At 71.4% G+C, this 57,457-nt stretch carries 48 protein-coding genes and 1 pseudogene (1 of these 49 cut by a window edge); 26 read left to right on the forward strand and 23 right to left on the reverse strand.

What is annotated here, in order from left to right; translation table 11 throughout:
- The 9 genes from ACFV9T_RS21625 to ACFV9T_RS21665 all read right to left on the reverse strand — a co-directional run.
- The coding region (locus ACFV9T_RS21625; RefSeq protein WP_385442731.1) for a discoidin domain-containing protein at positions 1-2,769 on the reverse strand (2,769 nt) is incomplete at its 3' end.
- Positions 2,769-4,100, reverse strand: a complete 1,332-nt coding sequence (locus ACFV9T_RS21630; protein ID WP_385442733.1) for an MFS transporter — start codon at positions 4,098-4,100, stop codon at positions 2,769-2,771. The genes ACFV9T_RS21625 and ACFV9T_RS21630, both read right to left, overlap by 1 nt.
- Positions 4,101-4,104: 4 nt before the next feature.
- Positions 4,105-5,115, reverse strand: coding sequence for a 3-oxoacyl-[acyl-carrier-protein] synthase III C-terminal domain-containing protein (locus ACFV9T_RS21635; RefSeq protein ID WP_385442736.1), 1,011 nt, complete (start codon positions 5,113-5,115; stop codon positions 4,105-4,107).
- A 66-nt stretch (positions 5,116-5,181) separates the two neighbouring features.
- Positions 5,182-5,601: a 3-aminobutyryl-CoA ammonia lyase gene (locus tag ACFV9T_RS21640; protein ID WP_385442737.1), complete on the reverse strand. Its 420-nt coding sequence runs from the start codon at positions 5,599-5,601 to the stop codon at positions 5,182-5,184.
- Positions 5,591-6,049 carry a holo-ACP synthase gene (locus ACFV9T_RS21645; protein WP_385442739.1) on the reverse strand — a complete coding sequence of 153 codons (459 nt, stop codon included), beginning with the start codon at positions 6,047-6,049 and terminating at the stop codon, positions 5,591-5,593. The genes ACFV9T_RS21640 and ACFV9T_RS21645 overlap by 11 nt, the downstream gene beginning before the upstream one ends.
- Entirely contained in the window at positions 6,046-6,891 is an 846-nt protein-coding gene (locus ACFV9T_RS21650; RefSeq protein ID WP_385442741.1) for a hypothetical protein, read from the reverse strand. Before ACFV9T_RS21650 ends, ACFV9T_RS21645 begins: the two co-directional genes overlap by 4 nt.
- A complete protein-coding gene (locus ACFV9T_RS21655; protein WP_385442744.1) occupies positions 6,891-7,157 on the reverse strand; it encodes an acyl carrier protein in 267 nt (88 codons plus the stop codon). Before ACFV9T_RS21655 ends, ACFV9T_RS21650 begins: the two co-directional genes overlap by 1 nt.
- Positions 7,158-7,200: 43 nt before the next feature.
- On the reverse strand, positions 7,201-8,466 hold the full coding sequence (gene lysA, locus ACFV9T_RS21660) for a diaminopimelate decarboxylase (protein WP_385442747.1): 1,266 nt from the start codon (positions 8,464-8,466) through the stop codon (positions 7,201-7,203).
- A 5-nt stretch (positions 8,467-8,471) separates the two neighbouring features.
- Positions 8,472-9,833 (reverse strand): ATP-grasp domain-containing protein, encoded by a 1,362-nt coding sequence (locus tag ACFV9T_RS21665; RefSeq protein ID WP_385442748.1) that lies wholly within the window; start codon positions 9,831-9,833, stop codon positions 8,472-8,474.
- A gap of 258 nt (positions 9,834-10,091) precedes the next feature.
- Between ACFV9T_RS21665 and ACFV9T_RS21670 the strand changes: the two genes are divergently transcribed.
- Entirely contained in the window at positions 10,092-10,526 is a 435-nt protein-coding gene (locus tag ACFV9T_RS21670; protein ID WP_385442751.1) for a VOC family protein, read from the forward strand.
- 10 nt (positions 10,527-10,536) lie between these two features.
- Here ACFV9T_RS21670 and ACFV9T_RS21675 read toward each other — a convergent pair whose 3' ends face one another.
- Entirely contained in the window at positions 10,537-11,580 is a 1,044-nt protein-coding gene (locus ACFV9T_RS21675; protein ID WP_385442753.1) for a CobW family GTP-binding protein, read from the reverse strand.
- 460 nt (positions 11,581-12,040) lie between these two features.
- Between ACFV9T_RS21675 and ACFV9T_RS21680 the strand changes: the two genes are divergently transcribed.
- The 3 genes from ACFV9T_RS21680 to ACFV9T_RS21690 are packed head-to-tail and all read left to right on the forward strand — an operon-like array spanning position 12,041 to position 15,757.
- Positions 12,041-13,630, forward strand: a complete 1,590-nt coding sequence (locus tag ACFV9T_RS21680; protein ID WP_385442755.1) for an amino acid adenylation domain-containing protein — start codon at positions 12,041-12,043, stop codon at positions 13,628-13,630.
- A complete protein-coding gene (locus tag ACFV9T_RS21685) occupies positions 13,627-14,964 on the forward strand; it encodes a hypothetical protein (protein WP_385442757.1) in 1,338 nt (445 codons plus the stop codon). Before ACFV9T_RS21680 ends, ACFV9T_RS21685 begins: the two co-directional genes overlap by 4 nt.
- A 25-nt stretch (positions 14,965-14,989) precedes the next feature.
- Positions 14,990-15,757, forward strand: a complete 768-nt coding sequence (locus tag ACFV9T_RS21690; RefSeq protein ID WP_385442760.1) for an enoyl-CoA hydratase-related protein — start codon at positions 14,990-14,992, stop codon at positions 15,755-15,757.
- Positions 15,758-15,846: 89 nt separating this feature from the next.
- Here ACFV9T_RS21690 and ACFV9T_RS21695 read toward each other — a convergent pair whose 3' ends face one another.
- From ACFV9T_RS21695 to ACFV9T_RS21715, 5 genes are all read right to left on the reverse strand, one after another.
- Positions 15,847-16,854 carry an aldo/keto reductase gene (locus ACFV9T_RS21695; RefSeq protein WP_385442762.1) on the reverse strand — a complete coding sequence of 336 codons (1,008 nt, stop codon included), beginning with the start codon at positions 16,852-16,854 and terminating at the stop codon, positions 15,847-15,849.
- A 68-nt stretch (positions 16,855-16,922) separates the two neighbouring features.
- A complete protein-coding gene (locus ACFV9T_RS21700) occupies positions 16,923-19,472 on the reverse strand; it encodes a beta-L-arabinofuranosidase domain-containing protein (RefSeq protein WP_385442764.1) in 2,550 nt (849 codons plus the stop codon).
- A gap of 106 nt (positions 19,473-19,578) precedes the next feature.
- Positions 19,579-21,009, reverse strand: a complete 1,431-nt coding sequence (locus ACFV9T_RS21705) for an RICIN domain-containing protein (protein WP_385442765.1) — start codon at positions 21,007-21,009, stop codon at positions 19,579-19,581.
- Positions 21,009-22,898: a family 43 glycosylhydrolase gene (locus tag ACFV9T_RS21710; RefSeq protein ID WP_385442767.1), complete on the reverse strand. Its 1,890-nt coding sequence runs from the start codon at positions 22,896-22,898 to the stop codon at positions 21,009-21,011. The genes ACFV9T_RS21705 and ACFV9T_RS21710 overlap by 1 nt, the downstream gene beginning before the upstream one ends.
- A gap of 138 nt (positions 22,899-23,036) precedes the next feature.
- Entirely contained in the window at positions 23,037-24,068 is a 1,032-nt protein-coding gene (locus tag ACFV9T_RS21715; RefSeq protein ID WP_385442768.1) for a hypothetical protein, read from the reverse strand.
- Positions 24,069-24,290: 222 nt separating this feature from the next.
- Here ACFV9T_RS21715 and ACFV9T_RS21720 point away from each other — a divergent pair.
- The 10 genes and pseudogenes from ACFV9T_RS21720 to ACFV9T_RS21765 form a co-directional block, all read left to right on the forward strand.
- Positions 24,291-25,075, forward strand: a pseudogene (locus ACFV9T_RS21720) (MerR family transcriptional regulator); the annotation flags it as partial.
- Between the two features lie 146 nt (positions 25,076-25,221).
- A complete protein-coding gene (locus ACFV9T_RS21725; RefSeq protein ID WP_385442769.1) occupies positions 25,222-27,147 on the forward strand; it encodes a glycoside hydrolase family 127 protein in 1,926 nt (641 codons plus the stop codon).
- A 108-nt stretch (positions 27,148-27,255) separates the two neighbouring features.
- On the forward strand, positions 27,256-27,486 hold the full coding sequence (locus tag ACFV9T_RS21730; RefSeq protein ID WP_385442771.1) for a hypothetical protein: 231 nt from the start codon (positions 27,256-27,258) through the stop codon (positions 27,484-27,486).
- A gap of 138 nt (positions 27,487-27,624) precedes the next feature.
- Positions 27,625-28,419, forward strand: coding sequence for an ABC transporter substrate-binding protein (locus tag ACFV9T_RS21735; RefSeq protein WP_385442773.1), 795 nt, complete (start codon positions 27,625-27,627; stop codon positions 28,417-28,419).
- Between the two features lie 15 nt (positions 28,420-28,434).
- Entirely contained in the window at positions 28,435-29,220 is a 786-nt protein-coding gene (locus ACFV9T_RS21740) for an amino acid ABC transporter permease (RefSeq protein ID WP_385442776.1), read from the forward strand.
- Positions 29,221-29,227: 7 nt separating this feature from the next.
- Positions 29,228-30,016 carry an amino acid ABC transporter ATP-binding protein gene (locus tag ACFV9T_RS21745; RefSeq protein ID WP_385442779.1) on the forward strand — a complete coding sequence of 263 codons (789 nt, stop codon included), beginning with the start codon at positions 29,228-29,230 and terminating at the stop codon, positions 30,014-30,016.
- 153 nt (positions 30,017-30,169) lie between these two features.
- A complete protein-coding gene (locus ACFV9T_RS21750) occupies positions 30,170-31,027 on the forward strand; it encodes a hypothetical protein (protein WP_385442782.1) in 858 nt (285 codons plus the stop codon).
- A gap of 127 nt (positions 31,028-31,154) precedes the next feature.
- Entirely contained in the window at positions 31,155-32,198 is a 1,044-nt protein-coding gene (locus ACFV9T_RS21755) for a LacI family DNA-binding transcriptional regulator (RefSeq protein WP_385442784.1), read from the forward strand.
- A 112-nt stretch (positions 32,199-32,310) separates the two neighbouring features.
- Positions 32,311-33,279 carry an acetylxylan esterase gene (locus ACFV9T_RS21760; protein ID WP_385442785.1) on the forward strand — a complete coding sequence of 323 codons (969 nt, stop codon included), beginning with the start codon at positions 32,311-32,313 and terminating at the stop codon, positions 33,277-33,279.
- Between the two features lie 92 nt (positions 33,280-33,371).
- Entirely contained in the window at positions 33,372-34,511 is a 1,140-nt protein-coding gene (locus ACFV9T_RS21765; protein ID WP_385442787.1) for a CaiB/BaiF CoA transferase family protein, read from the forward strand.
- Between the two features lie 55 nt (positions 34,512-34,566).
- Here ACFV9T_RS21765 and ACFV9T_RS21770 read toward each other — a convergent pair whose 3' ends face one another.
- A complete protein-coding gene (locus ACFV9T_RS21770; protein WP_385442788.1) occupies positions 34,567-36,387 on the reverse strand; it encodes an ABC transporter ATP-binding protein in 1,821 nt (606 codons plus the stop codon).
- A 92-nt stretch (positions 36,388-36,479) separates the two neighbouring features.
- Between ACFV9T_RS21770 and ACFV9T_RS21775 the strand changes: the two genes are divergently transcribed.
- Positions 36,480-36,935: a MarR family winged helix-turn-helix transcriptional regulator gene (locus tag ACFV9T_RS21775; RefSeq protein WP_385442790.1), complete on the forward strand. Its 456-nt coding sequence runs from the start codon at positions 36,480-36,482 to the stop codon at positions 36,933-36,935.
- A 20-nt stretch (positions 36,936-36,955) separates the two neighbouring features.
- Here ACFV9T_RS21775 and ACFV9T_RS21780 read toward each other — a convergent pair whose 3' ends face one another.
- Positions 36,956-38,359 (reverse strand): cation:dicarboxylate symporter family transporter, encoded by a 1,404-nt coding sequence (locus ACFV9T_RS21780; RefSeq protein ID WP_385442791.1) that lies wholly within the window; start codon positions 38,357-38,359, stop codon positions 36,956-36,958.
- Positions 38,360-38,538: 179 nt separating this feature from the next.
- A complete protein-coding gene (locus tag ACFV9T_RS21785) occupies positions 38,539-39,285 on the reverse strand; it encodes a hypothetical protein (protein ID WP_385442793.1) in 747 nt (248 codons plus the stop codon).
- A gap of 145 nt (positions 39,286-39,430) precedes the next feature.
- Between ACFV9T_RS21785 and ACFV9T_RS21790 the strand changes: the two genes are divergently transcribed.
- Both ACFV9T_RS21790 and ACFV9T_RS21795 read left to right on the forward strand, forming a co-directional pair.
- On the forward strand, positions 39,431-41,311 hold the full coding sequence (locus ACFV9T_RS21790; protein WP_385442794.1) for an ABC transporter transmembrane domain-containing protein: 1,881 nt from the start codon (positions 39,431-39,433) through the stop codon (positions 41,309-41,311).
- Positions 41,308-43,089 carry an ABC transporter ATP-binding protein gene (locus ACFV9T_RS21795; protein WP_385442797.1) on the forward strand — a complete coding sequence of 594 codons (1,782 nt, stop codon included), beginning with the start codon at positions 41,308-41,310 and terminating at the stop codon, positions 43,087-43,089. Before ACFV9T_RS21790 ends, ACFV9T_RS21795 begins: the two co-directional genes overlap by 4 nt.
- 77 nt (positions 43,090-43,166) lie before the next feature.
- Here ACFV9T_RS21795 and ACFV9T_RS21800 read toward each other — a convergent pair whose 3' ends face one another.
- Positions 43,167-43,958 (reverse strand): metal-dependent hydrolase, encoded by a 792-nt coding sequence (locus ACFV9T_RS21800; protein WP_385442799.1) that lies wholly within the window; start codon positions 43,956-43,958, stop codon positions 43,167-43,169.
- A 136-nt stretch (positions 43,959-44,094) separates the two neighbouring features.
- On the opposite strand from ACFV9T_RS21800, the gene ACFV9T_RS21805 reads away from it, so the two are divergent.
- Together ACFV9T_RS21805 and ACFV9T_RS21810 are read left to right on the forward strand one after the other, a co-directional pair.
- Entirely contained in the window at positions 44,095-46,608 is a 2,514-nt protein-coding gene (locus ACFV9T_RS21805) for a DEAD/DEAH box helicase (RefSeq protein ID WP_385442800.1), read from the forward strand.
- Between the two features lie 52 nt (positions 46,609-46,660).
- The gene (locus ACFV9T_RS21810; RefSeq protein ID WP_385442802.1) at positions 46,661-47,551 is read left to right on the forward strand and encodes an acyl-CoA thioesterase; all 891 of its coding nucleotides are present in this window, start codon (positions 46,661-46,663) and stop codon (positions 47,549-47,551) included.
- A 35-nt stretch (positions 47,552-47,586) separates the two neighbouring features.
- Here the strand turns inward: ACFV9T_RS21810 and ACFV9T_RS21815 are convergent, their stop codons facing one another.
- Entirely contained in the window at positions 47,587-48,564 is a 978-nt protein-coding gene (locus tag ACFV9T_RS21815; RefSeq protein ID WP_385442804.1) for a DUF6397 family protein, read from the reverse strand.
- 111 nt (positions 48,565-48,675) lie between these two features.
- Positions 48,676-49,080, reverse strand: a complete 405-nt coding sequence (locus tag ACFV9T_RS21820) for a roadblock/LC7 domain-containing protein (RefSeq protein WP_358619961.1) — start codon at positions 49,078-49,080, stop codon at positions 48,676-48,678.
- A 120-nt stretch (positions 49,081-49,200) separates the two neighbouring features.
- Here ACFV9T_RS21820 and ACFV9T_RS21825 point away from each other — a divergent pair, with 120 nt between their 5' ends.
- Positions 49,201-49,629: a PPOX class F420-dependent oxidoreductase gene (locus ACFV9T_RS21825; RefSeq protein ID WP_385442806.1), complete on the forward strand. Its 429-nt coding sequence runs from the start codon at positions 49,201-49,203 to the stop codon at positions 49,627-49,629.
- A gap of 78 nt (positions 49,630-49,707) precedes the next feature.
- Here the strand turns inward: ACFV9T_RS21825 and ACFV9T_RS21830 are convergent, their stop codons facing one another.
- A complete protein-coding gene (locus tag ACFV9T_RS21830) occupies positions 49,708-50,142 on the reverse strand; it encodes a roadblock/LC7 domain-containing protein (protein ID WP_385442809.1) in 435 nt (144 codons plus the stop codon).
- A gap of 195 nt (positions 50,143-50,337) precedes the next feature.
- Between ACFV9T_RS21830 and ACFV9T_RS21835 the strand changes: the two genes are divergently transcribed.
- The 3 genes from ACFV9T_RS21835 (at position 50,338) to ACFV9T_RS21845 (ending at position 52,408) form a co-directional block, all read left to right on the forward strand.
- On the forward strand, positions 50,338-50,964 hold the full coding sequence (locus tag ACFV9T_RS21835) for a class I SAM-dependent methyltransferase (protein WP_385442810.1): 627 nt from the start codon (positions 50,338-50,340) through the stop codon (positions 50,962-50,964).
- A gap of 29 nt (positions 50,965-50,993) precedes the next feature.
- Positions 50,994-51,530 (forward strand): PadR family transcriptional regulator, encoded by a 537-nt coding sequence (locus tag ACFV9T_RS21840; RefSeq protein ID WP_385442812.1) that lies wholly within the window; start codon positions 50,994-50,996, stop codon positions 51,528-51,530.
- A gap of 83 nt (positions 51,531-51,613) precedes the next feature.
- Positions 51,614-52,408 (forward strand): hypothetical protein, encoded by a 795-nt coding sequence (locus ACFV9T_RS21845; RefSeq protein ID WP_385442814.1) that lies wholly within the window; start codon positions 51,614-51,616, stop codon positions 52,406-52,408.
- Between the two features lie 209 nt (positions 52,409-52,617).
- On the opposite strand, the gene ACFV9T_RS21850 is transcribed toward ACFV9T_RS21845, so the two are convergent.
- The gene (locus tag ACFV9T_RS21850) at positions 52,618-52,800 is read right to left on the reverse strand and encodes a hypothetical protein (RefSeq protein ID WP_385442817.1); all 183 of its coding nucleotides are present in this window, start codon (positions 52,798-52,800) and stop codon (positions 52,618-52,620) included.
- 143 nt (positions 52,801-52,943) lie between these two features.
- On the opposite strand from ACFV9T_RS21850, the gene ACFV9T_RS21855 reads away from it, so the two are divergent.
- The 3 genes from ACFV9T_RS21855 to ACFV9T_RS21865 form a co-directional block, all read left to right on the forward strand.
- The gene (locus ACFV9T_RS21855; RefSeq protein WP_385442820.1) at positions 52,944-55,883 is read left to right on the forward strand and encodes a DEAD/DEAH box helicase; all 2,940 of its coding nucleotides are present in this window, start codon (positions 52,944-52,946) and stop codon (positions 55,881-55,883) included.
- The gene (locus ACFV9T_RS21860) at positions 55,880-57,211 is read left to right on the forward strand and encodes an SWF or SNF family helicase (RefSeq protein ID WP_385442822.1); all 1,332 of its coding nucleotides are present in this window, start codon (positions 55,880-55,882) and stop codon (positions 57,209-57,211) included. Before ACFV9T_RS21855 ends, ACFV9T_RS21860 begins: the two co-directional genes overlap by 4 nt.
- 138 nt (positions 57,212-57,349) lie before the next feature.
- Positions 57,350-57,457, forward strand: the start of a protein-coding gene (locus ACFV9T_RS21865) for a pectinesterase family protein (protein ID WP_385442824.1). It continues 990 nt past the right edge of the window; 108 of the gene's 1,098 nt are visible here — the first part of the coding sequence; its start codon is at positions 57,350-57,352; the stop codon falls past the right edge of the window.

Raw genomic sequence — 57,457 nt, forward strand, 5'->3', positions numbered from 1 at the left:
GCTCGCGGGCCCCTGGCGCACCGTCAGCTCCGCGAGGCCGGGAGGGTCCCCGCTGCTGTCCGCTTCGAGCGTGAGCCGTACGTAGCGGACGTGCGCGGGGTGCCGGAGCGCGCCGGAAGAGGCGTTCTCCACCGGCCTCCACTGCCGGCCGTCGACCGAGACCTCCACGGTGGACGAGGCGGGAGCGGTGGATGTCCATTCCGGCGAGATGCCGGTCACCCGGCGTGCGCGTCCCAGGTCGACGGTGAGGCTGCCGGTCGCCTGGGCCGGGACCCAGGCCGTGGCGGTGCTGCCGTCCACCGCCGCCCGGGCGTCCATGCCCGGCTGCCCGGAGGTGGCCGTCGCCGTCGCGCACCGGGCGACGTTGGCCGTGGCCGCGAGGTCCGGGCGCCGGGTCTCCAGCACGGCCGGGGCCGCCGTGGTGACCGTGCGGGTGCCCTCGGCGGTCTCGACCTCGAACGGGCTGCCACCGGTCAGCCGGACGGTCGTGCGGTGGGGTCCGACGGCGACATCGAACGTACGGCCCCGCCAGTGCAGCCCCTTCAGCCGCACCCCGTCCCCCAGCTGCGGTGGAAGCACCGGGTCCAGTCGTACGCGGTCCTCCTCCCACCGCAGTCCGGCCAGGCCGTAGGTGAACGCCTGGAGGAAGCCCCCCGCCCCGGTGAGGAAGTTGTGCGCGGGCGCGCCCGCCAGCGGGTCGTCCGCTCCGGCCTTGGCGCCGCGCGCCTCGGAGAACTGATGGAACGGCCCACGGACGAACGGCTCGATCGAGCGCATCAGATAGGTGTACGTCGAGCAGCCCGGCTCGCCGATGGCCGCGGCGTCGATCGCGTGGATCGCGTCCGTCATCGCGGGGCCTTCCGGGTCGGTGCGTACCGCGTAGTAGTCCAGGGTGCGGGACGCCTGCTCGCGGGTCATGGGCCACCGCAGCGGGTACATCAGCATGACGGTGTCCGCCTGCTTGATCTTCGAGCCGTCGTAGCCCGCGTACTGCTCGAACACCTGCCGGTCGCCGTCGTACGGGATGCGCAGCCGGTCGGCGATCCGCGTCCAGTCGGCGGGCGGGTCGTGTCCGAGCACCCGCGCGGCTCGGGTCGCGTCGCGCAGTGCCGTGGCCGCCCCGGCGTTGGTGAACGCCCCGTCCGTGACGCCGTTGCTGTACTCGTCGGGGCCGGCCACGTTCTCGATCGAGTAGCTGCCGTCGGTGTTTCCGGTGACCCGTCCGGTCCAGAACTCGGCGATGCCCTCCAGTACGGGCCATCCACGTTTCCGCAGCCAGTCGCGGTCGCCGGTCGCCTGGTAGTACTGCCAGACGGCCAGGGCGATATCGCTCTGGAGGTGGATCTGCATGAGGCAGTGCGGCGGCGGGCCCCAGCTGTGACACTCTTCGAGGTCGCCCTGGCCACCGCTGGTCCACGAGTAGAACAGACCGGAGTAGCCGTACCGCTCGGCATTGGCGCGAGCGGCCGTACGGGTGCGGTAGCGGTAGTCCACGATGGATCTGGCCAGCTGCGGCTGGTTCGCGAGCAGCGCGGGGAACATCCAGGTGTCGGCGTCCCAGAACACCTGGCCCGCGTAGTTGTCGCTGGTCAGCCCGGTCGGCGCGACGCTGTTGCCGGAGCCGGCGCGGACGTTGGACAGCATCCCGTACTCCGAGGAGCGGATCCAGGCCTGGAGGTCGGGCGCTCCCGCGACCTCGATGCCGCCGCGCCACAGCGCGGCCCAGGCAGCACTGTGGCTGGCGAACAGGTCCGGCCAGCCCCGCTCCGCCGCCTTCCGGGAAGCCGCCACCGCCGCCTGACGTGGCGCGTCGGCGGTCAGGGCGGTGTCGACGCCGACGTACTTGGTGAACGTGTACGTGTGCGCGCCGCGAACCGGGAAGTTGACGGACTGCCGGTTCGTCAGACTCCGGTTCTCCTCGGCCGGGCGGGTGTCGCGCACGCGGACGGTGGGGCCGGTGGTGAGGGTGGAGGCGATGGCGCCCCGGGTCCCGGTGCCGTCGGCGCGGAATCCCACGGTCATGGTGCGGCCGGGCTCGCGCCCGCCGCCGGTCGCCGACAGTCTCCGGGCACCGCGGCCGTCGATGAGGTCGGTGACGGTGGCGTCACCGCTCCAGTGCGGGGTCATCCGCACCCGTACCGCGGCCGTGTGCTCCCGGTCGCGGGCGGCGAACACCTCGTAGACCAGGTCGGTGGCGCGTCCGTCGGCCGTGGTCCAGGTCAGCGAGGTGCGGACCAGGCCGCACCGCAGGAGAACGGTCTGCCGGTAGCGGGAGATCCGGTCGGCCGGGGTCGCCGAGGTGAAGACGTCGGCACCGACGCCGACGGTCAGCCCGGTCCAGGTGGGAAGGGCGGCGATGACCTGCCGGTCGTCCGTGGTCGCCGGGTTGTGGGCGTACAGGCCCGAGACGTACGAGCCGTCGTAGCGCGGCGTGTACAGCGGCCAGCCGGTCTTCTGCTCACCGGCCCAGTACCCGGTGCCGTTGGGCGGGACGCGCTGCCCGAGGTAGCCGTTCGCCACGAAGGCGTGGTAGCTGTCCTGCGCGTCGATGGCGGTCGACGACGGCGCCCAGCCGTCCTCCGCTGCTTCCCCGGAACACGAGGCGGTGGAAGGCGCCGGTGGGGCCGAGGCCCGGATGGGCAGCGCGGCGGCCGAGGTGGCGGGCAGGGCCAGGACGACGAGGAGGATCCAGCCCAGCCGTAACCATCGGCGCGTCCGCGTCCGCGTCCCCGTCCGCGCCGCCCGGTCGGAAGCTTCGGGCCCGGCCATCACAGCCGAACCCCGCTCCGCGCGAGGGGGTTGGCCGGACGGATCGCCAGGGACATCGCCCCCGCGGCCAGGCACACCGCGGCGCCCGTGAACCAGACGAGCGTGTAGCTGCCGAAGTTGTCACGGATCAGCCCGCCCACGGCGGTCGCGAGCGCCCCGCCGAGCTGGTGCGCGGTCCACAGCCAGCCGAAGACCACACCGGCCGACGAGCCGAAGGCGTCCTGGCACAGCCGGATGGTCGGCGGCACGGTGGCGATCCAGTCCATGCCGTAGAAGATGGTGAAGATCAGCATGCCGGTCGTCACCGTGTCGGAGAACAGCCAGGGGAGCATCAGCAGGGACAGCCCTCGCAAGGTGTAGTACACGAGGAGCAGGTAGCGCGAGTCGAACCGGTCCGTCAGCCAGCCCGACAGGGTGGTCCCGACGATGTCGAAGACCCCGGCGATGCCGAGCAGCCCGGCGGCGGCCGTCGTGGTCATCCCGTGGTCGTGCGCGGCCGGGATGAAGTCGGTCTGTATGAAGCCGGACGTCGTGACGCCGCAGATGCCGAAGGTACCGGCCAGCAGCCAGAAGTCCTGCGTACGGGCCGCCTGCCGCAGCACCCCGAACGCGCCGACCGTGGCCGCCTCAGCCTTCGGAGCCTCCGGTTCCGCGTCCGTTTCCTCCTTCGGCGCCTCGTCGGCTCCGTACGCGGTCAGGCCCTTGTCCCGTGGGTGGTCCCGGAGGAGGAGAACGACGAAGGGCACCGCGACCAGGGAACCCAGGGCCACCACGATCGACGCCGTGCGCCAGCTCGAGTTGTCGCTCAGCCCGCCCAGCAGCGGCAGGAAGACCAGCTGACCGGCGGTGCTGCCGGCGGTGAGGACACCGGAGACGATGCCACGGTGCTTGACGAACCACCGCTCGGTGAGGGTGGCGACGAAAGCCAGGGAAATCGCGCCGCAACCGGCCCCCACCAGCAGGCCCCACAACAGCACCAGTTGCCACGGCGCCGACATCCACGCGGGCAGTCCGGTGCCGAGCGCGATCAGCACCAGCGCGCCGGAGAGCACACTGCGGATGCTGAGGCGTTCCATCAGCGCCGCCGCGTACGGTGCCGCCAGGCCGACGATCACCAGATTCAGCGAGATCGCGAAGGAGATCGTGCCGTAGGACCAGCCCATCTCCTCGTGGATCGGGGTCATGACCACCGAGGGCAGCGAACGGAAGCCGGACGTGCCGATCAGGACCAGGAACGAGACACCGGCCACGATCCAGGCCCAGTGAAGGGAACCCGCTCCGGCCCGGAGTCTGCTGCGGGGTGGTTCGGGGATCTTTTCGAGGTTCCGCACGGTGTCAGGAGTCCCCTTCGGGCGCGTGGGTGACGACCATGGCCGAGTACGTGGCGCCCAGGCCAGTGGCGGTGAACAGGTAGTGCCGACCGGGCTCCAGCTGTCCGGTGTCCCGCATCGTCGTGTAGTTGACCAGGACATCCGAGGCGTAGCAGTGGCTGTACTTCGGCAGGTTGTCGGTGAAGAACCGGCTCCGGTCCACGCCGAGTTCGGTGGAGACCTCGACCATCAGCGAGTTGTAGTGCACGAACCGGTGGATGTCGTCGAGGTGGAGCCCGGCCTTGGCGACCGCCTCGCGGATGACGTCCGAGACCTCCGGGTCGTGTGCGTTGTTGGCCCTCTCCCGGGTTTCCTGGTCCATCAGGATGCCGTCGGCGAACTCGCCGCGGGTGCGGGTGACATAGGAGCGCACCCGGTCCCCCAGCCCGCCGCGGGCGACCAGGCAGGCGCTGGCGGCCTCGCCCATCACGGAACCGAGGGAGTGGTAGTCCTGGTTCAGCTTGGCGAAGGGTTTCTCGCCGGTGACGACCAGGGCACGCGCCGCCGGGTCACCGTCCATCGCCAGCAGGGCGCCCGCCATGTCGATGGCGGCGAGCCCGATCGCGCAGTTCTGCTGGGTGAGCCCGAAGGCCTGGGCGTCATGGAGTCCGAGCGAGGTGCGCAGGATGTCGGCGGCGTCCATGGTGGAGGGGGTGACCTCCTGGGTGGCGTGTCCGTACAGCAGGTACTTCACCGTGCTCGGGTCGGTCACCTCCTTCAGCGCCGCGCGGGCGGCGGGCAGGATGAGGTCGAAGAGGGACTGTTCGGGGTCCAGCCGCATGTCGCGGACGCCGTAGACGCGCCGCAGCACTTTCATCTGAGCCCGCGTCAGCCCCAGGGGGGCGCCGGCCTCCTCCAGGGAGACCGAGCGGGACGGTACGTAGGCCCCCCACGCCTCCAGGGTGGTCGGCTGGTCGTCCAGGGACCGCTGCGGGCCATCGCCCGGCCGGGGCGTGTAGGCGGTCGAGAAGGTCACGCCGTTGTCCTCCTGTTCGTGTCCGTACTTCCTGAAGCTGCGTATTCCTGAGCCGCGTGGTGGGGCTCAGACCGTCAGCGGGCGTCGGCGTGCCTTGTGCACCGGCACCACCACAACCCCCACCGCACGGCAGACGACCACCGGCTCGTCGAGGACCCCGGCGGTGCTGTGGCCCTCCTCGTAGCGGGCCTCGATGACCTTGCGGGCCTCCAGCTCGACGGTTCGGCGCAGTCGGCTTTCCTTGATCAGCCGCCCGGTCACCTCGATGAAGTCACCGGCGTGGACGGGAGCGGTGAAGGTCACCTCGGAGTAGTGGGACAGCAGGCCCTCGTCTCCGGCGCTGCGGATGGCGATCTCGGTGACGACGTCGCCGAAGAGGCGGAGCATCCGGGCTCCGTCCACGAGGTCGCCGCCGTAGTGCGCCTCCTCGGCTCCGATGCGCACCCGCAGCATCACCGTGGACGGGTCGGTCGGATCAGTCGGCACCGGGTGCCCTCCTCTTCGTCTGGACCGGCAGAGCCGTCGGCCAGCCCACCGCGATGGCGATGACCAGGTCTTCCTTGTGCGAGATCGACAGAGAGATCCGGTCCAGGCCGATGTCGGCGGCGCGGCGCGCGGCAGCGCCGGTCAGTCGCACCCGAGGTGCGCCGCGCTCGGTCCGGCCGATGTCGATCTGCCAGGCCGGGACACCGGCCAGCAGTCCGACGCCCAGCACTTTGAGCACCGCTTCCTTGGCGGCGAATCGGCCCGCCAGGAACTCCCGGTATCGGCCGGGGCCCAGCGTCCCGGCCTCCCGGCGCTCCGGGGCCGAGTACAGCAGGTGCCGGAACCACCCGCGCCGCACCAGCCGGTCGAGTTCGCCGATGCGGAGCAGGTCGACCCCGACGAAGGGGGGCCCGGTCCCGGGACCAGCCCCCCTCGGGGTCCGGCTCACGGCGAGGACTCCGGGTGCGCGGCGGTACGCAGGATCGCCGCCGAGCAGGTCCCCGAGCGCGGGTCGGTGTCGTGGAGGACGACCGTGGCGTACTGCCCGGCCCACTGGGGGTTCTGGGCGAGCGCCATCCAGACGCTGGTGCAGTAGGTCCGTTCGGCGTGCCGGTGGACCTCCATGCCGTCCGCCGGGATGTCGTGCCCGCTGCGAGGACCCTCGACGAGCAGCGAGGTGCCGGACCGGGCCGATGCGGTGAGGGCGGCGAGCCGCCGGGCGCAGTCATCCGGTCCGCGCTGGACCCACACGTCATGCACGTCCAGCCCCGGTCCCTCACCGCCGGACTGCAACAGCAGCAGCACGCCGGAGTCGACCAGATCCGCGCTGTGCACCAGCGGGTCGTGGTTGGGCAGGGTGGTCTGCTCCAGCACCGCGAGCACGGCTTGGTCGCAGTGGCCGAGTCGGCTGTACGCGGCGGCGATGCGCAGCGCCGAGAAGGGCGCCGCCAGTCCCTGCTCGGCGAGTGCGAAGCTCGCCGCGCGGTCGCCGAACGCCCGGTTCAGCTGGGTGGAGCTGGTGGTGAAGGGGTGCACATCGGGCAGCGCGTAGGCGACCATCACGAGGTCCGGCTCCACGGATCCGAGCGGATCGCCGTCGAGCAGCCGCCGGACCAGATCGACATGGGTGACCACCGGCCGGTCCCCGGCCGCCGCCGGATCCGGGCTCTGGCCGAAGGACGCGAGGAGGTCGCGGTCGTACTCCGCCATGATCGAGAACTCGGGGCGCACGGTACGGGGCGGGGCGAGGACCGCCGCCCCGTGCCGTACCGCCAGTGTGCTGCCGGCCATCAGGCCTGGTCCGCCGTGGCAGGCAGCTGCCGGAGCAGGTAGTCGGTGAAGCTGCCGACGGTGGCGAAGTCCGTCATCTCCAGCTGCTCGGGGTCGACCTCCACCCCGACCGAGTCCTCCAGCGTCATGAGGACTTCGAGCACGGAGGTGGAGTCGAGGTGCATGTCGTCGAAGAGCCGGACGTCCTCGGTCAGGCTGTCGACGGGCCGTTCAAGGGCCTCGCTCAGCGCGGACTCGATCTGGTGGACGAGTTCGACGCGGTCCATGGGAACTCCGTTCGGGTCAGAGGAGTGTTCAGAGGGGGTGCGGCTAGAAACGGACCAGGTGCTGCCGGTTCAGCAGGTCCTCGGGGGTGTCACGGCGGGCGATGAGGTGCGGCGTCCCCTCGTGGACGAGGACCTCGGCCGGATAGCCGTGGCTCAGGAAGAGCACCGGCGAGGCGGTCGGCCCGTACGCGCCCGACCGCTCGACTCCCAGCAGGTCGCCGGGCGAGACCGGGGGCAGCGCCACTCGCTTGCCGATCACGTCGTTGGGGGTGCACAGCGGTCCGGTGACCGTGATGGGGGAGGTCGCCGGGTCGTGGTAGCGGCTCAATGACCGGATGGGGAAGTTGCGTTTGACGAAGCTGCCCACGCCGACCGCGGCCATGTGGTGGTTGGTGCCGCCGTCGGCGATCGCGAAGCGCTCCCCCATCGACTCCTTGACGTAGAGCACACGCACCACGTAGGTACCGGCCACGGCGGTGAGATAGCGGCCCAGCTCCATGATCAGCCGGGTCTGCGGGTGGCGCTCGACGAACTGCTCGATGACCGCGTTGACCTCGCCGTGCAGGGCGTTGAGATCCAGCTCCTTCTCGTTGTCGAAATACGGCACGCCCAGGCCGCCGCCGAAGTCCACGGTCCGCAGCGGGACGCCCAGCTCCTCGCACAGGGTCTCGGCGATGGAGAGGATGTTGGTGGTGTTGTTGACGACGTCGGAGTAGTCGAGGATGCGGGTCCCCATGTACGCGTGGATTCCGATCACCCGCACCGACCGGAGGGCCCGGACCAGGCTCGCGGCCGACTCCCGCAGCGCCGCCAGGTCCACCCCGAACTGCCGGGGCTTGCCGCCCATCGAGAGCCCGCCTCCCTTGGTCTGGAAGTCGGGATTCATCCGCAGCAGCACCGGTACGTCGGTCAGACCGGCCTCGACCGCCAGGGCGTCGAGCGCCCGCAGCTCCTCCAGCGACTCGCAGACGACGGCGTGCAGACCGGCCTCGAGGCAGGCGCGCAGTTCCGTGGTGGTCTTGCCCGGGCCGAGGAAGATGATGTTCGCGGGGGCGACACCGGCGCGCTGCGCCGTGATCAGCTCCGTCAGCGAGGACACCTCGGCACCGGCCCCGAGCGAGCCGAGGTAGGAGCAGACGCTGATGTTCGGGTTCGCCTTGAGGGAGAAGAAGACATCGACCGCCGGGTGCAGGTTCTCGCGCAGCCGCTGGTAGTTGGTGCGCAGAACGTCGGTGTCGTAGACGTACAGGGGGGTGCCGTACTCGCGGGCCAGCTCTGATACCGGCACGCCCTGAATCTCAAACTCCATCGCGTTCACCGGATCTCCTCTATGGTCGGCACGGTGCCGAGCGCTTCGCGCACCTCGGCGTCGAGGGCGGTCAGGGCATCGCGGTCCCGGGCGAACAGCAGGGTGTAGAGGCGGCCTTCGAACGGGGGCCGCCGGTGGGCCTCGGCGTTGACCGTGCCGAAGCAGGTGATGACGGCACCGGTGCCGCCCGGTCCGCTCGGTGCCAGCGGGCCGAGGGCCGACGCCATCTCGTGGAACCGGACCGGGCCCTCGAGGTCCAGCGCGTAGTGCTTGGCCAGCGCGGCACCGGAGGAGAGAAACCGCTCGGTGACCGGCCCCTGGTAACTGGACATGTTCAACCGGGCGTTGATCTCCAGCACGGGGTAGAGCGTGTCGTCCGTGCCGAGGATGGCGTCCACCCCGACCACGCCGAACAGTCCGTCCTCGTACAGCCGCTTCCCGACCCGGCCCGCCGTGTCCTCCAGCTCCGCCAGCTGGGCCGCGCCCAGGCGGGTCGGCATCACGTGGCCGAGGTGCACACCCCCCGAGGTCTGCGCCTCCTTGACGAAGTCGAAGTGGACCCCTCCCACACGGTCGATGGTGAACTGGTAGTTCAGATCGCACCGCTTGGACAGGAACCTCTCGACCACCACGTGGATGGCGCGGGAACCGGTACGGGCCGCCCGCTTGTCGACCATCCGCAGCAGACGCTCGGCCTTGGCGGGCGTGTCCAGCACGATGAGTCCCTTGCCGGAGACCCCGTACGACTCCTTGACGATCAGCGGCACGCCCTCATCGAGGCCGCGCCGGACTGCCGCCGTCAGCTCGTCCACGGTTTCGCAGCACTCGCCGGGCACCGGGCGGATGCCGAGTTCGTCGACCAGGCGCCGTCCGTAGATCTTTCCGTTGACCCGCTCCATCGTGTCGCTGTCCGGGACGGCCAGCGGCAGGCCGGTCGCCTCGGAGATCTTCTGCTCGGTGGCGGAGGTGCCCATCGGCATCAGATAGGTGCGGCCGTCGGCCAGGTCGGCCAGGCGCCGCAGCGTCTCGGGCGAGGCCAGGACGCGTTCGCCGGTACTGGCGCCGGGTTCGCCCCGTGGGACGACGAGTTCGGTCGGCAGCTGGAAGCCGAGGTCAGTGGCGTACTGCGTGAAGCCGGGGTCGAGCGGATCGCCCAGGCAGATCACATCGCCGCTCCCGGCCAGCAGGGCGCCGAGTTCCTCCATGCGCTGCACGGTGGTGGGAGCCGATGCCAGTCTCGGCAGCGGCAGTCCGATGTAATCGCGCGCCCACGTGTGCTCGACCTCGAAATTGCACAGAAAGACCAGCCGGGCTTCGGGATTTCCGGTCAGCGACTCCTTGAGGCCGCCTAAGTAGGCACCGCTCATAGCCATTTACACCTTCCTGTACAGGGGTTTGCCACTCACGACAGGATTGATGGTCAGGAACGTTCAGCGCGCCGCGTCACATCGAGAAGTACAGGGCATGGCGAGGTGCACCGGCAATGGCCGCCGGAAAAGGCTGTGGTGGTTTCCCGAAAGCACTTCGGTGTCCCCTTACGGTACCCACAGGCCCCAGGGCTTCGGCTTTCTCGCGCTCCGTCCGGGCGCGTACCATCTCCGTCCGGAAAGCGAAGGAGATATCGCATGGAACAGCGCATCACGCTGGTCACGCTGGGCGTGTCCGACCTCGCCCGGTCCAAGGCTTTCTACGAGGCCCTGGGCTGGCGGGGGCAGGAAGTCGAGGAGACCGTGTTCTTCCAGGCGGGCGGGGTGGGGGTGGTGCTGTGGGACCGGGACAAGCTCGCGCGGGACTGCGGGCTGGAGCCCGGGCCCGCCGCCGGGTTCGGCGGGATCGCCCTGGCGCACAACGTACGGTCCGAGGCGGAGGTCGACGCCCTGCTCGCGACGGCGGAGCGGGCCGGTGGGACGGTCACCAAGCCCGCGGCCGTCAACGCCATCGGCTTCTACTCCAGCGCCTTCACCGACCCGGACGGTCACGCCTGGGAGATCGCCTACAACCCCGGGTTCCCGCTCGCCGAGGACGGGACGGTCACCCTGCCCGATTTCGGCACCTCGTGACGCCGCCCCGCTAGTCCGCGTCGTCCACGTAGCGCAGGACGCCCATCATGTGCCGCTCGTCGACTTCTTCCGGATGGGTCGCGACGCAGTCGGTCAGCCGCTTGGTGAGGGTGTCGGCGTCGATGCCGGTGCCGATCAGCACCAGCTGAGTGGCGCGGGGCTCCCCGCGCTCCCAGGGCACCGGCTGGAAGCGGAGGTACGCGCCGACGGCGTGCAGCCCGTATTTCCGCCGCGGGTCGGCACCGGCGAAGTGGACGAAGCCCTTGAGGCGGTAGAGGCCCGCGGGCCGGGCGTCGAGGAATGCCATGAAGCGGCGCGGGTCCAGCGGCTCGGCCGAGGCGAATTCGACGCTCTCGTACGCGGCGTGCAGATGGCGGCTGTGGTCGTCGTGCTCCTCGGCGCCGTTGCACACATCGGCGAACGAGAGCTGCCGGAAGCGCTCCTCGGGCGTCTCCCGGGGCTCGTGGTCGAAGAGGAGGCCGGGGTCGACGCGGCCGTGTTCGGCGGTGAGGACGGGCAGCCCCGGGGCGATCTCGGCGACGGTGTCCAGGACGCGCCTCCGCTCGCCCTCCCCCACCCGGTCGGTCTTGTTGACGACGATCAGGTCGGCGTCGCGCACATGGCGGTCCAGCTCGGGGTGGCGGTCGCGGGTGCTCGCGAACTCGGCGGCGTCCACGACCTCCACCAGGCCCCCGTAGCGGATGCGCTCATTGCCACTGGACAGCAGTGTACGGATCATGCTCTGCGGTTCGGCCAGGCCGCTCGCCTCGATCACGATGACATCGATGCGCAGCTCCGGATCGGTGAGCCGGTCCAGCATCTCGTCCATTTCGGAGGCGTCCGCGGCGCAGCACAGACAGCCGTTCTCGATGGGGATCATCGAGTCGACCTGTCCGGCGACGGCCATGGCGTCGATGTTGATGCTGCCGAAGTCGTTGACGATGACCCCGATGCGGGTGTCCACGCTGTCGCGCATCAGATGGTTGAGCATCGTGGTCTTTCCGGAACCCAGGAAACCCGTGATGAGAAGGACCGGGATCCGTTGTGTGGCCAAGGCTCTGTCTCCGTGCGGCGATGCGTGGGCGGTGCGGGCGGGCCGTTCATGTTATCCGGACGGCGGCCCGGGGCGGATCTCGGCCATCGGTGAGTGTGCTGACGTACTGTCAGTTTCGGTGGCGCCGCCCCGCTTCGGCCATTACCAGGTTCGGCATCAAGGCCGCAAGGCATACCTTTCTGCCTGGGCGCACTCTAGTGGGATCCTGGCCAACTCGCGCCCGTCGCCCGTCTTCCAGCGCGCCGCACGGGTCCTTAAGCTCTCAAGCAAGCGAGACGGCTGGTGACCACGTGCCACACGATACGCATGTGCCCCGGTCGGCGGCGGCCTGATCTCCTCGCCGCGACACCACCTCCGCACCTCACCTTCACCCCCCCCGCACCGGGCTCCTTCATGCCCCATCAGTCGAACAATGATCGACTTGTCGAACGAGAGTGGGCGACATATGCGGATACACACCATGCTTCACCACGCACGATCGGAGCGGGCTGCCGATCCCCTCCGGCATCTCTCCGCCACGGACCGGCGGCTGTTCCAGCGGTTCGGCCAGGGGCCGGTGGCCACCCTGCCCTGCTCCCTGATCCACCAGGCCATCGAACGGCACGCCGCCGCGGCCCCGCTCGCCGTCGCGGCCGAGCATCTCGGCGAGACGATCACGTACGGGGAGCTGGACCGGCAGGCCGGACGGCTGGCGGCCCGGCTCGCACGGCTGGGCGTACGTCCCGGGGACAACGTCGCGCTGTTCGTCCGGCGCTCCCTCCCCATGCTCGTCGGTCTGCTGGCCACCCTGAAGGCGGGCGCGGCGTATGTGCCGCAGGACGCGGGGCTGGCGCCCCCGGCCCAGCTCGGCCATGTCATCCGTACGGCATCGACCCGGGTGATCCTGACGACGTCGGGCTACGCGGACCGCGTCCCCGCGCCGCCCGGCCACACCGTCGTCCCGCTCGACACCGCGATGGCCGAGCCCTTCGACGGCGAGACGGACGGGCACGCGTTCGTCCCCGACCGGCCCGTGACACCGGACGACGGCTGCTATGTGCTCTTCACCTCCGGCACCACGGGAGCGCCCAACGGGGTCACCGTCACCCATCGCAATGTCTGCAACCTCCTGCTCACCTCCCCCGGTGACCTGGGGATACGGCCCGGGACACGCGTGTCGCAGATCCTCAACGTGGCGTTCGACATGGCCGCGTGGGAGATCCTCGGGTGTCTGAGCCACGGCGCCACGCTCGTCATCCGCGGCGCCGACATCGCCGAGACCGTACGCCGGGTGGATGTGGTCATCGCGACGCCGACCGTGCTCAGCGGGGTCGACCCGGAGCTGTGCGGGCGGATCAAGGTCGCGGCCGTCGCCGGGGAGCCGTGTCCGCGCTCGCTCGCCGACCGCTGGGCCCGGATCTGCACGTTCTACAACGCGTGCGGACCGACCGAGACCACCATCGTCAACACCATGCAGCGCCATGACCCGGCGGCGCTGCGGCTGACCATCGGACGGCCGACCCCGAACAACACCGTGTACGTCCTGGACGCCGAGCGTCGCCCGTGTGCCATCGGCGAGACCGGTGAGATGTGGGCGGGCGGGGACTGCGTGTCGGCGGGCTATCTGCGCAATCCGCACCTCACCGCGGAACGGTACGCGCCCGACCCGTTCCTCGGTGGCGGACGGCTGATGTTCCGTACCCGGGACCTGGGCCGCTGGACGCCGGACGGCGAGCTGGAACATCTGGGCCGCACCGACGACCAGGTCAAGGTGCGGGGCTTCCGGGTCGAGCTGGACTCGGTGTCGGCCGTCCTCGAAGCGGTCCCCGGCTGCGTGCGCGCGGTGACGCTCAAGCTGGACGACCGCAGTCTGGTGTCCTTCGCCGCGCCGCTGCGGGTCGACCCCGAGGCGGCGCGGCAGGCCGTGGCCCTGGCCCTCCCCTACTACTGCGTGCCGGTGGCCGTGCACACCCTCCCGGCGCTTCCGCTCACCAGCCGCGGAAAGGTCGACAAGTCGGCCCTGCTGCGGCTGGCCGCCGAGCGCCGCACCGCCGGTGAGGTGGCGTCGTGACCACACCCCGCGTCGTGACCACACCCCGCGCCGAAGCGCCGCCGAGCACCGCGGAGCGGCCGCTGCCGCCCCGGACACCGGGGGTGCGCGGGCTGCTGAAGCATCCGCGCCTGATGCACTACAACCGGCTGATCGCCCTGGTCCTGGCGGTCAACCTGGCCTTCCTGCTGTCCCGTTCGAATGATGGTCTGCCGCCCGGCACGCTCTCCGACGCGGCGCTCGTCAACTTCGCGGTGGCGATCGTCATCCGCCAGCAGTACGTCATCAATCTGCTCTTCCGCATCGCCACCGCGGCGCCCACCAGCTGGCCGCTGAGGATCCGGTGGACGCTGGCGAAGGTCTACCACTTCGGCGGGGTGCATGTCGGCGGGGCTCTCGCGGGCACGCTCTGGTTCCTCACCCTGGTGGGCTCGCTGACCCGTCACTCCGCCCCGGCCGCGACGCTCGCCGTCTCGTACGCCCTGATCGTCCTGCTGCTCGGGATCACGGCCACCGCGCTGCCGCCCTTCCGGGCGCGGTTCCACGACCGCTTCGAGAAGACCCACCGCTTCGGCGGCTGGGCGGCGCTCGTGCTCTTCTGGGCGCAGACGGTGCTGACCACACTCGACGCGCCGGGCGACGGGTCGGCCGCCGGGCGGTTGCTGACGGCGCCGGGCGTCTGGGTACTGGCCGTGATCACCTTCAGTGTGGCGCTGCCGTGGCTGCGGCTGCGCCGGGTGGCGGTGGCGGTCGAACGCCCCTCTACCCATGTGGCACTCGCCCGCTTCAACCACGGGGTGACGCCGTTCGCCGGGTCCTCTACGGCGATCAGCCGCAGCCCGCTGCGCGAATGGCACTCGTTCGCCAATGTGCCCGCGCCCGGTGAGTCGGGGTTCCGGCTCACCATCTCCCGCGCCGGGGACTGGACCGGGACGTTCATCGACGACGCCCCGTCCCGGGTGTGGGTGAAGGGCATCACCACCGCGGGCGTGGCCAACATCGAGACGCTGTTCCACAAGGTCGTCTACGTGGCCACCGGCAGCGGTATCGGGCCCTGCCTCCCCCATCTGCTGGCCCAGCAGGTCCCGGCGCGGCTGGTGTGGGCGACCCGCGCACCCCGTACGACGTACGGCGACGACCTGGTGGACGAGATCCTGGCCGTCCAGCCCGACGCGGTCATCTGGGACACCTCCGAACACGGCAAGCCCGACATGGTCCGGCTCGCCTACGAGGCGTACGCGGACTTCGGGGCCGAGGCCGTCATCTGCATCTCCAACAAGAAGCTCACCTGGCGGGTGGTCCATGGCCTGGAGTGCCGGGGGATCCCCGCGTACGGCGCCATCTGGGACTCGTAGACCGACCCGCTGAGAGGGAGACACCGTGAACTTCATCAAGATCGAGCGGCAGGAGCGCGTCGTCACCGTGACGCTGCACCGCCCCGAGGTGCTCAACGCGCTCAGCAGCGGACTGCTGGACGAACTGGTCGAGGCGCTGCGGCCGCTGGACCGCGACCCCGGGACCGGCTGCTTCGTGATCACCGGCTCGGAGCGGGCGTTCGCGGCGGGCGCCGATATCAAGGAGATGGGGCCGAAGACCTCCGTCGAGATGTTCACCGAGGACTACTTCGCGGGCTGGGACGCCTTCGCCGCGCTGCGCACCCCCAAGATCGCGGCGGTGTCCGGCTACGCGCTGGGCGGCGGCTGCGAGCTGGCGATGATGTGCGACCTCATTCTCGCCGCGGAATCGGCCACCTTCGGTCAGCCGGAGATCAAACTGGGGGTGATCCCAGGCATCGGTGGCACTCAGCGGCTGACGAAACTGGTCGGAAAGGCGAAGGCGATGGACCTGATCCTGACCGGACGCACCATGGACGCGCAGGAGGCCGAGCGCGCCGGGCTGGTCTCCCGGGTGGTCCCCGACGACCGGCTGATGGCGGAGGCGGCGGCCGTGGCCGCGACCGTCGCCTCCTACGGCAAACCGGCCGCCATGGCGGCGCGGGAGGCGGTGGACCGGGCGCTGGAGGTGGGACTGCGCGAGGGGATGCTCTTCGAACGGCGCTCCTTCCACGCGCTGTTCGCCACCGAGGACCAATCGGAGGGGATGGCCGCGTTCCGTGAGAAGCGCGCTCCGCGCTTCACCGGCCGCTGAGCGATGGCCCGCCCGTCCCCGCTTCCGGTGTCAGTGCCGGAAGCGGGGACGCGGCGCGCGAGCAGGGGCCCGGTCTGGGGCCGGGCCGGTCAGGGGATCTCGACGCCCGCCTCGGCGGAGAGACGGTCGATCTCGGTCAGCTCTTCGTCGCTGAAGCCGGGCGAGTCCAGGACCGCGATGTTCTGCTCCAGCTGGGCGACGCTGCTCGCGCCGATCAGTACGGAGACCACCCGCGGATCCCGCAGCACCCAGGCCAGCGCCAGCTGGGCCAGCGTCTGGCCGCGCCCCTGGGCGATCTTGTTGAGGGCGTGCAGCAGCGCGAGGCGCTCCTCGGTGAGCGCCTCGCGCTTGAGGAAGTGGCCGAGCGCCATGCGGGAGTCGGCGGGCACACCGTTCAGATAGCGGTCGGTGAGCTGGCCCTGGGCGAGCGGCGAGAAGGCGATGACACCGGCCCCGGCCTCGGCGGAGGCCTCCAGCACCCCGCCCTCGACCCCGCGCTGGAGCATCGAGTACGGATGCTGGTTGATGAGGTACGGGGTGCGCAGGTCCTTCAGGATCGCGGCGGCCTCCGCGATGGCCTCCGGCGGGTAGTTCGACAGCCCCGCGTAGAGGGCCTTGCCCTGTCGCACCGCGCTGTCGAGCGCGCCCATCGTCTCTTCGAGCGGGGTGTCCGGGTCGAAGCGGTGGGAGTAGAACACGTCGACGTAGTCCAGGCCCATGCGAGTCAGCGACTGGTCGAGGCTGGACAGCATGTACTTACGCGAGCCCCACTCGCCGTACGGCCCGGGCCACATCAGGTATCCGGCCTTGCTCGCGATGAACAGCTCGTCGCGGTAGGGGCGGAAGTCCTGGGCGAAGACCGAACCGAAGTTGCTCTCGGCGCTGCCGGGCGGTGGCCCGTAGTTGTTGGCCAGGTCGATGTGGGTGACGCCGAGGTCGAAGGCGCGGCGGAGGACGTCGCGCTGGGTTTCGAGCGGGTGGGTGTCGCCGAAGTTGTGCCACAGGCCGAGCGAGACCTTCGGCAGCAGCACACCGCTGCGCCCGCAGCGCTGGTACTGCATGGAGTCGTAGCGGTTCTCCGCCGCGAGGTGGGCCATGTACGTCGTCCTTGTCCATGCCGGTCGGTTCGGGGGCGGGCGGACCGTGGCCCGCCCGCCCGAGCTTGTCAGCTTTCGGCCAGCGTGGCGACCTCATTCGCGCTGAGTGTCCGGCCGTACACGCGGAAGTCGTCGAACGCGGCCCTGAGGTACGGGTCGGGGTACTGCGACTTGCCGAGGTAGGCGGCGCGGATGTGGTTGCCGAAGTGGACGGGCTCGACGGTGACGCGGTTGTTGCGGCCCACCTCGCGCCCGCCGGCGTAGAGGACGGCGGTGCCGCCGCCGTAGGCGACGGCGACATGGACCCACTGGCCGGTGGGCAGCGGATCGGCCTCGATGCGCTGCTCGGCGCCGCCTCCGCCCGCGGTGATGGCGAAGCGCAGTTTCCCGGAGTCGGCGACCGGGGCGAGGAACATGTTGGCGGTGACGCCGGTGCCGATGTCGAAGATCCGGGTCCAGGTGGCGGGGGTGCCGTCCAGCCGGACCCAGGTGGCGACCGTGTACGCGGTGGCGCCCGCGAGGAGGTCGTCGGCGAGGGTGACGTACGCGTTGCTGCCGCTCAAAGCGACGGCGCCGCCGGTCCTGCCCGTCGTCCAGGTGGCGCCGCCGGTGAGCCGGGCGGTCTTGCCGCGGCCGGTGGCGTCGGCGGCCGTGGTGCCGGAGGTCTCGTCGAAGCGGTACCAGGCGGCGAAGGCGGGCGGCGGGGTGGGCGGCGTCCCGGTCAGCCAGTACACGTTGTAGCGCTGGTGGTGGACGCGGGCGATCGGCAGCAGGGTGACGCTCTGCCCGTCGGCGGTGGCGGTGAAGCGCATCGGGCTGGTGGCCTGCTGCACCACGGAGTCCTGCTTGAGGCGCGGCATGGTCATGCCGGTGACGGTGCCGTACGCCCCGGCCAGCACGACCGGCCCGTACAGCACGGCCCGGATGTCGGGGTCGTCGGGCGTGGGGTCGAGCCGCAGCGCCATCGGCAGGGTGACCTCGACCCGGTCGCCGGTTTTCCACTGCCGGTCGATGATCAGCCAGCTGCCGGGTTTCGGCTGGTCGGGGAGGGTGGTGCCGTTGAGCTTGGCGCGGGCGCCGGACGCCCACGAGGGGATGCGCACCCGCAGTTCCAGGGAGGCCGCGCCGGAGGCGACGGTGAGGGTGGTGGTCTGCTGGTCAGGGAAGCCGGTGGTCTGGCGCCAGGTGATGCCCTTCTCCTGCCAGCGCACCTCGGAGGGGATGAAGAGGTTCACCAGGAGGCTGCGGTCGCCCCGGGTGTAGATGGTGTCGGCGAACTTGGCGTGGGTCTCCATGCCGCTGCCGTGGTCGCAGGAGAAGTTGTCGTAGTCGGTGGAGTACTGGTTCGGGTCGGGTCCCATGAAGGACGGCTGCTGTTTGAAGGAGCCGGGGGCGAGGCCCGTGTAGTAGATGTTGAAGCCGTGCGCCGAGTCGGGGTCCTGTTCGCCGAGCATCTGGTTGAAGAGAGTGCGCTCGTAGTAGTCGAGCAGGTCGGTGCGCTCGGGCGCGTGGAAGTGGATCAGCCGGGTGAGCTTGAGCATGTTGTACGAATTGCAGTTCTCACAGCAGCTGCCGCTGAGCTGGGCGGCGATGGCGTCCGGCTCGTGGAAGGCCTCGCCGTTGCTGTTGCCGCCGATGACATACGTGTGGTGATCGGTGACGATCTTCCAGAAGTTCTCGCCGATGGTGCGGTAGCGGCTGTTCAGCCCCTGCTCCCACAGCCGCAGGGCGCCGACCATCTTGGGGATCTGGGTGTTGGCGTGGAGTCCGGCGAGCCGGTCCTCGTTGCGGCTGAGCGGGTCGAAGACGCGGGCGTGGGTGAAGCGCTCGGCGACCTTCAGCCACCGGCTGTCGCCGGTGATCGTGTGCAGATCGGCGAGGACGTCGTTCATACCGCCGTACTCGGTCTCCAGCACCCGCTGCATCTGGTCGTAGCTGAGCTTCGCGGTGCGGGTGTCGACCCAGGCGGCCTGGCGCAGCACGGTCTCCAGGGCCTGGTCATTGCCCGCGAGCAGGTACTGGTCGACGAGCCCGGCCATGACCTTGTGGATGGTGTAGTACGGGGCCCATACCCCGGTTCCGGCCTCCAGCCGGTCGAAGAAGTTCTCCGGAAACGCCGACAGATAGCCCGTCCCGTACCCGGCGGCCGGGGATTTCGCCTGGCACGCGGCGAGCGCGGAGACCAGCTTGCGGCTCTTGTCGAGGAGTGCCGTGTCGCCGGTGTTCGCGTAGGTCAGGGCGAGACCGGACAGCAGGTGGCCGGTGCTGTGGCCGCGCAGTTCGGTGGTCGGGCTCTCCCAGCCGCCGCAGGGCCGGGCGCTGCTGGCGATGCCGACGTTGAGGCGGAAGGTGTGCAGCAGCCGGTCGATGTCGACGAAGCGCAGATAGGCGGTGTTGCGGGACTGGTTGTCCTTGAAGGCGCCGGGGAGCAGGGTCACGGCGGTGAGCGGGAAGGGCCGGACGCTGGTCAGCGCTTTGGGCTTGTCCGACGCCGCGGCCGGTCCGCCGCCGGGTGTGGCCGCGGCCGCCGTGCCACCGGCGGCCGCGCTGAGCACCACGGCGGCGGCCCCGGTGGCGGTGGTGGCGATGAAGTGCCGTCTGTCGACTGGTTCGTTCATGACTCTCCTCACGGAGGTTCGAAATTACGAACAATGTCCGACATCGTGCGCACGTGAAGCTACCGGCACCTCCGGGGATGTCAACAGCCCCTCGCCCACCGGAGGTTCAGCCGCGCTGCCACTGCTGGTTGGTGCCGCCCGTGCAGCTCCACTGGACGATCGCGGCCTTGTCCGCCGTCGACTCGTCGGCCACGTCCAGGCACTTGCCGCTGGAGCGGGCGGTGAGCCGTGCGTAGCCGCCGCCGGTGTCCGTGACCTGCCACTGCTGGTTCGCGCCCGTGCCGCAGGCCGACTGGACGACCGCCGCGCCGTCGGCGGTGGAGCCACCGGCCACGGTCAGGCACTGGGAGCTGTGCCGTGCGACCAGCTGGACGTAGCCGCCACCCGCGCTCCTGGACCAGAACAGCTGGTTGCCGCCGCCGTTGCAGGTGTACTGCACGGCCGCGGTGCCGTCGGTCTGCGCGGCGGAGAGGATGTCGGCGCACTTGCCGCTGTGCCGGGCCTTCAGCGGGGTGTACGGACCGCCGGAGCCGGTCACGGTGCCCGCCTCGGTGTCGATGGTGAGCTGCGGATACCAGTCCATGGTGAGGGTGGTCGCGGTGGGGAAGTTCAGCGGCAGCCACACATAGCGCGAGTCGTTGACCTTGCCGCCGAAGGAGTTGCCCCAGCGGTCGCCCAGGTACAGATACGAGGTCGTCCGGGCGCCCTGCACCGGCAGGGCGTACGCGGTCTGCGAGCCGTACGCGGTGGCGTCTCCGACGTTGCGCATCGCGCTCCAGGGACCGGCGAGGCTGGTGGCGGTGGCGTACTGCTGCTGGTTGGGGTTCCAGCCGGTGGCGCCGGAGGTCAGCATGAAGTACACGTTGCCGCGCTTGAAGAGGGCCGGAGCCTCGCGGTGGCCGCCGGGCCACGGGTTGGCCACCAGGCTCGCCACCCCGGTGTAGTCGTCGGTCAGCCGGTAGATGTGCAGGTCGTAGTTCTCCCGGGCGGCCGAGATCATGTAGCCGGTGCCGTCGCTGTCCTTGAACAGGGTGATGTCGCGCGACATGTGCTGGCCCAGCGGGCGGAAGCTGCCCCGCCAGGTGTAGTCGCCGTCGACGGTGGCGGAGGTGGCGACGGCGGCGCGGGCCTCGCTGTAGTCGCTGCCGTTCTCCTTGTGCGCCCACATCACGAACTGCTTGGTGCGCTCGTTGTAGATGACCTTGGGCCGCTCGATGTTGGCGGTGGCCAGCTCGGGGTCGGTGGCCTGGGTGAGGACGTGGCGGCGGAACTCCCAGCTCTTGAGGTCCGTGGAGCGGTAGGCGGACACATAGCGGAAGGTGTTGTCCGCGTTGCGGTTCTCCCCGAACCAGTAGTAGTACGCGCCGACTTTGATGACGCCGCCGCCGTGCGCGTGCAGCGCCTCGCCCGAGGTGGTGGTGAACTGGGTCGCGTTGGCGACGGTGACGGGAGCCGCCTGCGCCGCACCGGCGCCCGCCAGCGGGGCCAGCAGCGCGAGGACGGCGGCCACGACGAGGGCCCAGAGACGTCCGCGCATCACACGCTCTCCTTCAGGACGGTGAAGTGGCGGGCGAAGCCGGAGAGCCCGGGCAGCTGCCGGATGGGCGTCCAGGTGCGGAAGCCGTCGAGGCTGTCGCTGTAGTAGTACTTCTTCTCGGCGTAGCCGTCGAAGTAGATCCGCCAGCCGCCGCCTCCGAGCGGCACCAGCGCTGGTCCCTCGCGCCAGCTGCCCCAGCCCGCCCAGTCGCCGGTACCGCGCAGGGTGTAGGGGCCGCCGAGGCTGGTGGCGGTCGCGTACTCGATGTACTTCGTCGTCTCGTGCTTGGTGAAGGCGTGGTACTGCCCGCCGTGGCGGACCACGAAGGTGTCGATGTAGTTCGCCTTGTCCAGCCCGGTGAGCGGCTTCGGAGTGGTCCAGGACGAGAGCGCGGCGTTGGTGGCGGTGAGCAGATGCGGCCGGAAGATGTAGTCCGGGGTGGCGGTGGTGTCGAGCGACACGATGACGTTGACGCTGCCGTCTCCGTCGACGAAGAACTCGGGCGCCCAGGTGCGTTCGACACCGGCGAGCGGCAGCGTGTGGTTGCGGACGAAGGTCCAGTTGACCCGGTCCCGGCTGCGCGCGAACCCGATGGTGTTCCCGGTCCAGTTGGTGGTGTAGACGATGTAGTAGTAGCCGTCGGTGTGCTTGATGATGCTGGGGTCGCGGATCAGCTCCGCGGGCGGGGTGAACGCCGGTCCCTTGAGCAGCGTGTAGGCGAGCGCGTCCGTCGACTCGTACACGTACATGTTGGATTCGCTGCTGTTGGTGAAGGCGGTCATGGTGTAGCGGGTGGCGGCCCCGGTGTCCGGAGCGGGCCCGTCGGCCACGGGGACGCCGAAGTCCGGGGTGCCGTCCGCCTTCCAGCCGAGGGTCTGGATACGGGTGTGCCGGTTGGGGTCGTTGAGGGGGTCGCCGGTGATGTCCTTGTACTGGCGGGCGTGGTAGACGAGGACATCGGTACGGCCGTCCTCGGCGACGGTGAACGAGTTGTGGCCCGGGCCGTACTGCTTGGTGGTGTCGTTGCTGGTGAAGACCGGCTGGGGGCTCTTCTTCCAGGAGGCGGCGGACAGGGGGTCGCTGTCCGCGGAGGCGGTGAGCAGTCCCATGCAGTAGTTGGCGTCGGTGGCGCTCGCGGAGTAGGTGAGGAAGAGCCGCCCGTTCTTCTGGAGGACGGACGGGCCCTCGTTGACCTTGTAGCCGCGGGTCTCCCAGTCGTAGGTGGGGCGGGAGATCTCCACCTGCGGCCCGGTGATGGTCCAGGGGTTGACCATCTTGGCGATGTAGAGGCTGGAGTTGTTACCGACGTCCGGGTTGCTCTGCGCCCAGGTCAGATAGCGGGTGCCGCGGTGGACGAAGGTGGAGGCGTCCAGCGAGAACGAGTCGATGGGGGTGGCGATGCGGCCCTTCTCCGTCCAGGTCCCGGCGAAGGGGTTGGCGCTGGCGTTCTCCAGCACCCACATCCGGATCTTCCAGACGTCGTTCGCGGGCGCGGAGGCGAAGTAGATGTACCACTTGCCGTCGATGAAGTGGATTTCCGGGGCCCAGATGTGGGCGCCCATGTCGCCGCTGGTGTGCTTCTTCCAGATCACCGACTCGGCCGCGGTGGCCAGGCCGCTCAGGGTTCTGGAGCGGCGCAGGATGACGCGGTCGTACTCCGGGGCGGTGGCGGTGAAGTAGTAGTAGCCGTCGGTGTGCCGGAAGATGTGCGGATCGGCGCGGTTGCGGACCAGCGGATTGGCGTACCGGGCGGCCCGGGCGGCGGTCTCCCGCGCGGAGGGGGTGGCGGCCTCGGCGAGGCCCGGGGTTCCGGCCACCGCTCCCAGGGCCAGGGCACCCATCAGTACCCGTCTGCGGCTGGGCTGTCCGTGCTCTCCTGCTGTGGGCATGTGGGGGCTCCTGCGCTCTCCGTTGATCAACCTGCTCATTGATCGAATTTGTTCGGAGATTAAGGGTTCTGATGACTTTCGACAGCCCCTGAGGCAGGTGCGAAAGTTTCGAAAACCGTGGAGCCCCCGGAGCACTGCTCAGACGAACGTCTGGCGCTGCAGCCAGAGGTCCCTGGCGGGCCCGTTGCCCTGGAGGAACACGTACAGCAGGTTCTCCTCGTTGGCGATGGGGACGCTGATACCGGCGGAGCCGATGACCCCGCCGAGGGACTGGAAGCCGGTGTAGCTGTTGCCGTTCTCCGTGGTCTGGACGGCGACCCACAAGGCGTTGTCCGTCGCCTTGATGAACACGTTGACCCGGCCGTCCTGGCCCAGGCCGCAGGTCGGCCGCCACACGATCTGTGCGCCCAGGCTCACGGGGGCGCCGAACGTCTCGTAGTCGTCGCTCTGCCCGACGCGGCGGACAGAGCCGTCGACACCCCGGAAGAAGATCTGCACCCTGCCCGCCGCGTCCAGACACACCGACGGGCGGCTGGTCACGTTGGGCGCGTTGAGGGAGAAGGGCTCCCAGGTGGCGGCGTTCGGCGCCAGCTGCTGGATGGTGTAGAGGGTCTCGCCGCTGCCCTTGACCGCCACCACGATCCGCCCACCCCCGTCGAGGATGGGCGACGGCGTGGCGAAGATGCCGCCGCCCAGCGACGACGCGGCGGTGTACGTCTCGTACTGCAGATCCAGGTTGCGCAGATACCACAGGGCGTTGTCGGTGCCGGGGAAGAACACGTAGATCCGCCCGTCGGCGCCGAGCGCCGCGGCCGGATCGTCCCCGATGCCGGTGGCCAGGATCTGGGGCGCTCCGTAGCCGGAGTTGATGGAGGTCTGGGTGATGACCTCCAGGTTGTTGCCGGGCGTACGGTAGAAGACCCGCACCTTCCCGTCCTTGCCGCGGATCGGGGCGGGGATGCCGTCGACGGACAGGCCGGTGTACTTCTGCCAGGCGCCCCATCCCCCGTCGCGGGTTTCGAGTCTGCTCCAGAGGACGTTGGAGCCGCCCCGGATGAAGACTTGGATCCGGTCGTCGGCCTGAGCCACCGGCGCGGGCTCGGAGTGGATGCCGCCTTCCAGGTTGATCCAGGTGCCCCACACGGTTCCGGGCGTGGTGGAAACGGACATGGGTCCTCCCTCGCCTCGTGGCTGCCACGAGTCTGTGCGGATGTCCCGTCAGTTCCCGCCCTAATCACAACGAATACCTGAAGAAGGATGAATGAAAGTATATGACTGATAAATATAAATGAGTGCCGCATATGAGTTGGAATGTGATCTCTGGTTGGCCTTCATTGGCCTTGGTTGACGTCGGTTGACCTTCTCCCAGGGGGAAGCTCCAGCATCGTGGTAGCCGGGCACCGCCTCTACGACCCGGCGCAGCTGGAGCGCGCCCGGCTGGTGGCCTGGCTGCGCCGGCTGGGGATGCCGCTGGCCCGCATCCGTACCGTGTGCGAGCTGGATCCGGGCGCGGCGGCGCGGGAGGTCCGTACGTACTGGGCGCGGGTCGAGGCCGATACGGCGGCCCGGCGTGACCTGGCCGCCTTCCTCGCCGACCAGCTGTCCCAGCTGGCACAGCTGTCAGGAAAGGACGTCACCATGTCTTCTGCCCACAGCACCCTGGGAGTCCGCTATGCCGTGCTCTCCGACCGGGGATCGGCCCGGATGAGCAACGAGGACTCCGGGTACGCCGGTCCCCGGCTGCTCGCCGTCGCCGACGGCTTCGGCGGCACATCGGCGATTCGCGGGCGTATCTGCTGCGCGACGGCGAGCTGTTCCAGATCACCCACGACCACACCGTGGTGCGGTCGCTGCTCGACGAGGGGCGCATCAGCGCGGCGGAGGCCGCGTCCCACCCCGGGCGGGCGCTGCTGCTGCGGGCCATGGGCGGCGGGGCGGCGTTCGCGCCCGATCTGGCGCTGCGGGACGCCCAGGCGGGTGACCGGTATCTGCTGTGTTCGGACGGGCTCAGCGCTGTGGTGACCGCCGAGGAGATCCGGGGCGTACTGGCCTCGGTGGCCGATCCCGGGGAGGCGGCGCGCGAACTCGTCGCCCTCGCCAACCGCGCGGGCGGACCCGACAACGTCACGTGTGGCGTGGCCCATGTGGTGGACGGGGCGGAGCTTCCGGCCGTCTGACGTCCCGTCGCCTCCTCACACGGACCACGGTCGCCCCTCCTGACTCCGGCGCCGAAGTGCAGTGGAATGGACCACAGGGCGCGTGCGGCCCGCCAGACCGTGGAAGGCATGGCCGCCACGGAACGTACGGGGTAAGGGGTAGGCAGATGTCCGTAGGACCGATCCGGCTCTCGCAGGATGCGCACACCGCTCTCCGGCCGCCCGTCACGGCCCGGATCACCGGAGGGTTCTGGGCCGCGAAACGGCGTGTCAACGCCGAGGTCAGCGTTCCGCAGGGGCCGGAGCGGCTGGATGAGGCGGGCAATCTGGCCAACCTGCGGGCCGCAGCCGGGCAGGCGGCGGAGGGGTTCACGGGGGACTTCCCGTTCCAGGACTCCGATGTGCACAAGTGGCTGGAGGCCGCGTCCTGGCAACTCGCCGAGGAGCCGGGCGGGCCCGCCGCCGGAGAGCTGGCCGCGCAGGTGGCGCGGCTGGCTGCCCTGGTGGCGGGCGCACAGGACGCGGACGGCTATCTGCAGACGTACTACCAGGCCAGACCGGGCGCCCGGCGGTGGACGGAACTGCACTGGGGGCACGAGCTGTACTGCGCGGGCCATCTCCTCCAGGCGGCCGTGGCACATCGGCGGGCTACCGGCGGGGACGAACTGCTCGGCGTGGCGGTGCGGTTCGCCGATCACATCGACGCGGTCTTCGGCCCGGGCAAGGCCGTGGACGCGGTGTGCGGGCACCCGGAGATCGAGACGGCGCTGGTCGAGCTGTACCGGGAGACCGGCGAGCGGCGCTATCTCGATCTGGCCGGGTACTTCGTGGACCGGCGCGGTGCGGGCGCGCTCGGCGACGGCGGGACGGACGGCGGGCCGCGCCCCGGGGCGCCCTACTGGCAGGACCACGTCCCGGTGCGGGAGGCGCGGGCGGTCGCCGGGCACGCGGTGCGCCAGCTGTATCTGCTGGCCGGGGCCGCGGACCTGGCGGCCGAGACCGGCGACCGGGAGCTGCGGGACGCGCTGGTGCGGCTGTGGGAGGACATGGTCGCCACCAGGACCTATCTGACCGGCGGCGTCGGCTCCCGGCACGATCTGGAGTCCTTCGGCGACGCGTACGAACTCCCGCCGGACCGGGCGTACGCGGAGACCTGCGCGGCCATCGCCTCGATCCAGTTCAGCTGGCGGATGGCGCTGCTCACAGGGGACGCCCGCTACAGCGACCTGATCGAACGGACCCTGTTCAACGGCTTCGCGTCCGGGGTCTCCCTGGACGGCGAGCGCTGGCTGTACGTGAATCCGCTCCAGGTCCGTGAGGGCCGTACGGCGGCGCACGGCGACCAGGAGGCACGCCGGACGCCATGGTTCCGCTGCGCCTGCTGCCCGCCGAATGTGATGCGGCTGCTGGCCTCCCTGCCGTACTACATGGCGAGTGGTGACGCCGGGGGCCTGCAGCTGCACCAGTACGCGTCGGGGGTGTACGCGGCGGGCGGCGGGGCGGTGCGGGTGGGCACCGGCTACCCGTGGGAGGGCCGGGTCGCGGTGGTCGTGGACGAGGCTCCGGCGGACGCGGACTGGACGCTGTCGCTGCGCATCCCGCACTGGGCCGACCGGTACGAGGCGACGGTCGGCGGCGAGCCGGTGACCGGGCGCGCGGAGCGCGGCTGGCTGCGGCTGCGGCGCCGCTGGCGGCCGGGCGAGACCGTGGTCCTGACCCTGCCGCTGACGCCCCGGCTGACCCGCCCCGACCCACGGGTGGACGCGGTGCGCGGCTGCGCCGCGATCGAGTACGGACCGCTGGTGTACTGCCTGGAGCAGCCGGACCAGCCCGCCGGGCTGCGGCTGGACGGCCTCACGCTCGACGCGGGCACCGATCTGGTCGCCGAGCACCGGAAGCGGCTGCTGGGCGGGGTGACCGTGATCATGGCCCGGGCGCTGCGCAGGGCGGCCCCGCCCGACGGCTGGTGGCCGTACCCGGGCGGCGGGGGCGACATCGGTGGCGTCGGCGACCCGGTGCGCGTCACGGCGATCCCCTACTACGCCTGGGCGAACCGGGAGGCCGGGCCGATGCGGGTCTGGATCCCCGCCTGAGCGCTGCGGAACCTGAGCGCTGCGGAACTCGGCGGGCGTCCTACACGTTTCCCGCTCCAGGAACACGCTTCGTGCCCGAGTGGCACACGGGCGGACGGGAGGTGCCCCTTGAGCACCGGCTCCACAGACCGGGGGGACGAGGCGGACGACTGGGACGAGGTCGTTCTCGACGAGGATTTCATCCGGGGCGCGGAGGTCGCCGAGCCCGCCGCGCGCACCCGCATGCTGACCGCGCGCTGGCGGCGGCGCGGCGCACCCGAGCCCCAGCCCTGGCGGGCGGACGAGCCGCCGGCCGGGTGGTTCTGGAGCAAGCGCCGCAGGCGGCGACGGCGGCGCTAGCGGGCGCGTCCTCCCGGCCGTTATGCGCTCGCAACGCACACGGCGGGGTCAAGGCGGCACGGAGAGTGGCAGGATGCGGGCCGACGCATTGATCACGTGTCTCGTGGGGTCGTTCGCCGACCATGTCCCGGAGGTGCCGTGTCCGCTCGCTCCGCGCTGCCCGTCATAGCCACTGCCGCCGCTGCCGCCCTGCTCATCGGCTGTACCAGCACCAAACCGTCGGACTCCGGCGGCCCGGACATCAGCCTGGTGAAGTCCGGGAAGCTGACCACCTGCACTCATCTGCCCTATCCGCCCTTCCAGTCCCGGCAGGGCAAGAAGATCGTCGGCTTCGACGTGGATCTGGTCGATCTCGTCGCCTCGGAGCTGAAGGTGAAGCAGGAGATCGTGGACACGCCCTTCGAGGGCATCCAGTCCGGTGAGGACCTCAACACCTCCACCTGCGACGTCGCCGCGGCCGGGATGACGATCAACGCCGTCCGGGAGAAGAACCTGGACTTCTCCAGCCCCTACTTCGAGGCCACCCAGGCGCTGCTCACCCGGAAGGGCAAGCCGCACCGCACCCTCGCCGACCTCAAGGGCAAGCGGCTGGCGGTCCAGCAGGGGACCACCGGGGAGACCTACGCCCAGAAGCGGGCCGTCGGCGCCACCCTGGTCCAGTTCGAGGACCTCGGGCTGTTGGTCTCCGCCGTCAAGACCGGCCAGGTCGCGGCGGGCATCAACGACAACGGGGTGCTGTACGACTTCGTCAAGGACAACCCGGACACCGAGGTGACGGCCGAGTTCAGCACCGGGGAGAAGTACGGCATCGCCGTGCGCACCGGCAATGACGCCCTGCGCAAGAAGATCAACCAGGTGCTCGCGGACGCGAAGAAGGACGGCCGCTACGACACGATCTACCGGAAGTGGTTCGGCACCGCGCCCAGGAGCTGAGGAGTCCGCACCGTTATGGCAATGACCCGTCGGCAGCGGACGCGGGCGGTACGGACGGTGCAGTACGCCGTGCTCGCCGCCGTGCTGCTCGCCATCGTCCTGGCCGCGGACTGGGGTGAACTGCGCCGCGCGTTCTTCGACGCGGACGTCGCCCGGTCCCAGTTCCCCGACATCATCACCACCGCCCTGGTCAACACCGTCGTCTACACCCTGCTCGGCTTCGGTTTCGGGCTGGTGGCCGGGCTGTTGCTCGCGCTGATGCGGCTCTCGCAGGTGCCCCCGTACCGGTGGCTGTCGGTGGCGTACATCGAATTCTTCCGCGGCGTACCGGCGCTGCTGGTGTTCATCGCGCTCGGCTTCGGCGTGCCGCTCGCCTTCCAGGTGGCGCTGGACCGGTATGTGACGGTCATGCTGGCGCTCGGTCTGGTCGGGGCCGCGTACATGGCGGAGACGATCCGCGCGGGCATCCGGGCCGTGCCCAAGGGGCAGATGGAGGCGGCGCGTTCGCTCGGCATGTCCCACGGCCGGGCGATGGTCTCGATCGTCATCCCGCAGGCGTTCCGGATCGTGCTGCCCCCGCTGACCAACGAACTGATCCTGCTGACCAAGGACTCGTCGCTGGTCTATCTGCTCGGGCTCTCCCTGGACCAGTACGAGCTGTCCAAGTTCGGCCGGGACGCGCTCAATCAGCACCGCAGCCTCACCCCGATCCTGGTCGCCGGGCTGTGCTACCTGCTCATCACCGTTCCGCTGGGCCAGCTGGTCCGGTGGCTGGAAGCCCGTACCGCGAAGGCGAGGTGACCGGAGCGTGATCCGGATCCGGGAGCTGCGCAAGTCGTTCGGCGGGCTGGAGGTGCTGAAGGGCATCGACCTCACCGTGGAGCGGGGCGAGGTGGTCTGTGTCATCGGGCCGTCCGGCTCCGGCAAGTCGACCCTGCTGCGCTGTGTGAACCTGCTGGAGGAGCCGACCTCTGGCTCGGTGACCGTGGGCGGGGCCGAGGTCACCGACCCGGATGTGGACATCGACCGGGTGCGGCGGCGGATCGGCATGGTGTTCCAGGCGTTCAACCTCTTCCCGCATCTGACGGCGCTGGAGAACCTGACCATCGCCCAGCGGCGGGTGCTGCGCCGCGACAAGGCCGAGGCGGCGCGGATCGGGCGGGAGACGCTGCGCCGCGTCGGGCTGACCGACAAGGAGAGCGCCTATCCGGCACAGCTGTCGGGCGGGCAGCAGCAGCGGGTGGCGATCGCGCGGGCGCTGGCGATGGACCCGGAGCTGATGCTGTTCGACGAGCCGACCTCGGCCCTCGACCCCGAGCTGGTCGGGGATGTGCTCGCGGTCATGCGGGCGCTGGCCGACGAGGGGATGACGATGCTGGTCGTCACGCATGAGATGAGCTTCGCGCGGGAGGTCGCCGACCGGGTGGTGTTCATGGACGACGGGGTGGTCGTGGAGGAGGGCGGACCCGAGCAGGTGGTGGCCGCGCCGCGGCATCCGCGGACCCGGGCGTTCCTCACCCGTGTGCTGGACCCGGCCGCGGCCCGGATGGGGGAGGTTCCGGACACCGGCCCCAAGGACGCCCGTACCGGCGGCTGAGCGCACGCTGCTTTGTCAGTCCGCGCGCATCCGGGAAGAGGCGGCAACTTTCCGGGCCGCGGGGGCGACTGGAGGGTGCGGGCGGCGTCCCCGTACGGCCACTCCCCGGGGGTGCGCCGCCCGCTCCCGTTCCCCACACGGAAGCGAGCCGCCATGCGCGAACGAAGATTTCGCGGATTACGCGCCCTCCTGACCGCCACCGCGGCCGGGGCGCTGTCCCTCATCGGATTCACCGCACCCGCCGACGCCGCCGGGACGGGCGCGTCGGACACCTGGAACCCGCCGAGCAACCTCGTCCAGCCGCTGAACGAGGTCTGGCGGCACGTCGAGTCCACCTATCCCAACCTGTACGGCTTCAAGAACTACGGCTGGGATCAGGTGATGGCCAACAAGGGCAGCCTGAACTACTGCGTCCGCTGGGAATCCGACCAGCCGGTCACGGCGCAGGTACGCGACCAGATCCATACGGCGCTCAAGCGCCAGTCGAAGAAGTGGATCGACCAGGTCGCGGGGTTCGAGAACTTCCCGTACCAGGAAGTCCCGGTCAAGATCGTCGGCTGGGCCGTCAAGAACCGCTCCACGCTGCAGTGGAGCGACAACTCGGTCGACATCTACACCGGGCTCCTGGACGGCGGCGGCGCCCCGCAGTGCGCCCCGGACTGCGGCCGCTTCTTCCACCAGGACGGCAACTACTCCAAGTGCCCCGGCGGCGCGGCCCGCCACTACGACCAGTCGCTGTGGCTGACCAAGGGCTTCGGCGGCGGCGCCGGGGGCGACTGGGGGCAGCGCATCGGCAGTGAGTACATGCTGAGCACGGTGAACCAGGACAACATTCACATCCTGCTGCACGAGATCGGGCACACCTACGGTCTGGACGACTTCTACGACTGGACCCCGACCGGCGTGGGCGGCTTCCTGATGAAGGCCGGATCCGCCGACCGCATCACCGAATTCGACAAGTGGATGTACCGGGACTTCTGGCGCCATCTGAAGAACCGCTACGGCCTGTGACGGTTTCGGAGCGAGGGGCCGCCTCAACTCCCGGGTCTTCCCGTCCGAGTTGAGGCGGCCTTAATGTAGTAACCGGTTTCTGCCCGGTCGGTGTCGCGCTTGGGCGGTTTCGGGAAGGGATATCTCGATGGCGCGTTCCCCGGGGTCGACGGGTCCGACGCTGGCGGTCATCGCCCGCGAGGCAGGGGTTTCGGTGCCGACCGCTTCGAAGGTGGTCAACGGCCGCGAGGACGTGGCGCCCGACACCCGCCGCCGGGTCAGCGAGGTCCTGGACCGCCTGGGGTACGTCCGCAAACCGCGCCTGGAGTCGCCCCGGCCGCCCACCCTGGTCGATCTGGTGGTGCGTTCCCTGGACGGCGCGTGGTCGGGGGCGGTGCTGCACGGCGTGGAGGCGGCGGCACACGACGCGGGCCTCGAGGTGGTGGTGTCGGCCGGGCTGCCGCGCCTCCGCGACGGGCGGCCCGAGCGCGGCTGGCTGGACAAGCTGTGCGCCCGGGGCAGTTCCGGGGTGCTGTTCCACCTCTTGGAGCTGACGCCCACCCAGTACGCCTGGCTCGATGAGCACCGGGTCCCGTTCGTGATGATCGACCCCGGGGCGGTGCCGCCGCCGGGCGTGGCGTCCGTGGGCGCCGCCGACTGGCAGGGCGGGGTGAGCGCGACGGAGCATCTGCTCGGGCTGGGACACCGGCGGATCGCGGTGATCGGCGGATACCGGCGGAAGGTGTGCAGCGGCGCGCGGGTGGCCGGGTTCCGCTCGGCGATGGCCACGGCGGGGTTGCGGGTGCCGCCGTCTTACGTACGCTACGGCGACTTCCGCGAGGCCGGTGCGTACCAGCGGATGACGGAGCTGCTGGAGCTGCCCGAGCCGCCGACGGCGGTGTTCGCGTGCTCGGACCCGATGGCGCTCGGCGCGTACCGGGCGCTGCGGGAGCGGGGCTTGCGGGTGCCGGAGGACGTCAGCGTGGTGGGGTTCGACGATCTGCCGCAGGCCCGCTGGACGACACCGGCGCTCACCACGGTCCGTCAGCCGCTGTCCGAGATGGCGGCGACGGCGCTGCGCACCCTGCTGCGGCTGCGAGCGGGGGAGGTTCCGGAGGGGACGCGGACCGAGCTGTCCACGCGGCTCATCGTCCGGTCCAGTACCGCTCCCCCGGCCCGTACTTCCTCTTGACCGAGAAGTCGAACGCTGATCGGATATCCGAACAATCCAGGGCGGCCACGCATCACACTTACCACGTCGCCCCTGGCCATCGCCGTACCGATTCCCCGGAGGTCTTCGCCCCGTGTTCGTCGATCTTCCCCTGGACCAGCTGCGCACCTACCGGCCCCCGCTGCCGGAGCCGGACGGCTTCGACGCCTTCTGGGAGCGCACCCTCGCCGAGGCCCGCACCGCGGATCTGGACGCGGTCTTCACCGAGACCGACACGGGCCTGGCCCGGCTGCACACGTACGACGTCGAGTTCTCCGGGTTCGGCGGGCACCGGATACGCGGCTGGCTGCTGGCCCCGCGCGAGGCCACGGGCCCGCTGCCGTGCGTGGTGCAGTACATCGGCTACAACGGCGGCCGGGGCCTGCCGCACAACTGGCTGCTGTGGCCGTCGGTGGGCTACGCGGTCTTCGTCATGGACACCCGGGGCCAGGGCTGGGCCCAGCACTCCCCCGGCGTCACCCCCGATCCGGCGAGCGGCACCGGCCCCGAGACGCCGGGCAAGATGACCCAGGGGATCCTCTCCCCGGACACCTACTACTACCGGCGGCTGTACACCGACGCCGTGCGCGCGGTGGAGGCCGCCCGCGCGCATCCGCTGGTCGACCCAGGCCGGATCGTGGTCAGCGGCGGCAGCCAGGGCGGCGGCATGGCGCTCGCGGCGGCCGGGCTGGTGCCGGATCTGACGGCGGCGCTGGTGGACGTGCCGTTCATGACGCACATCCGGCGGGCCGTAGAGATCACGGACGCCGATCCGTACGGCGAGCTGGCCCGCTTCTGCGCCGGTCAGCGCGATCTCACCGAGCGGGTCTTCGCGACCCTCGACCACTTCGACGGCCTCAACTTCGCGGCCCGGGCCACCGCGCCCGCGCTCTTCTCGACCGCCCTGCGCGACGCGACCACCCCGACCTCGTGCGGCTTCGCCGCGTACCACCACTACGCGGGCGAGAAGGAGCTGAAGGTGTGGTCCTTCAACGGCCACGAGGGCGGCGGCCCCCACCAGCAGCGCGAGCAGATCGCCTACCTGCGGGGGCTGCTGGGCTGAACCCGGTGTGGTGAGCGGTGTTCGGCGGCCGCTCACCACGGGGAGGACAGGGGCTGTCCGTCTTGGCGGAGTCGTACCGAAGGAGTCGCCCCATGCCCGCACAGCCCCTGGACGGCATCACCGTCGTCGCCCTCGAACAGGCCGTCGCCGCCCCGTTCGCCACCCGCCAGCTCGCCGACCTCGGCGCGCGGGTGATCAAGGTGGAGCGGCCGGGGCGGGGCGACTTCGCCCGGGAGTACGACCGTGAGGTCAAGGGCATTTCGGCGTACTTCGTGTGGGTCAACCGCGGCAAGGAGAGCGTCGTCCTCGATGTGAAGGACGCCGCGGACCGGGCCCTGCTCGACGCGCTGCTGGCCCGTGCCGATGTGTTCGTGCACAACCTCGGGCCCGGGGCGGTGGACCGGCTCGGGCTCTCGGCGGACGCGCTGCGGGCCGGGCATCCACACCTGATCAACTGCGCGATCACCGGTTACGGGAGCCATGGGCCGTACCGCGACAAGAAGGCGTACGACCTGCTCGTCCAGTGCGAGGCGGGGCTGCTGTCGATCACCGGCAGCCCCGAGGAGCCCGCCCGCCCCGGGATCTCGATCGCCGATATCGCGGGCGGGATGTACGCGTACACCGGCATCCTCACCGCGCTGTACGAGCGGGAGCGCACCGGCGCGGGGACGGACGTGAGCGTCAGCCTGCTCGACGCGCTGGGCGAGTGGATGGGCCATCCGTACTTCGCGCAGGCCTACGGCGGAGGCGGGGTGACGCGCAGCGGGGCCCGCCATCCGTCGATCTCCCCGTACGGGGCCTATCGCTGCGGCGACGGCGCCCAGGTGTTCCTGAGCGTGCAGAACGACCGCGAGTGGATCACCCTGTGCGAGCGCGTCGTGGGCCGCCCGGAGCTGATCCGCGATCCGCGCTTCGCCGACAATCCGCTGCGCCGCACCCATGACGAGGAGCTGACCACCGAGCTGGAACGGTCCTTCGCGGACCATACGGCCGACGGTCTGGTGGCCCTGCTGGACGGGGCGGGCATCGCCAATGCCCGGCTGCGGGACGTCGCGGGGCTGGCCGACCATCCGCAGCTGGCCGCCCGGGAGCGCTGGGGCGAGTTCGGCTCGCCCGTCGGCCCGCTGCGCGGCCTGCTGCCGCCGGTCGAGGTGGCGGGGCGTCAGGTGGCGCTGCGGCCGGTGCCCGCGCTGGGCGAGCACACGGAGGCGGTGCGCGCCGAGTTCTCCTGACGGGCGCACCGGGCTCCGGGGCTTGCGGCTTACGGCTTACGCGGGCTTCGGAGGCCTACGCGACGGGGACGACCGGCGACAGCTGGGCGTCGCGCCGCACCAGGGCGGCGTAACGGCCGTCCTCGGCGAGCAGTTCCTCATGGGTGCCCTGCTCGGCGACGCGGCCGCCGTCGAGGACGACGATCCGGTCGGCGTCGCGCACGGTGGAGAGCCGGTGGGCGATGGTGATGGTGGTGCGCCCGGCGGTGAGGCCGTCGATGGCCTTCTGCACGGCGTGCTCGGTGCGGGTGTCCAGGGCGCTGGTGGCCTCGTCGAGGATGAGGACGGGCGGGTCGCGCAGAATCGTCCGGGCCAGCGCCAGCCGCTGCTTCTCCCCGCCGGAGAAGCGGTAACCCCGCTCCCCCACCAGGGTGTCGTAGCCCTCGGGGAGGGCGGCGATGTGGTCGTGGATCTGGGCGGCCTCGGCCGCCGCGACGATCTCCGCGTCGGTCGCGTCGGGCTTGGCGAAGCGCAGGTTGTCGGCGATCGAGGCGTGGAAGAGATAGGTCTCCTGGGAGACGACGCCGACCGCGCGGGCGAGGCTGTCGAAGTCGAGGTCCCGGACGTCGACCCCGTCGATCAGCACCCGGCCGCCGGTCACGTCGTACAGCCGGGGCACCAGATAGCTGAGGGTGGTCTTGCCGGAGCCGGTCGATCCGACGACGGCCAGGCTGCCGCCCGCCGGGACGGTCAGGTCGATCCCGCGCAGGGTCCCCTGCGGCAAGGCCGGGTCCTGGACGTCGTAGTCGAAGTCGACGCCGTCGAAGCGGACTTCGCCGCGCACCGTCTCCAGCCGCGCCGGCCGGGCGGGCTCGGTGATGTCGATCGGCAGGTCGAGGTATTCGAAGATGCGGGCGAAGAGGGCGAGGGAGGTCTGCATGTCCACCCCGGTGGACAGCAGGCTGACGGTGGGCCGGAACAGCCCCTGCTGCAGCGATACGAAGGCGACCAGGGTGCCGATGGAGACGGCCGGGCCCCCGGTCTGGAGGGCGATTCCGGCGGCCCAGTAGATGATGGCGGGCATCGCGGCCATCACGACGCCGATGGTGGACATCCGCCAGCGGCCGGCCATGCTGGCCCGCACCTCCAGGCCGACCAGACGCTCGGACTCCCGGCCGAACTCCTGGGTGAGCGAATCGGAGCGGCCCATGGTGCGGCCGAGCAGGATGCCGCTCACCGACAGGGACTCGGTGACCATCGCGGACATGGTCGCCATCTGCTTCTGCCGCTTCGAGGTGATCTTCTTGCGCTCGTTGCCGACCCGGCGGCTGATCCAGACGAACAGCGGCAGCAGGAGCAGCGAGACGACGGTCAGCCGCCAGTCGAGGGCGAGCATGGCGACGACCGTGGCCACGACGCTGGTGAGGTTGGAGACCAGCGAGGTCGCGGTGGAGGTGACGGTGGCCTGCATGCCGCCGATGTCGTTGGCGATCCGGGACTGCACCTCGCCGGTGCGGGTGCGGGTGAAGAAGGCGAGCGGCATGCGCTGCAGCCGGTCGTAGACGGCGGTGCGCAGGTCGTGCATGACGCGCTGGCCGACGGTGGTGGAGATGAGGGTCTGCAGGACGCCGAAGACGCTGTTGACGACGGCGGCCGCGATCATGCCGAGGGCGAGCAGGGTCAGCAGACCGGTGCGCCGCTCGGGGATGGCGTTGTCGAGGATCTCGCGGAGCAGGAACGGCGAGGCGACCGAGACCAGTGCGGAGGCGGCGACCAGCAGGCCGACCAGGGCGAGACGGCCGCGATAGGGGCGGAAGAGCCGGAGGATGCGCCGCACTTGCGCGGGCCGCTCCGGGTCGGGGGTGGACGGGGTCCACGGCGGTGTGTCGTGAGGCATGGGCTCCTTCTGATGGCAGACGGCACGGACTTACCGAGCATAGCTCACTGTTACCTATACTCACAATGAACGGGGTCCGATAGACTGCGATCATGTCCACCCCCGAGACATCCGGCCCCGAGGCATCCGGCCGCCTCGCGGAGCAGCTGCTGCGCCTGACCCGCCGACTGCAGCGCGCCCAGAAGCGCCATATGGAGCCACTGGGCATCACCCCGGCGCAGGCCCGGCTGCTGCGCACCGTGGCACACCACGACGGGCCGCCCCGGATGGCGGACCTCGCGGAGCGCCTTGAGGTGGTCCCGCGCGCGGTGACCTCGCTGGTGGACGCACTGGAGGCGCACGGCTCGGTACGCCGTGCGCCGGACCCGTCCAGCCGACGGGTGGTGCGGATCGAGCTGACCGAGACCGGCCGCTCGACGTTGCGCGCCCTGCACGACGCGCGCCGGGCCGCCGCCGAGGACGTCCTGGCGCCGCTGAGCCATCAGCAGCGTGACGCCCTCGGCGACCTGCTCGACAGCCTCTCCGGGCCCCCCGGCAGCCGCTGCTGACGCGGGGGGCCGGGAGGCGGTCAGCCGCGCGCGGCCGGGGCCGGGGCCACGGGGTCCGCCGCCGCGGCGGCGGCCTGCTCACCGGCTTTCCCGCCGGACTGATCGCCGGACTGATCTCCGGGCTGATCTCCGGGCTCCTCACCGGCGAGGACCCGCTTGGCCCGTTCGGTGTCCAGCGCACCCTCCCACCGGGCGACGGCGAAGACCGCCACACAGTTGCCGAGCAGGTTGGTGGCCACCCGCATCGAGTCCATGATCCGGTCCACCCCGAGCAGCAGCGCCACGGCGGCGGCCGGGATCGTCCCGAGGGCCGAAGCGGTGGCCGACAGCGCGAGGAAGGCCGATCCCGGCACGCCCGCCATGCCCTTGCTGGTGAGCATCAGCACGAGGATGACGGTGATCTGCTGGCCGAGGCTCAGGTCGACGCCGACCGCCTGGGCGATGAACAGCGTGCCGATGGACAGGTAGATCGACGCGCCGTCCAGGTTGAAGGAGTAGCCGGTGGGCAGCACAAGGCCGACCGCGTCCTCGCGGCATCCGGCCGCCCGCAGCTTCTGCATCATGCGCGGCAGCACGCTCTCGCTGGAGGCGGTGCCGAGCGCGAGCAGCATCTCCTCACGGCTGTACCGGACGAACTTCCAGAGGCTCAGCCCGGTGACCGCCTTGAGGGCCACGGCGAGCAGGACGAGGAAGAGCAGCGCGACGCCGTAGCACAGCGCGATCAGCTTCCCGTACGTCGACAGGGCGCCCAGTCCGTACTCCCCGACCAGATGGGCCATGGCGCCGAAGACCGCGAGCGGCGCGAGCCTCATGAGGAAGCCGACGACGGCGAAGACGACCTGCTGCGCCTGCTCGATGGCCGGCAGGATCGCGGGCACCTTGGTCTTGCCGAGGTGCAGCACGGCCGCGCCCACCAGGCAGGCCAGCACCAGGACTTGGAGCAGGGAGTTCTCGGCGAAGGCGCCGACGGCGCTGTCCGGCAGCGCTTCCAGCACGAACTGGGACGCCGACGGCAGTTGGCCGCCGGAGGTCTGGTCGTCCACGGCCGAGCCGTCCAGGGAGGAGGGATCGACATGCATGCCGGTGCCGGGCCCGACCAGATTGGCGGCGAGCAGACCGAGGATCAGCGCCGCCGTGGTGGCCACCTCGAACCAGATCAGCGCCTTCAGTCCGATCCGCCCGAACGCCTTCAGATCACCGGCCTTCGCGATGCCCGCGACGACCACGCAGAAGACGAGCGGCGCGATGACCGCCTTGATCAGGCGTATGAAGCCGTCGCCGAGCGGTTGGACGGCCGTGCCCACGTCCGGCCACAGCCTTCCGACCGCGACTCCGAGGACGAGCGCGCAGGCGACCTGCGTGAACAGCGATGTGCGCAGCACTCTCGCTGCGCGCCGGGCGACGGATGATGAGGGGTGCGGCACGGGGACTCCTCGGCAGGGATGTCCAGGGACATCCGGGGACTTCCAGGGACTTCTGAGATGCGGAAAACTACTTCCGCGCAGCCGCCACTATGGCCGAGCGCGCGTTTCCGCCGATGAGTTCCGTGTAACGGCCGCGAAAACCCTGATGCCCTTGTGTTACGTCCGTGCCTCGCCGGGGTTCAGGCGGCCAGGTGCGCCTTGTCCCCCATCACCACCACCGGGTGCCGCTCGGGGTCGAGGTTCCTCAGCAGATACTCCATGCCGGACTTGGGCAGGCTCACACAGGCCGACGTACCGCTGCCGTGGTCCATGTGCAGCCAGATGCTGCCGCCCTTGCGCTGCCCCTCGGGCCGGGTCGGGTCGAGCGGTGAGGTGCCCTTGACCCGGTTGTAGTCGATGGCGATGACGTAGTTGAAGTCCGTCCAGTGCGACGTGGGCCAGGAGTGGGGAGCGGCGAAGGCGGGCGTTTCGGAGTACGGCAACCGGGCGCCGGGGTCCGGGAGCACTCCGCCCGCGTCGCTGAGCGTGTAGACGCCGACCGGGCTGCGCTTGTCCCCCTCGTGATGACGCGTCGTCCAGCCGCGCTTGCCATTGTGACCGGCCCAACTACGGGCGCGCTTCCAGTCCTTGCCCTCCTTGGTGTACAGCACCACGGTCGCGTCGGCGGAGTTCACTCCTTTGCCGTAGACCGCGACAACCTGCCCCGAATTTCCGGGGATTTTGGACTGGAGGGCGTTTCCCACCTCCGGGATGCGAGTGGGGTCCGCCTTCGGCGCCTTGCTGCCCATCGCGTGCTTTCCCTGGCCGCCGCCCTTGTCGCCACCGCCGCTCCCACCTCCGCCGCAGGCGGTGAGAAGGGCGAGAGCGGTGGCGGTCACGACCGCCGTACGCATGGACACCGTGCCGGAGATTCGCATGGGCCCCATCGTCCCACTCCGGCGTGGGCCCGGCGCGCGCGGGTTTGGCGTGTTCCGTCCCCCTGCGGGAAAACCAGTTGAAATTCGCACCCGTGAAGAGTCAACCTTTCACGTCTCTTTGCCTTCTCCGCCGCCGTCCTAGCTCTGGAACGTCATGCGCATTCGCGATCTTCCGTATTCCGACCCGGGACTGCCCGACGTACGGTCAGGTACCCGGTTCCTCGTCTGGCTGGGCCGGAACCAGTTGGGCGGGCAGGTCAAGGCCGCCCTGTGGGGTCTGCTGCACATGGGGTCCCTGGTGTGCTTTCCCGTCGCGATCGGCTTCGGCGTGCAGGCGGTCGTGGACCGTTCCGGTTCGCGGCTCGCCCTGGCCGGGGCGCTGATGGTGGGGCTGACCGTGCTCACCGCGCTCGGCGACGCCATGCTGCACCGGGCGGCGGTCACCAACTGGATCACGGCGGCGGCGCGGGTGCAGCAGTTGCTGGCCCGTAAGACAGTCGAGCTGGGTTCGGCGCTGACCCGGCGGGTGGCGGCGGGCGAGGTCGTCGCCGTGTCCACGGGGGACGTCGAGAAGATCGGCTGGTTCGTGGAGGCGCTGTCCCGTTTCACCGCCGCCGCGATCACGACCGTCGGGGTGTGCGTGGCGCTGGTGATCTACCAGCCCGCGCTCGGCGTGGTCGTGGCGCTCGGCGTACCGGCGCTGGCGCTCGCGGTGCTGCCGCTGCTGCCGCAGGCGGCGCGCCGGGCCGATGAGCAGCGGGAGAAGGCGGGGCGGGCGACGGAGCTGGCGTCGGACACCGTGGCCGGGCTGCGCGTGCTGCGCGGCATCGGCGGCGAGGACCTGTTCCTGAGCCGCTACCGGCGAGCCTCCCAGGAGGTGCGGACCGCGGCGGTGCGCAGCGCCCGCATGTGGGCGCTGATCGCGGCGGTGCAGGTCGTGCTGCCGGGCATGCTGCTGATCGGGGTCGTCTGGTACGGGGCGGTGCTGGCCGGGAGCGGGCGGATCACGGTGGGCGAGCTGGTCACGATCTACAGCGCGGTGACGTTTCTGCTGTTTCCTCTCCGCCATGTGGAGGAGATCGCGATGGCGTACTCCTTCTCCCGGCCCTCGGCGCGGCGCGCGGCCCGGGTCCTGGCGCTGCGGCGCCCCTCGGCCGAGGTCGACTCCGGGCTTGATGAGAAGGCACCGACCGGTGATCTGTACGACCCGGCCACCGGGATGCTGGCACCGAGCGGGCAGCTGACCGCGGTGGTGTGCGGCGATCCGGACGCGGCGGGGCGGGTGGCGGACCGGCTCGGCGGTCACCCCACCGAGGACGGTGCGGAATCCGTGGACGGTGACGGTGCGCCCTCGGCACTGCTGGGCGGAGTGGCGCTGGACGAAGTGTCACTGGCCACCGCGCGCGCGGCGGTACTCGTCCAGGACAAGGACCCGGTGCTGCTGTCGGGAACGCTCACCGAGCTGCTGGACGTACCGCGGTCGGGCGAAGTGCCGCCACGGGACGCGCTGGATGCGGCCCAGTGCGGGGATGTGCTGGAGGCGCTGAAGCAGGCCTCGCTGGCCGACTCCGGCGATGGGGACCCGATGGGCGCCCGGATCACCGAGCGCGGCCGCTCGCTCTCGGGCGGCCAGCGGCAGCGGCTGGCGCTGGCCCGCTCGCTGGTGACCGACCCGGAGGTGCTGGTGCTGGACGAACCGACGTCCGCCGTGGACTCGCACACCGAGGCCCGCATCGGGGAGGGGCTGAAACGGCTCCGGGCGGACCGGACCACGGTCGTGTTCACCTCCAGCCCGCTGCTGCTGGACCAGGCCGACCGGGTGGTGTTCGTGCACGACGGCGTGGCCGCGGGGGTGGGAAGCCACCGCGAGCTGCTGAGCACCGATCCCGCGTATCGCGCGGTGGTCACCCGGGAGCCGGACGGCGGCGGGGAGCGGGACGGCGTCCGGCCCCGGGACGGCGGCCGAGGCGGGCTCGCGGAGCTGGAACGGGCCGGGGAAAAGGTCATCGAGGAACAGATCGAGGAGTCGGCATGATCGGCGTGGCGCCACCCGCCTACGACCCGGCCGCACCGGAGTCGGCGACGACACTGCCGGTCGGCACGGCCACCACCGTGCGCGGCTATGTGCGTGAGCTGCTGCGGCGGCACCGGAAGGCCTTCACCGTGCTGATGGCGGTGAACGCCACCGCCGTGCTCGCCTCGATGGTCGGCCCTCAGTTGCTGGGCGGGGTGGTCGAGGACCTGTCGCAGGGCAAGGACGACCTCCATATCGAGCGCACCGTCGCGCTGTTCGCGGTGGCGCTCGTGGTGCAGACCGTGTTCGTGCGGATGGTGCGGCTGCGCGGTGCGGTGCTGGGCGAGCAGATGCTGGCCGATCTGCGCGAGGACTTCCTCGTCCGGTCGGTGGGGCTGCCGCCGGGCGTGCTGGAGCGGGCCGGGACCGGTGATCTGCTGTCCCGGATCACCACCGACATCGACCGGCTGGCGAACGCGATGCGCGAGGCGGTCCCGCAGCTGTCCATCGGTGTGGTGTGGACGGGCCTGCTGCTGGGCGCGCTGACCGTGACCGCTCCGCCGCTGGGGCTCGCGGTGCTGGTGGCGCTCCCGGTGCTGGTGATCGGCTGCCGCTGGTACTTCAAGCGGGCGCCGGGCGCCTATCGCTCGGAGGCGGCCGGGTACGCGGCGGTGTCCGCGTCCCTGACCGAGAGCGTGGACGCGGGCCGGACCATCGAGGCCCACCGGCTGGGCGACCGCCGCATCGCCCAGTCCGAGCTGCGGATCAAGCAATGGACCGCATGGGAGCGGTACACGTTGTATCTGCGCTCGGTGCTGTTCCCCGTGATCAACGTGAGCTACACGCTGATCACCGGCTCGGTGCTGATGATCGGCGGCGTCTGTGTATTGCGGGGCTGGATGTCGGTCGGCGAGCTGACGACGGGGGCGCTGCTCTCGCAGATGCTGGTCGAGCCGATCGGGCTGATTCTGCGCTGGTACGACGAGCTGCAGGTCGCGCAGGTGTCGCTGGCCCGGCTGGTGGGAGTGCGGGAGATCGAGCCCGGCCCGGCCGACGCCGGGGTGGCGCCGGTCGGCCGTGAGGTGCGGGCGGACGACGTGCGGTTCGGCTACCGGGAGGGCAGCGATGTGCTGCACGAGGTGTCCATGACGGTGCCGCCGGGGACACGGCTGGCGCTGGTGGGCCCCTCCGGCGCGGGCAAGTCGACGCTGGGCCGGTTGCTGGCCGGTATCTACGGCCCGCGGACCGGCCGGGTGACCCTGGGCGACGCGGAGCTGGCGCGGATGCCCGCAGAACAGGTGCGCAGCCATGTCGCCCTGGTCAACCAGGAGCACCATGTGTTCGTGGGCTCGCTGCGGGACAACCTGCTGCTCGCCCGGACCTCCGCGCGGGATGCCGAGCTGTGGGCGGCGCTCGCCGCGGTGGACGCGGACGGCTGGGCGCAGTCGCTGAAGGAGGGCCTGGACACGGAGGTCGGCTCGGGCGGGCTGGCGCTGACCCCGGCGCAGGCGCAGCAGATCGCGCTGGCCCGGCTGGTGCTCGCCGATCCGCACACCCTCGTGCTGGACGAGGCCACCTCGCTGCTGGATCCGCGGGCGGCCCGCCATCTGGAACGGTCGCTGGCCCAGGTGCTGAAGGGCCGGACCGTGGTCGCCATCGCGCACCGGCTGCACACCGCCCATGACGCGGATGTGATCGCCGTGGTCGAGGCGGGCCGGATCAGCGAGCTGGGCAGCCACGACGAGCTGGTGGCGGCCGACGGCGCCTACGCGGCGCTGTGGCGCTCCTGGCACCAGTGACACCCCGGGGCGCCGCCGCCCCGGCGGTCCCGGTACCGGCATCGCCCGGACCGGGACCGCCCCAGGGAGTGTCCGGCTCAGACGATGCCGAGGGCGACCAGCCCGCCGAGGCCGCCGAGCATCATGAAGACGGGCATCAGCACCTTCAGCTCGACCCAGCTGCCCGCCCGGAAGCGCATGGCCTCCGGCGGACCGATCGGGTACCAGCGCTTGCGGCCGATCGGTATGGGCCACAGGATCGGGCAGCCGGAGACGGTCAGCGCGTCGCCGATGTCGTGCACGAGGGCGCCGAGGATGATCGGCAGCCCCAGCCACAGGTACTCCTGGCCCGGCGCGGTGAACAGCCAGTCCGCGCCGTTGCCCGGCTTGTTCAGGATGTCGGCGAGCATCCAGGCGCTGGTGGCGCCGAGCAGCCACACCAGGACATCGCTGGAGACCCGCGCCGCGCGCCACAGCAGCCCCTCGACCGCCAGCACCATATGGACGAAGAGGATGCCGAGCACCGCCCAGCGGCCGCCGACCAGAGCGAGCGCCGAGGATCCGGCGCCGATGAAGACGGCCCAGACCCAGGTGTGGGTCAGGGTGCGATGGCCGCCCGAGCGACGCGGGTCGCCCGGCTTCCTGGTCGACTTGTAGACCGCGTACGACAGCTTGTCGATCACTTCGCACAGCACTCGGGAGACCGGCCCGAAGGCGCGGGATATCGTCGCCGCCTTGTGGTCGAGGTCGGGGGCGAGCGCCGCTCCGGCGCAGATCAGCGCGCCGACGACGAGAACCGGCCAGGGCATCTCGTGGCCGGCCGCGGCGGCCGCCGCGCCCACCCCCAGCCAGGCTGCCGCTCCGGACAGCGAATGCGCCGGTCCCATCATGGTCGTACCCCGCCCCTGTTCTTGCCCGCCTTGGTGCGGGAGTTGGTTGCATCGGCTCACCACACCCTAGCGACGGACGATCTTCGTCCGCACAGCCGGTTCCCGCCCCGCCAGGGAAACCAGGCAGTATAGGTGCGTGACTCTTATCGATCAGCTGCCGAGCGAAGCCGACCCCGATACTCTCTTCGAGAGGTTCTCGACCTGGGTCGAGGAGCGGGGCATCTCCCTCTATCCCGCCCAAGAGGAGGCGCTGATCGAAGTGGTGTCCGGTGCGAACGTCATTCTGTCGACGCCCACCGGATCGGGAAAGAGCCTGGTGGCCGCGGGCGCCCACTTCGCCGCGCTGGCCCGGGACGAGGTCACCTTCTACACCGCGCCGATCAAGGCCCTGGTCTCGGAGAAGTTCTTCGAGCTGTGCAAGATCTTCGGCACCGAGAACGTCGGGATGCTCACCGGGGACGCGTCGGTCAACGCGGACGCCCCCGTCATCTGCTGTACGGCCGAGGTGCTGGCGTCCATCGCCCTGCGGGACGGCAAGAACGCCGATATCGGCCAGGTGGTGATGGACGAGTTCCACTTCTATGCGGAGCCGGACCGGGGCTGGGCGTGGCAGATCCCGCTGCTGGAGCTGCCGCAGGCGCAGTTCGTCCTGATGTCGGCGACGCTCGGCGATGTGACGCGGTTCGAGGACGACCTGAAGCGGCGCACCGGGCGGTCCACCGCGGTCGTGCGGTCGGCGACCCGTCCGGTGCCGCTGAGCTACGAATACCGCACGACGCCGCTCACCGAGACGCTCACCGAGCTGCTGGAGACCCGGCAAGCCCCCGTCTACATCGTGCACTTCACCCAGGCCGCGGCGGTCGAACGGGCGCAGGCGCTGATGAGCATCAACATGTGCACGCGGGCGGAGAAGGACGAGATCGCCTCGCTGATCGGCAATTTCCGCTTCACCACTAAGTTCGGCCGGAACTTGTCGCGTTATGTCCGGCACGGAATCGGGGTGCATCACGCGGGGATGCTGCCGAAGTACCGGCGGCTGGTGGAGAGGCTGGCCCAGGCCGGGCTGCTGAAGGTCATCTGCGGTACCGACACGCTCGGGGTGGGCGTCAACGTACCGATCCGGACCGTGCTGTTCACCGCGCTGACGAAGTACGACGGGCAGCGGGTGCGGACGCTGCGGGCGCGCGAGTTCCACCAGATCGCGGGCCGGGCCGGGCGCGCCGGGTTCGACACCGCCGGGTTCGTGGTGGCGCAGGCGCCCGAGCATGTCGTCGAGAACGAGAAGGCGCTCGCGAAGGCGGGGGACGATCCCAAGAAGCGCCGCAAGGTGGTCCGCAAGAAGGCCCCGGAGGGGTTCGTCAACTGGGGCCAGAACACCTTCGAAAAGCTCATCGCGTCCGACCCCGAGCCGCTCACCTCCCGGTTCCGGGTCACCCACACGATGCTGCTGTCGGTCATCGCGCGCCCCGGCAACGCGTTCCGCGCCATGCGCCTCCTCTTGGAGGACAACCACGAGCCGCGCAAGAACCAGCTCCGGCACATCCGCAGGGCGATCGCGATCTACCGCTCGCTGCTGGACGGCGGGATCGTCGAGCAGCTGGAGACGCCCGACGCGGAGGGGCGGCACATCCGGCTGACGGTGGACCTCCAGCAGGACTTCGCGCTCAACCAGCCGCTGTCCACCTTCGCGCTCGCCGCGTTCGAGCTGCTGGACCCCGAATCCCCCTCCTACGCCATGGACATGGTCTCGGTGGTGGAATCGACACTGGACGACCCGCGGCAGATCCTGGCGGCCCAGCAGAACAAGGCGCGGGGCGAGGCGATCGCCGCGATGAAGGCGGACGGGGTCGAGTACGAGGACCGCATGGAGCGGCTCCAGGACGTGACCTACCCCAAGCCGCTGGAAGAGCTGCTCTTCCACGCCTACGGGCTCTACCGCAAGAGCCACCCGTGGGTCGGCGACCACCCGCTGTCGCCCAAATCGGTGATCCGCGACATGTACGAGCGGGCGATGACCTTCACCGAGTTCACCGCGCTCTACGACCTGGCCCGCACCGAGGGCATCGTGCTGCGCTACCTGGCCAGTGCCTACAAGGCGCTGGACCACACCGTGCCGGACGACCTGAAGTCGGACGACTTCGAGGACGTCATCGCCTGGCTCGGCGAGATGGTGCGGCAGGTCGACTCCAGCCTCCTGGACGAGTGGGAGCAGCTCGCCAATCCGGAGGAGGAGTCCGCGGAAGAGGCGCAGGAGCGGGCCGACCAGGTCCGGCCGGTCACCGCGAACGCCCGCGCCTTCCGTGTGCTGGTGCGCAACGCCATGTTCCGCCGGGTCGAGCTGGCCGCGCTCGACAAGGCGGCGGAGCTGGGCGAGATGGACGCCGAGTCCGGCTGGGACGAGGACGCCTGGGGAGCGGCGCTGGACGCGTACTGGGATGAGTACGACGAGCTGGGCACCGGTCCGCAGGCCCGAGGACCGAAGCTGCTGCAGATCGAGGAGCAGCCCGAGCACGGGCTGTGGCGGGTGCGGCAGACCTTCGACGATCCGAACGGCGACCACGACTGGGGCATCTCGGCCGAGGTCGACCTGACCGCCTCCGACGAGGAGGGCCGGGCCGTGGTCCGGGTCACCGACGTGGGCCAGCTGTAGCACCCCGGCCGCCGTCCCCTCCCCGAACCCGCTCAGCGAAGGAGCGCCAGCGATGACCAACCCCGCCGAGCGTCTGGTCGACCTGCTCGATCTGGAACGGATCGAGGTGGACATCTTCCGTGGGCTGAGCCCCGATGAATCGCTGCAGCGGGTGTTCGGCGGGCAGGTGGCGGGGCAGGCGCTGGTGGCCGCCGGGCGCACCACCGACGGGGAGCGCCCGGTGCACTCGCTGCACGCGTACTTCCTGCGCCCGGGTCGGCCGGGTGTGCCCATCGTGTACCAGGTGGAGCGGATCCGGGACGGGCGCTCCTTCACCACCCGCCGGGTCGTCGCCGTCCAGCAGGGTCGGACGATCTTCAATCTGACGGCCTCCTTCCATCGTCCGGAGCCGGGCATCGAACAGCAGCTGCCGATGCCCGAGGTACCTGAGCCGGAGAGCCTGCCGAAGCTCTCCGATGAGATCCGCGAGCACTTGGGGGCCCTCCCCGAATCGCTTGCGCGGATGGAGCGCCGCCAGCCCTTCGACATCCGGTACGTCGAGCGGCTGCGCTGGACCGATGAGGAACTGCGGGAAGCGGAACCGCGCAGCGCGGTGTGGATGCGCGCGGTCGGACCGCTCGGGGACGACCCGCTCGTCCACACCTGCGCGCTCACGTACGCGAGCGACATGATGCTGCTCGACGCGGTGCGGATGCCCGTCGAGCCGCTATGGGGCGAGCGGGGTTTCGACATGGCCTCGCTGGACCACGCCATGTGGTTCCACCGGCCCTTCCGTACCGATGAGTGGTTCCTCTACGACCAGGAGTCGCCCGTGGCGACCGGCGGCCGCGGGCTGGCGCGCGGCCGGATCTACGACCGCGCGGGTCGCCTTCTCGTATCTGTGGTGCAGGAGGGCCTCTTCCGCCCCCTGGCTCCGGCGCCGGAGGCCACGGAGAACGGCTGAGCCCTGAGCCCTGGAGCGGCGCGCCTGGCCGCGGGTCAGCGCTTGCCGACCAGCCTGCGCCACAGGCCGCGCGGCCGGTGGTCCGCTGACCGGCCCGGGGGCCGGGTCCGGCAGGCGGGGAGCGATGCCACCGCGGCGTCCGGCCGGGGTGCGGGGCGGACCCGGCGGGCCTCCCGCACCGCGTCGGCGAGCGCCACGCGATATCGCAGGATCTCCTGGGACCCCTCCGCCGTCTGCACCCTGTCGATCACCTTGCGCGCCGCCGCCGCGGCGGGGCGCACCGGGACGAGCGCCGGGCGAAGCTCCCGCACATGGTCCCGGTCGTGCGGATCGCCGACGGCCACCGCCAGCTCGTCGGCGCCCAGCACCGCGGCCAGCACCCCGGCGCGCTCCCAGGGGTCCCGGGTCCGGGAGAGCAGCTGGCCGATCCGCCGGGCCCGCCACTTCTCGGCCCGTGCGTCCTCTCCGGCGGCCAGCGACGCGCTCAGCCCCGGCGGGGTACGGCCGCTCAGCAGATCCGGCTCGCGGACGGCGAACTCCTCCAGATCGGTGGCCAGATAGAGCCACACCACCCGCCGGTACCGGTTGACATAGAACCGGGCCGGGGCGAAGAAGCCGCCGCGCGCCAGGCGGGTGAGCCGACCCGGGCTGATGCCCAGCAGCTCGGCCGCCCCCGCCGTGCCGACCACCCGCAACCGGGTGCGCAGCACCTCCGGGAATCCCTCGGCGCTCGCCAGCCGCGCCAGCTCCTCCCGCTCCACCCGCCGCCCGGCGGGGGTGATGATGGTGTGCACCTCCCCCAGCTGCTCGGCCAGCTCGAATTCGCGCGGCATGAGGCCCAGCATCCGGGCCGCGGTGCGGAACGCGACGCCCGTCGGCTGCCCCGGCCCGGCCGGGCCCGACGGCTTCCGGCGCTCCCGCATCTCCTGCGCGGCCCGCGTCCCCCGCGCGGCCCGCGCCTCTTGCGCCTCCTGCGGCTCCCGCTCGACCTGCTCCGCTCGTACCACTGCCATGACGAAGTCCTCCCCCGCGATCCATCAATCACTGACAGTGACGACGATAGCGCCGCGGCACGACGGTCCGTCAGGCCTGTGGATAACCGTCTGTGGATAACTCCCCGGCGGTCAGCTCGGGGCGCCGCTCTCCTGCCGGGCCTCGACTCCCAGGTGCTCCCCCACCCTGTTCACCAGCAGCGTCATCTCGTAGGCGACCTGCCCGACATCGGCGTCCGGGCCGCTCAGGACGCAGAGGCAGCTGCCGTCACCCGCGGCCGTCACGAAGAGGACGCCCTCCTCGAACTCGACCATGGTCTGCCGCACCCGGCCCGTCCGGAAGTGGTTGCCGGACCCCTTGGCGAGGCTGTGCAGCCCGGAAGCGACGGCCGCCAGGTGCTCCGCGTCCTGGCGTTCGAGCGTCGCGCTCGCCCCCGTCACCAGTCCGTCGTTCGACAGCACCAGCACATGCCGCACCTGCGCGATCCGCTGGGTCAGGTCGTCCAGTAACCAGTCGAGCCCCTTGCTGAGTGCCATTGGCGATTCCTCCCCGATTCCCCTTCAGCTGCGTGCCAGCCTTTCTCACTGCCGCCGTCTGGGCAACCCGCCCTACCCGTCCCTCCGGCCGTTCCGCGCTGTTTGACGCAAGATGGGGACATGGCACAGAACATGTCGAGGGATCAGTGGCAGAAGTTCCTCTCCGAGGGCACCCGCACCGGCAAGCTGGCGACCGTAAGGGCCGATGGAAGCCCCCATCTCGCGCCCATCTGGTTCCTGCTCGACGGGGACGACCTGGTGTTCAGCACCGGGCAGGACACGGTCAAGGGGCGCAACCTGGCCCGGGATCCCCGAGTCAGCCTCTGCGTGGACGACGACCGGCCCCCGTTCTCCTTCGTCACGGTGCGGGGCCGGGCCGAACTCAGCGATGAGCTGGGAGAGGTACGGGAGTGGGCCACCCGGATCGCCGCCCGCTATGTGGGCGATGACCTCGCCGAACAATATGGAGCCCGCAACGGCGTCCCCGGCGAGCTGCTGGTGCGGGTCCGTATCGAAAAGGTCGCCGCCGTTGCCGATATCGCCGACTAGTCGAACGATGAAGTAATTCGGCCGAAATCAATCGTTCAGGCTCGCGTCACGACCTTTATCGCACCGTCCCTTCCGGGGTCAGCCGAGGGCGCGCAGGTGCTCGCCGACCCGATCCACGAGCCGGGCCGACTCGGCGGCGGCCGTGGCCGGGTCGGCGGCCACGGCGCTCAGCACGGCCAGGCAGGCTCCGGCTGCCGCCGCCGCGACGAAGAGGGTGCCGCTCTCCATCTCGACCATCGTCCGGCGCACCGGGGCGGGCCGCGCACGACGCCCCGCGCTCCCGGCCAGGCCGTGGAATCCGGAGGCGACCTCGGCCAGCTGCTCCGCGTCCCGCCGGGAGAGCCCACGGGACGCGCTGAGTACGGTCCCGTCCGGCGAGAGCAGCACAGCGTGGCGGACCCCGGCGGCGCGGGCCACTCCCTCATCCAGGATCCGGTCGAGCAGACCCGGGTCGAGCAGGCTCCGGTCGAGACCGGCCGAAGAGCGGACGGCGGCGGCGCGGCGCTTGATCATGACGGTCTCCCTCGGTCGGCACACGCCGCGAGCGGGCGGCGCGCTCGGGGTCCCCCCATGGGCCAGGGACGCTAGCCCGCGAGGGGGCGCATTGAGGGGCGCATTACGAACCTGGTGGAATTTGACAGAGACAGATTCACGAACGATCGCTTGATGCCCGAACCTGTTCTCAGGACGGCAAACCAAGGAGCCCTCATGCGCCAGGACCGCGCCAATGAAGACCGCCGCGACACCGCGGCCGGTGTGCGGGACTTCTTCACGCCCCGGGCGGCCGACTGGGACAGCCGCTTCGCCGACGACGGCCCGGCCTACGCCGCCGCCGTCACCGCCCTGGGCCTGCGCACCGGGGACGCGGTGCTCGACGCGGGCTGCGGTACGGGCCGCGCCCTGCCCGCGCTCCGCGCCGCGGTCGGCCCCCGGGGGACCGTGCTGGGCTTCGACCTCACGCCCGCCATGCTGACGGCGGCCGTACGCGCCGGGCGGGACCGGGACGGGACGCTCGCCCTCGCCGATGTCGCCCGGCTGCCGCTGCGCGACGGCTGTCTCGACGCGGTCTTCGCCGCCGGACTGATCTCGCACCTCACCGACCCCGAGGACGGGCTGAGCGAGCTGGCCCGGGCAGTGCGCCCCGGCGGGACGTTCGCGCTGTTCCACCCGGTGGGGCGCGCTGCGCTCGCCGCCCGCCACGGCCGGGCGCTCACCCCCGATGACCTGCGGGCCGAGCCCAACCTGCGGCCGCTGCTGGCCCGTTGCGGCTGGCGGCTGGATACGTACACGGACGAGGACACCCGCTTCCTGGCCGTCTCGGTCCGTCAGGGCTGATGACCTGAGCGGTGCGCCACAATGCGGGCATGCTCGAACTCGCCATCCTCGGCTTCCTCCATGACGCGCCGCTGCACGGCTACGAGCTACGCAAACGGATCACCGCGCTGACCGGGCACGTCAGGCCGGTGGCCGAGAGCACTCTCTACCCGGCGATCAAGCGGCTGGAGAGGGCGGGGCTGCTGGCCCGTGAGACCCGGCCGGGCGCGGGGGCCGCGCCCCGGCTCGTCCTGACCCTGACGGCCGAGGGGCGCGCCGAGCTGCGCCGCCGTCTCGCGGATCCCGCCGAGAGCGACATCACGGACGAGAACCGCTGGTTCATCCTGCTGTCGTTCCTGCGGCATCTGGACGATCCGGCCCGGCAGGCGGCCGTACTCGAACGCCGCCTGGCCCATCTGCGCCGTCCCTCCTGCTTCTTCTACGAGGGCGACCGGCCGCTGCGCGCGGAGGAGGTGGAGGACCCCTTCCGGCGGGGCGTCCTCACCCTCGCGCGCGCCGCCGGCCAGGCCGAACTGTCCTGGCTGCGGCGCACCCTGGACGGGCTCCGGGCCGGGGACGGGAGCTGACCCCGGCCACGGCACGAGTCTCGACGCCGCGCCTACCGGCTGGTTAGGGTGCGCCGGACGAAGAACCGCAAGAGGAGGCTGCCGTGTCCGCCACGGAGGAGTCGGGCGAGGACGCGCTGTATGTGCTGACCGCCGTGCTGCTGACGCCCGCACAGTTCCCGAGCGTGCTCGGCGACGACTATCCCGAGGTGTGCGCCGCGCTCAGGCTGGAGCCGTACGAGCCGGGTTACGGCCTGGTGCTGGGGCAGGACGGCAAGGGCGCCCGCTGGACGGTGGTCACCGACGATGTGTCGCTCGTCGCGATCGCCATCGCCACCTGGGACTGCGGCATGGAGTACGAGCTGTCGCTCGACGACCGGACCGTGCTCGCCTCCCTGCCCGGCTGGCCGCTCGCGGTGGCGGTGGCCGCGCCTGGCGTACCGGCGCCGCACGACCCCGCGCCCGACGCCCAGCCCGAGGGCACGGCCCGGCCACCGCTCGCGCCGCCGGACTCCGAGCAGTGGGGTCCGCCGCAACGGCGGCTCGGCGCGGACGAGATCGCGCTCCAGTGGGCGATCTGGCGCGAACAGGTGGACGGCGACGTGACGTTCGTGGCACCGGGCGAGAAGCCGCACGGGGGCGTGCGGCGCGTCCTTGAGGAAGCGCGCGGCTACCTGGACACGCCTCCGCCGCTGGGCCGGATCCGCTCCGCGTTCGCCGCGGGTGACGCGCGGACGCTGCGGGCGGACGGACCGGGCTGGAGCATGGTGGCGCGGACCGACGACATCGCGTTCGTGCTGCTGGACGAGGCGCCGGGCGAGGTGCTGCCGGTCGGCCGCGGTCCGGAGCTGCCGGGGCTGCTGACGGCACTGGACAAGCTGGCCGTACGACCTCACTGAGCGCGGGGACGGCCCACGGGGCGCAGCCACGCGTCTGTGACCGGCCGGGTCGGGGAGCCGGGACGGTCCGCGATCGGTCATGCGCGGTCACTCCCAGGCGCGCGCCGCCCCCGCTCCCGAACCCGGCCGGTGGTCTGTGGCTCGGCTCGCCTCCCGGGCGCGACAGCGGCTGTCGGCGGTGCCCGGGTGCCGAGGCTGGGCCGCCCGGGTCAGCGCCCCAGCTGCTTACGGGAGACCCCGCGCAGCCTGCGCCGCTGCGACGGGTCGAGCAGCAGATAGGCGGCCACCGGCACGCCCACCATCACCAGCAGCGCGGCCCAGAAGGGCAGCAACCACAGCAGGATCACACCGGCCGCCACACCTCCGGCGGCGACCTTCGCGCGCGTGGACATCGCACCCGCCTCCTTAACCCGGCCCATAGCCGTATTCACTCCTCACAACGGACACCGGCGGCCGCCGGTTCCACATCCTGCCCACGGTCCTGTACCCTCGGCCGCCCACTCCGGTAGTCAAATTTGAGGAACGCGTCAGCGCTGTGACCCCACCCTCCGCGACCAGCCCCTCCGAGATCGCCGAACTCTGTCGCTCCACCGCCGTCTTCCTGCCGGGCGATCCCTCGCGCGCCGGGCGCGTCGCGTTCTGGCAGCCGGATGACCCGCCGCCCGGCGGGAAGTCCGGCGGGAAGTCCGACGGGATGTCCGCCTCCACCGAGGAACTGACCGTCGTCGTCCCGGACGGCACCGGCGTCCGTACCCGCACCGTACGAGCCCGGGTGCTGTCCCTCGCCGCAGCGCTGCCCGTGCTCACCCGGGCCCGGGCACGGGCCGCCGCGCGACCGGGCGGAGAGCGCTCGGACCGGGAGGGGACCGACCCCGCGACGGCCTTCTGGGGGGCCGCCGCCGTCCTCGCCCTGCAACTCGCCGCCCGCGGCCGACTGCTGCCCGGCCTCACCGCCACGGACCACGACGCCTGGCGCGTCGGCCCGCTCGACGGCGACGACCTGGAGAGGGTGCGGGAGCTGGCCGCCGCCATGCCGCCCGCCGCCCACGCGGTGGCGCTGCCCGGCAGCGACCCCCTGCTGCTGCCCGACCCCGAACGCCAGCTGCGCGCCTTCCTCGACGCGGTCGCGGACGGGCTGCCGCGCTCGCCCGCCGCGTCCGTGGCCGCGGGCGGCCCCGCCTTCGCCGCTACCGCCCCTCGGCGAATGCCCGAACAGCGCGCCTGGGCGGCCGACGTCGCCGCCGGACACGACGCGGGCGTACGGCTGTCGCTCCGTATCGAACTGCTCCAGGGCACCGGCGCCGGGCCCGGTTTCCGTGCCGTCCTCCAGCTGCACAGCCTCACCGATCCGTCCCTGGTCGCCGACGCCGCCGAGGTGTGGGCGGGCACCGCGCCCGCCGGTGCGGCGCTCGGCCCCCGGGCTCGGATGGACGCCTTGCTCACCCTGCGGCGCGCGGCCCGCGCCTGGGCGCCGCTCACCCCGCTGCTGTCCGCGGCCGTGCCCGAGGCGGTCGATCTCGCCGACGAGGACGTCACCGAACTGCTGGGCCCGGCGACCGGGGCGCTGGACGCCGCCGGGGTGAAGGTGCACTGGCCCAAGGAGCTGGTGCGCGGGCTCACCGCGCGCGCCGTCGTCGGCCCGGACGACCCTGACGACCCCGATGAAGCGGACGGTACCGAACAGAGCCAGGGGCCCCGGACGCCCTCCTTCCTCTCCGCCGACGCGCTGCTCCGCTTCAGCTGGCGGTTCGCCATCGGCGACCAGGAGCTGACCCGGGAGGAGCTGGACCGGATCGCCGAGGCGGGCCGCCCGGTGGTGCGGCTGCGCGACCAGTGGGTGGTCCTGGACCCCGAGTCGGCGCGGCGCGCCCGCGACCGTCAGGACCGCAAGCTCGCCCCCGTCGACGCGCTCGGCGCCGTCCTCACCGGCCGTACGGAGGCCGACGGCACCGAGGTCGAGGTGCGGGCCACCGGCTGGCTGGCCGCGCTGCGCGACCGTCTCGCCCGGCCCGGGGAGGACGACGGCGGACCGCCCGTCGCCCAGCCCGCGGCCCTCGCCGCCACCCTGCGCGACTACCAGCTGCGCGGTCTGGACTGGCTGGTCCGGATGACGTCGCTCGGCCTCGGCGGCTGTCTCGCGGATGACATGGGGCTCGGCAAGACCATCACCCTGATCGCGCTGCATCTGCACCGGCAGGACCACGTCGCCGGAGCCGCCGGGCCCACCCTGGTGGTCTGCCCGACGTCGCTGATGGGCAACTGGCGGCGCGAGATCGAACGGTTCGCGCCGGGGACGCCGGTGCGCCGCTTCCACGGCACGGCGCGCAGCCTGGACGGTCTCGCGGACGGGGAGTTCGTGCTGACCACGTACGGCACGATGCGGCTGGACGCGGAACGGCTGGCCGGGGCGGGGCCCTGGGGCATGGTCGTCGCCGATGAGGCCCAGCATGTCAAGAACCCGTTCTCGGCGACCGCCAAGCGCCTGCGCACCATCGGGGCCAAGGCCCGGGTCGCGCTCTCCGGCACCCCCATCGAGAACAACCTCTCCGAGCTGTGGGCGATCCTCGACTGGACCACGCCCGGCGTGCTGGGCACCCATGACGCGTTCCGCAGGCGCTACGCCCAGGCCGTGGAGAGCGGAAGCGACCCGGACGCCGCGGCGCGGCTGGCGAAGCTGGTCCGCCCCTTCCTGCTGCGGCGCCGCAAGTCCGACCCGGGCATCGCGCCCGAACTCCCGCCGAAGACCGAGACGGACCGGGCCGTCACGCTCACCAAGGAGCAGGCCGGGCTGTACGAGGCGGTGGTGCGGGAAATCCTCGCGGAGATCGCGGTCACCGACGGGCTGGCGCGGCGCGGGCTCATCGTCAAGCTGCTGACCGGGCTGAAGCAGATCTGCAACCATCCGGCGCAGTACCTGAAGGAGGACCAGCCCACCATCGTCGGCCGGTCCGGGAAGCTGGAGCTGCTCGACGAGCTGCTGGACACCATCCTCGCCGAGGGCGCGAGCGTCCTCGTCTTCACCCAGTACGTGCAGATGGCCCGGATCCTCGAAGGTCACTTGACCGCGCGTGGAGTACCGGTCCAGCTGCTCCACGGCGGCACGCCGGTGGCGCGCCGCGAGGAGATGGTGCGGCGCTTCCAGGACGGCGAGGCGCCGGTGTTCCTGTTGTCCCTGAAGGCGGCGGGCACCGGGCTGAACCTCACCCGCGCCGGTCACGTCGTCCACTACGACCGCTGGTGGAACCCGGCCGTCGAGGCGCAGGCCACCGACCGCGCGTACCGCATCGGCCAGACCCAGCCGGTGCAGGTCCACCGTCTCGTCGCGGAGGGCACCGTGGAGGACCGGATCGCCGCGATGCTGGACCGCAAACGGGAGCTGGCCGACGCGGTGCTGGGCTCCGGCGAGGGCGCGCTGACCGAACTGACCGACGCCCAGCTCGCGGAGCTGGTGGAGCTGAGGGGGAGCGAGCGTTGAGCCGTACCGGACACTCCGATGAGAACGGGTACGCCGAGGACGCGCCCGGCGCGCGGCCCGAGCGCACCCTCCCCGCCCTGCCGCCCGCCCAGGGCCGCGGCTTCGCCCGTACCTGGTGGGGCCGGGCATGGCTGAAGGCCCTGGAGGACACCGCGCTGGACAACGGACACCTGAAAAGCGGCCGCAAGCACGCTCGCGAGGGCGCGGTCGGCGCGGTGTGCGTACGGCCGGGGCGGATCACCGCGGTGGTACGGGACCGGGACCGCACCCCGTACCGTTCCGATGTGCTGCTGCAGGAGCTGGACGACGGCGAGTGGGATCGGCTGCTGGGCGTGGTCGCGGAGCGCTCGGGGCACATCGCCGCGCTGCTCGACCGCGACATGCCGCCGCAGCTCGTCGAGGACGCGGCAGCCGTGGGCGTCGATCTGCTGCCGGGGATAGGCGATCTGGAGCCGGAGTGCGCGTGCGAGGCATGGGACCACTGCCCGCACACCGCCGCGCTGTGCTACCAGGTCGCCCGGCTGCTGGACGAGGATCCGTATCTGCTGCTGCTGATGCGCGGACGCGGGGAGCGGGAGCTGCTGGACGAGCTTCAGGTGCGCAGCGTGGCGCACGCCGCCCGGCACTCCGCACCGGCCGGGGAAACGGCCGGGGACGAGGTTCCGTCCGCGGTCCCGGAGGGCGTACCGGCGCAGGCGGCGTTCGCCGCGCCCGGTCCGGCCGAGCTGCCCGCTCCCCCGGCCGCCGTCGCCGCGCCCGGCCGTCCACCGGCGCTCGCCGGGGGCACGGATCCGGCGCCCGGGCTGGACGTGGCCGCGCTGGAGTTCCTCGCGGCCGACGCCGCCGTACGGGCCCAGCGGCTGCTGGCCGAGGCGCTGGCTCCCGGCCATGCCGCGTCCCCCGTCCCGGCCGTACTGACGGAGTGGCAGGACACGGTGCGGCTGACCGCCGCCGGTCCCCCGGCCGCGATCGCCGCCCGGCTCGCGGCGGGCTGCGGGCGCGACCGCGTGGATCTGGCCCGCGCCGTACGCGCCTGGGAGCACGGCGGGGCCGCCGCGCTCGCCGTGCTGGAGGAGGAGTGGACACCGGACGACGAGGCCCTGGCGCGCGCCCGCGCCCAGCTCGCCACCGCCTGGGAGGAGGGCGAACGGGCGCCCCAGCTGCGTGTGGCGGGCAACCGCTGGACGGCGGTGGGCGCCGACGCCCAGGTGCGCTACGGGCGCGACGGCCGCTGGTGGCCGTACCGGAAGGACCGGGGCCGCTGGTGGCCCGCCGGGCCGTCGGCCCAGGACCCGGAGGCGGCCCTGGCGATGACCGCGCCGGACTGACCCGGCATCGGTGGCGGCGGTGGGACCGGCGCCGCTCCGGTCCCACCGGCCGCAGGGCGGCAACCTTTCGTGGGGGCGTGGCAACCGTAAGGCGTCAGAAACACCCCCGCACACGCCTCCACGGGACGGAGATCCCCCATGCCCCCAACGCGTCCGCGCTCCCGGCGCCGCCGCCCCGGTCCGCTCCTCGGCCCCCTGGCCCTCGCCACCGGCGCCACGCTGATCGCCGCTCCGGCCGCCGGATGG

Source organism: Streptomyces sp. NPDC059850, from assembly GCF_042731515.1.
Classification (GTDB): domain Bacteria; phylum Actinomycetota; class Actinomycetes; order Streptomycetales; family Streptomycetaceae; genus Streptomyces.

What these genes read in the sequence shown, in the direction of transcription:
- ACFV9T_RS21705 (WP_385442765.1), bottom strand. Translation starts at nt 21,009, where the DNA reads ATGCGCGGACGTCTCTGGGCCCTCGTCGTGGCCGCCGTCCTCGCGCTG.
- ACFV9T_RS21710 (WP_385442767.1), bottom strand. Translation starts at nt 22,898, where the DNA reads ATGCCCACAGCAGGAGAGCACGGACAGCCCAGCCGCAGACGGGTACTG.
- ACFV9T_RS21655 (WP_385442744.1), bottom strand. Translation starts at nt 7,157, where the DNA reads ATGGACCGCGTCGAACTCGTCCACCAGATCGAGTCCGCGCTGAGCGAG.
- ACFV9T_RS21850 (WP_385442817.1), bottom strand. Translation starts at nt 52,800, where the DNA reads ATGTCCACGCGCGCGAAGGTCGCCGCCGGAGGTGTGGCGGCCGGTGTG.
- ACFV9T_RS21670 (WP_385442751.1), top strand. Translation starts at nt 10,092, where the DNA reads ATGGAACAGCGCATCACGCTGGTCACGCTGGGCGTGTCCGACCTCGCC.
- ACFV9T_RS21815 (WP_385442804.1), bottom strand. Translation starts at nt 48,564, where the DNA reads ATGGCAGTGGTACGAGCGGAGCAGGTCGAGCGGGAGCCGCAGGAGGCG.
- ACFV9T_RS21740 (WP_385442776.1), top strand. Translation starts at nt 28,435, where the DNA reads ATGGCAATGACCCGTCGGCAGCGGACGCGGGCGGTACGGACGGTGCAG.
- ACFV9T_RS21790 (WP_385442794.1), top strand. Translation starts at nt 39,431, where the DNA reads ATGCGCATTCGCGATCTTCCGTATTCCGACCCGGGACTGCCCGACGTA.
- ACFV9T_RS21775 (WP_385442790.1), top strand. Translation starts at nt 36,480, where the DNA reads ATGTCCACCCCCGAGACATCCGGCCCCGAGGCATCCGGCCGCCTCGCG.
- ACFV9T_RS21725 (WP_385442769.1), top strand. Translation starts at nt 25,222, where the DNA reads ATGTCCGTAGGACCGATCCGGCTCTCGCAGGATGCGCACACCGCTCTC.
- ACFV9T_RS21695 (WP_385442762.1), bottom strand. Translation starts at nt 16,854, where the DNA reads ATGGCCCACCTCGCGGCGGAGAACCGCTACGACTCCATGCAGTACCAG.
- ACFV9T_RS21785 (WP_385442793.1), bottom strand. Translation starts at nt 39,285, where the DNA reads ATGGGGCCCATGCGAATCTCCGGCACGGTGTCCATGCGTACGGCGGTC.
- ACFV9T_RS21830 (WP_385442809.1), bottom strand. Translation starts at nt 50,142, where the DNA reads ATGATCAAGCGCCGCGCCGCCGCCGTCCGCTCTTCGGCCGGTCTCGAC.
- ACFV9T_RS21650 (WP_385442741.1), bottom strand. Translation starts at nt 6,891, where the DNA reads ATGGCCGGCAGCACACTGGCGGTACGGCACGGGGCGGCGGTCCTCGCC.
- ACFV9T_RS21765 (WP_385442787.1), top strand. Translation starts at nt 33,372, where the DNA reads ATGCCCGCACAGCCCCTGGACGGCATCACCGTCGTCGCCCTCGAACAG.
- ACFV9T_RS21665 (WP_385442748.1), bottom strand. Translation starts at nt 9,833, where the DNA reads ATGAGCGGTGCCTACTTAGGCGGCCTCAAGGAGTCGCTGACCGGAAAT.
- ACFV9T_RS21700 (WP_385442764.1), bottom strand. Translation starts at nt 19,472, where the DNA reads ATGAACGAACCAGTCGACAGACGGCACTTCATCGCCACCACCGCCACC.
- ACFV9T_RS21715 (WP_385442768.1), bottom strand. Translation starts at nt 24,068, where the DNA reads ATGTCCGTTTCCACCACGCCCGGAACCGTGTGGGGCACCTGGATCAAC.
- lysA (WP_385442747.1), bottom strand. Translation starts at nt 8,466, where the DNA reads ATGGAGTTTGAGATTCAGGGCGTGCCGGTATCAGAGCTGGCCCGCGAG.
- ACFV9T_RS21795 (WP_385442797.1), top strand. Translation starts at nt 41,308, where the DNA reads ATGATCGGCGTGGCGCCACCCGCCTACGACCCGGCCGCACCGGAGTCG.
- ACFV9T_RS21770 (WP_385442788.1), bottom strand. Translation starts at nt 36,387, where the DNA reads ATGCCTCACGACACACCGCCGTGGACCCCGTCCACCCCCGACCCGGAG.
- ACFV9T_RS21810 (WP_385442802.1), top strand. Translation starts at nt 46,661, where the DNA reads ATGACCAACCCCGCCGAGCGTCTGGTCGACCTGCTCGATCTGGAACGG.
- ACFV9T_RS21755 (WP_385442784.1), top strand. Translation starts at nt 31,155, where the DNA reads ATGGCGCGTTCCCCGGGGTCGACGGGTCCGACGCTGGCGGTCATCGCC.
- ACFV9T_RS21825 (WP_385442806.1), top strand. Translation starts at nt 49,201, where the DNA reads ATGGCACAGAACATGTCGAGGGATCAGTGGCAGAAGTTCCTCTCCGAG.
- ACFV9T_RS21820 (WP_358619961.1), bottom strand. Translation starts at nt 49,080, where the DNA reads ATGGCACTCAGCAAGGGGCTCGACTGGTTACTGGACGACCTGACCCAG.
- ACFV9T_RS21800 (WP_385442799.1), bottom strand. Translation starts at nt 43,958, where the DNA reads ATGATGGGACCGGCGCATTCGCTGTCCGGAGCGGCAGCCTGGCTGGGG.
- ACFV9T_RS21680 (WP_385442755.1), top strand. Translation starts at nt 12,041, where the DNA reads ATGCTTCACCACGCACGATCGGAGCGGGCTGCCGATCCCCTCCGGCAT.
- ACFV9T_RS21750 (WP_385442782.1), top strand. Translation starts at nt 30,170, where the DNA reads ATGCGCGAACGAAGATTTCGCGGATTACGCGCCCTCCTGACCGCCACC.
- ACFV9T_RS21835 (WP_385442810.1), top strand. Translation starts at nt 50,338, where the DNA reads ATGCGCCAGGACCGCGCCAATGAAGACCGCCGCGACACCGCGGCCGGT.
- ACFV9T_RS21840 (WP_385442812.1), top strand. Translation starts at nt 50,994, where the DNA reads ATGCTCGAACTCGCCATCCTCGGCTTCCTCCATGACGCGCCGCTGCAC.